The following is a 57,464-nucleotide window of genomic DNA, read 5'->3' as shown; positions in this document are numbered from 1 at the left end:
CCCCGGTCGTCGGCGACCACGCTGCCGATGCCGTTCAAGGCTTCGGCCGTCACGCCGGTGGTCGTGGCAGGCTGCCCGGTCCCGGCGCTGCCGCTGTCGCCCGCCGCCGAGGTGGCCGGCGTTGCGGAGGCCCCGGGATCCGACGCGGCCGGGGCCACCGGGGCGGCGCTGTCGGAGCCGGTGCCGTTCGAGGAGCCGCATGCCCCCAGCAGGAGGGGGGAGGCGAGCCCTACGGCGAGGCTCAGGACGATGCGTCGCAGGAACAACGAGTTACCCTTCGTCAGGAGTCGCTTCTACTTGCTCCCTCAGTACGTCGACGGACCACCGCCCGCTCAGCCGCCGACACGAGATGACGCAGTCTTGACCATCCGCGTGGCGCCCGTCACCCGGGTGAGTGCGGCCTCCGGAGCCGGCTGTCAGCCGGCGGACGAGGAGTCACCGGTGTCGGCGTGCGTGCCGGTGAGGTTCTCCTCGATACGCGTCAGGACCCGCATCGCCTGCCGGTACTCCTCGTCCGTGAATCCCGCGGCGGTGACCGCCTCCAGGTCGCGCCAGGCCCGCAGCACCCGGTCGCGCAGGGCCCGGCCGGCGCGGGTGGTGTCCACGAGGACGGCCCGCCGGTCGTCGGGGGAGGGGCTGCGGCTGACGAACCCGGACTGCTCCAGGCGTTGCAGCATCTTGGTGACGGTGGACGGATCGAGCCCCAGCGTCTTGACGAGGTCGGCCTGACGCTGCTCGCCCTGTTCCCAGAGCCGCATCATCAGGAGCTCCTGCCCGGGATACAGGCCGGTCTCGCGCAGCAGGTGGCCCGCCGTGATCCGGTGCACCCGGGCGGCACGGAAGAGGGCCCCGCTCATCGGGGCGTCGGCGACGGCCGGGACCGTGTCGTCGTTGCCCTGGACCGCTTCGGACGCCGGCATGGTTGTTGTTCTCCTTGCGCTGCCCTCGGGAAATACGTGTCGAGCCTCTTATCCTAAAGGGATTGATTGGCCGGCAAAGTGGATTGGCCGGCAAAAGTCCTGCTTTCCGTATCCGTGGGCCCTGTCGAGCGGTGACGACCGGCGCGGACGCCCGGGGCGATCTTGGTGGTTCGCTCACCGTTCATAACGGCCTCACCCAGGCGAAGGCGGCCGTTCGGGTCAGGTCGGAAAGGTCCTGGCGGCCTGTCACATCGGAACCCCAGGACGGATTTCGTGACCGAAGCACGCGTTCGGCGGTGGCGTCGCAGCCTCCGTGTTCTGCTCGTCGCCGTCGCCGGCCCGACGCTCGCCGTCGGCGCCCTGACCGCGTCCCCCGCCCACGCGGCGGCGGCCGACGACATCCGCATCAACGAGGTGGTGACCACCGGGGACGTCAACGACTCGGTGGAGCTGTACAACAAGGGCACCGCCACGGTGGATCTCTCCGGCTGGATCCTCAAGGACGACAACAACAGCTCCAAGTACGCGATAGCCTCCGGGACCACGCTCGCCCCCGGTGGCTTCGTGGCCTTCGACGTGCACAACGCCTTCGGTCTGGGCTCCGACGACGAGGCGCGCCTCTACCTCGCCGACGGCACCACCCTCGTGGACAGCTTCAGCTGGAGCGAGCACTCCAACCCGTCGTGGTCGCGCTGCCCCGACGGCACCGGCGCCTTCGGTTCGGCCGCCGTGACGCTCGGCGCCGCCAACGACTGTGGCTCCGGCGGCGTTTCGGCGACGGCCTGGCCGGGCGGCAGCTCGGTCACGGCCGCCGACACCAAGAACGCCTTCGGCTCCGACCTGAGCGGCCTCTACCAGGAGGGGAGCGTGATGTGGGCGGCTCAGAACAGCGGCAAGCTCTGGCGTCTGGTCCCGAACGGCGCCACCGCCTGGAAGGCCGACACCAGCAACGGCTGGACCTCCGGCAAGACCCTCAGGTTCCCCGGCGGCTCCGGCACGCCCGACGACGAGGGCGTCACGCTGACCGGCTCCGGAGCCGCCGGCGGCGTCTACGTGGCGAGTGAGCGCAACGCGGACTCGTCCGGCACCAGCCGCCTGTCCGTCCTGAAGTACGACGTGAGCGGCACCGCCACCACGCTCACCGCCGCCACCGAGTGGAACCTGACCTCGGACCTGCCGTCCGTGGGCTCCAACCTCGGCCTGGAGGCCATCACCTGGGTTCCGGACGCCACCCTGACCGCCGCCGGTCTCAAGGACGCCTCCACCGGCGCGGCCTACAACCCGGCGAACTACGGCTCGCACACCGGCGGCGTGTTCTTCGTCGGCGTCGAGGGCACCGGCATGATCTACGGCTACGTCCTCAAGGACGGCGGCACCTTCACCCGCGTCGCCTCCCTCAGCAGCGGCATGGCCGGCGTGATGGAACTCCAGTGGGAGCCGCAGGCCTCCCGCCTCTGGGCGGTCTGCGACGACACCTGTGACGGCCAGCACCGGACCATGAAGATCAACGCGTCCGGTGTCTTCGCCACCACGGCGATCTACAACCGCCCGTCCGGCATGGACAACCTCAACAACGAGGGCTTCGCCGTCTCCGGCTCGGACGCGTGCAGCAGCGGCACCAAGCCCGTGTACTGGTCCGACGACAGCAACGACAGCGGCCACGCCCTGCGCCGGTCCACGATCACCTGCTGACCCTGCCGGCGCGCCGGTACCCCGCTGTATCGTACGCGCGGCACCTCACGCACCACCCGCAACACAACGCCAACTCCCTTACCGGCGCGTCGACTTCACCGACGTGCCGGTTCCTTTCGCCGCCCCCCCCGGAGGAACCGTGGCCACCAGCCGCCCCCGCCGTTCTCGTGAGCCTCTGACCCGACGCAGATCCCTCGCCCTGACGGCCGCCCTCGCCGCCGTCTGCTGTGTCACCCTCACCCAGCCCACCCCGGCCAGCGCCGACTCCGCCGCCGACCGCGCCGCCCTCGCCCAGTGGTGGGCCCCCGTCAACTTCCAGGACGTCGACTCCACCGGCGAGACCGCGCTCGGCGGCAGGTCGGACTACATCACGTCCTACGACTACGACGGCGACTTCAACGGCCGCGACAACTGGGAGAACACCAGCCAGTCCGCGCTCGCGGCGCATGTCTACTACTCGGTCGTCCAGACCCCGTCCTTCTCGTACCTGCTGTACACGTACTTCCATCCGCGCGACTGGTCGGACGGCGTCCTCGACAACTACCAGGAGGACCTGACCGAGCACGAGAACGACGCCGAGGGCGTCCTCGTCGTCGTGGCCAACGACGGTTCCGCGTACGGACAGTTGAAGGCCGCCATCACCGTCGCGCACAGCAACTTCTACTCCTGGGTGCCCGCGGGCAGCGACTTCACCAGCGGGCAGGAGAGCGTCGACGGCACCCTGAAGCTCCAGGGCGACCCGCACGACGACGGCCACGGCCGCCCGTTCACGACCCAGCAGCCCAACACCCATGCCGCGTGGGCCGAGGGCTACCTGTCGCAGGAGCGCAGCCAGTACGCGAGCGGCGACGGCATCGTCTACTACCCCGGCTCCACCGCCGAGGTGCCGTCCGGTTCCAACGACCGTGACGTGCAGTACACGCTGACCGACGTCTTCGCCTCGAACGGCATGTGGGCGAACCGCACCCTGACCACGCTCTTCGCGACGTCGAACAACTTCGCCGGCGACGACGGCTCCAACCCCTACGGTGCCAAGTGCGGCGCCGGCGGGGTCCTCGGCCCGGCCAACGGCGCCTGCGACACCGACGCGGCCAACCCGCCCTGGGCCTGGGACGACGGCAACGACCTGCCCGGCCGGGGCTACCTCGCCACCAACCCCGCCGAACTCGTCTGGGACTACTTCAACTGGTCCGGCAAGCCCTCCTCGCCCGACCTCGCCTACACCTGGGACCAGTACAACGGCATCACTTCGTGAGGAGCGGCCGCGTCGCTCCGTGGTGAGCGGTCAGGGCGTACCGGTGAGGTTCTCCATCAACCGGTACGCCTGCTCCAGGGACAACGGCGGTGGTCGGCCCGCATCCGGTGTGCCTCCTCGAACGCGCCTCTCCGCCAACACCGTCGACGCCCCCCGGCTGACTCACCTGGCCGCCGCCCACGGCCGGGGCGCCGAGATGTTCGAGCGGCTGCTCCGCGCCCACCTCGGCGAAGGCGAAGCCGTCGACGACCCCGGTACCCTGGTACGGCTCGGTGCCGAGGTCGGTGTACCGGAGGACGAGGTACGGCGGATGCCCGACGGCGACGCGTACCCCGGTGCCGTCACGGCCGACATCCGCGAGGCACACCGCTACGGCGCCACCGGCGTGCCGTTCTTCGTGCTCGACCGCGCCTACGGCCCCTCCGGGGCCCAGCCGGCCGGCACCTTCCTGACCGCCCTGCGGACCGCGCACGCGGACACCGCCCGGGCGAGGCGCTGAGCGGGGCTCGACGCGCGCGATCGGCCCGGAGCTGGTGTGCTGAGGGAGGGGGTTTCGACCGTTTCCGTCGTACCCGTTCCGGGAGAGACGTATGAGTACCTACCGAGTCGCGCAGGTGCCCGCCATGGGCGCGCCCTTCGAGATCGTCGAGCGGGAGGTGCCCCGACCGGGTCCCCGGCACGTGCGGATCGCCGTGGAGGCCTGCGGAATCTGCCACAGCGACAGCTTCTTCGTGACCGCCGGACTGCCGGGCATCACGTTCCCCGTGGTGCCCGGACACGAGATCGCCGGGCGGATCGAGGAGATCGGGGAGGGCATCGAGGACTGGGGCTGGGCGATCGGCGACCGGGTCGGGGTCGGCTGGTTCGGCGGCAGCTGCGGCCACTGCAAGCCGTGCCGGCAGGGCGACTTCATCGTCTGCGAGAACGGCAGGACGCCCGGCTGGACCTACGACGGCGGCTTCGGCGCGCAGGTGATCGCGCCGGTCGACGCCCTGGCCCGCATCCCCGACGGGCTGACCTCGGCCGACGCCGCACCCCTGGGCTGCGCGGGCGTGACCACCTTCAACGGGCTCAGGCGCAGCCCGGCCGAGCCCGGTGACCTGGTCGCCGTCGTCGGCCTCGGCGGGCTCGGTCACCTCGGCGTGAAGTACGCGGTGGCCATGGGCTTCGAGACGGTGGCCATCGCCCGCGGCGCCGAGAAGGCCGACTTCGCCAAACAGCTCGGCGCCCACCACTACATCGACTCCACGACATCGACACCCGTCGCGGAGGCCCTCCAGTCGCTCGGCGGCGCCAAGGTCGTACTCGCCACCGCGGGCAACTCCCCGGCGATCTCGGCGGCCGTGGACGGTCTGGGACCCCGGGGCGAGCTGGTGGTGATCGGCATCGACCCCGAGCCCCTCGGGTTCAGCCCGCTCCAGTTGCTCACGAACGCCCGGGAGATCCGCGGCCATCCGTCCGGCACCGCCCAGGACGTGCAGGACACCATGGAGTTCAGCGCCCTGCACGGGATCCGCCCGACGATCGAGACCGTACCGCTGGAGGAGGCGGGCGCGGCCTACCAGAAGATGATGGACGGGGCCGCGCGCTTCCGCATGGTGCTGACCTACGACTGACCCACCGGATCAACGCCGTACGGCACGGGCCGCGAGCACCGCGATGTCGTCCTCGGAGCCGATGGCGAGGCGGTCGAGGACGGTGTCGACGATCTTGTCCAGCGGATCGGCCGGCGACAGGGACAGACCCGTCAGACGGGCCAGGCCCCGGTCGATGTCCTCACCGCGCCGCTCCACCAGTCCGTCGGTGTACAGCAGCAGCACACCGCCGCGTTCCGGGGTGACGCGCTGCTCGTACCGGCCGAGCCCGCTGCCCAGCGGCGGCCCGACCGGCACCGGAACCAGCTCCATCCCGCCCTCGGGGGACAGCCAGACCGGCGGCAGGTGCCCGGCGCTGGCATAGGTGAGCGTGGCGACGTCCGCGTCACCGAGCGCGAGGAAGCAGGTAGCCACCCGCTCGAAACCGGAGTCCGAGACCATCCGGTCCGCGTGCTCCAGAATCCGGCGCGGGGAGAGCCCCGCGCGGGCCAGCGCCCGAAGCGTCGAACGGTAGTGGCTCATGGCCACCGCCGCGTCCACGCCGTGGCCCATCACATCCCCGATGACCAGCATCGTACGGCCGTCGGGCAGGGCCAGGACGTCGTACCAGTCGCCGCCGATCAGCGAACCGTCGTCGGCGGGCCGGTAGCGCCCGGTGGTCTCCACACCGGCGTGCTGCTGCAACTGGCCGGGCTCGGACAACAGCGCCCGCTGCAACTCCAGGGCCATGGTGTGCTCACGCTGGAAGCGGACCGCCCGCTCCAGGGCGCGCGCGGCGCGGGCGGCGAGTTCGCGGGCGACCGTGGCGTCCTCGTTCGAGAACGGCCCGGAGTCCCCGGCCCGGGCCAGCTGCAGGCTGCCGAGGTACCGGCCGTCCGAGACCAACGGCGCCAGGAGCACCGAGTGGACACCTGCGGTCAGACACGCGCGGGCCGGCGGCCAGCTGGGGACCAGCGCCCGCCACTGTGCGGAGGTGATCGCGTTGCGCCGCAGGACCCGGCCCGCCGCCAGGTTCCGCCGGGTCCCGGCGCCGCGCGGCCAGCCGACCAGTTCGCCGCGCGCGTCCAGCGCCGCGAGCCCGGTGACCAGACCCGGCCGGGTCGCGTACGCGGCGAGCCGGGTGGGCACCCGCCGCCCCGACGCCGTGTCCGGCGGATTGAGCTCCACCCCGGCCGCGTCCGCCAGCTCCGGGACGACGAACTCCGCCAGCTCCCGGCAGGTCCCGGCGACATCGGTGCCGGTGCCGATCCGGGACGCGGCCGCGTCCAGCAGCGCGAGGCGCCGATGGGCGCGCTCCAGCTCGTACACGTACTGCTGCGGCTCACTGATCTCCAGGCCCACCCCCGCGACGCCCACCACCTTGCCCGTGCTGTCCACCAGCCGGTGGTACACACACCGCCACTCCCGCACCTGGTACGGCGAGTCCACCCAGGTCCGCCCGGTGACGATGGTCTCCCGGGGCCGTCCGTCGTGCAGGATGTCCCGCAGCAGCTGCTCCGACCGCTGGATGTGCGGCAGCACCTCGTGGAGGGTGTGCCCGAGGTACGCGGCGGCGGGCAGGCCGGTCATCCGGGCCATGTGCGGATTGACGTACAGATAGCGCAGATCGGTGTCGAGGACCGCGAAACCGACGGCCGCGTCCTCGACGATGCCGCGCAGCAGGTCGATGTAGCCGATGTCGAGGGGCGGTGCGCCCGAGGAGGCCGGTCGTCGCGAGGAGGTGTCCCTGTCCACCCGGTCCTCCTCGCCTGCCCCCGCCCACGGCCGCCCTCATCCTCCACCAGGTCCCGGTGCCGCGCATCCCGGGGCAGCCCGTACGCGCCCGCTCACATCGCCGGGTGCCGGTCTGTGCGGTGGCCTTAACCCCCGTTGATCAGGAGCGGTGACGCGGGTGTAATCACCGGTGCATACGGTCGGAGCCCAAGAGCAGAGGCTGACCAGCAGGAACAGGGGGCGCCCGTGGCCGCGCCGGACTCGCGCAGCACCGACACCGGCAGGGTGCGGACGGTCTGCTCCTACTGCGGGGTCGGCTGCGGCATCGTCCTGGACATCGCCGGCGGCCCGGACGGCCGCCGTACCGTCCTCAAGGCCTCCGGCGACAAGGAGCACCCGGCGAACTTCGGCCGGCTGTGCACCAAGGGCGCCACCACCGCCGACCTGCTCGCCGCGCCCGGCCGGCTGACCACCGCCCTGCTGCGGCCCGAGCGGGGCGAGGAAGCCGTCCCCACGGCCGTGGACACGGCGGTCGCCGAGACCGCGCGACGGCTGCGTGCGATCGTCGACGAGCACGGACCGGACGCGGTCGCCCTCTATGTCTCCGGCCAGATGAGCCTGGAGGCCCAGTACCTCGCGAACAAGCTCACCAAGGGCTACCTGCGCACCAACAACATCGAGTCGAACTCCCGGCTGTGCATGGCCAGCGCCGGCACCGGCTACAAGCTCTCCCTCGGCGCCGACGGCCCGCCCGGCTCCTACGAGGACCTCGACAAGGCGGACGTCTTCCTGGTCATCGGCGCCAACATGGCCGACTGCCACCCCATCCTCTTCCTGCGCCTGATGGACCGGGTGAAGGCAGGCGCGAAACTGATCGTCGTCGACCCGCGCCGCACCGCCACCGCCGCGAAGGCCGACCTGTTCCTCCAGGTCGAACCCGGCACCGACCTCGCCCTCCTCAACGGCCTGCTCCACCTCCTGCACGAGAACGGGCACACCGATCCCGAGTTCATCGCCGCCTACACCGAGGGCTGGGAGGAGATGCCGGAGTTCCTCGCCGACTACCCGCCCGCCGCCGTCGCCGCGATCACCGGCATCCCCGAGGCCGACCTGCGCGCGGCCGCGCGGCTGATCGGCGAGGCGGGGGAGTGGACCAGCTGCTGGACCATGGGCCTCAACCAGTCCACCCACGGCACCTGGAACACCAACGCGCTGGTCAACCTGCACCTCGCCACCGGCAGGATCTGCCGCCCCGGGAGCGGGCCCTTCTCCCTCACCGGCCAGCCCAACGCCATGGGCGGCCGGGAGATGGGGTACATGGGCCCTGGCCTGCCCGGCCAGCGGTCGGTCCTGGTCGACGCCGACCGGGCCTTCGCCGAGGACGTGTGGGGGCTGGACCCCGGCACCGTCCGCGCCGACGGCGTCGGCAAGGGCACCGTCGAGATGTTCCGGAAGATGGCCGACGGCGAGATCAAGGCCTGCTGGATCATCTGCACCAACCCGGTCGCCTCCGTCGGCAACCGGCGGACCGTCATCGAGGGCCTGGAGGCCGCCGAGCTCGTCGTCACCCAGGACGTCTTCACCGACACCGAGACCAACGCCTACGCCGACATCGTGCTGCCCGCCGCCCTGTGGACCGAGTCCGAGGGTGTCCTCGTCAACAGCGAGCGCAACCTCACCCTCGCCCGCCCCGCCGTCGACCCGCCCGGCGAGGCCACCGCCGACTGGCGGCTGATCGCCGCCGTCGCCCGCGCGATGGGCTTCGAGGACGGCTTCTGCTACGACAGCGCCGAGCAGATCTTCGAGGAGATCAAGCGCTTCCACAACCCGGGGACCGGCTACGACCTGCGCGGGGTCAGCTACGACCGGCTGCGTAGCACCCCGGTGCAGTGGCCCGCGGCCACCGCCGGGGGACCCGACCGCAACCCGATCCGGTACGTCAACCCCGACGGCACCCTCACCTTCGCCACTGCCTCCGGCCGCGCCGTCTTCCACCCCCGCCCGCACCTGGACCCCGCCGAGATGCCCGACGGCGACTACCCGTTCGTCCTGAACACCGGCCGCCTCCAGCACCAGTGGCACACCCTCACCAAGACCGCGAAGGTCGCCAAGCTCAACAAGCTCAACCCGGGCCCGTTCGTCGAGGTCCACCCCGAGGACGCGGCCGCGCTCGGCCTCACCGACGGCGACTCCGTCGAGGTCGCCTCGCGGCGCGGCCGGGCCGTGTTGCCGGCCGTCGTCACCGACCGGGTGCTGCCCGGCTCCTGCTTCGCACCCTTCCACTGGAACGACCTGTTCGGCGAGTACCTCAGCGTCAACGCCGTGACCAGCGACGCGATCGACCCGCTGTCCTTCCAGCCCGAGCTGAAGGTGTGCGCGGTGTCGCTGACCAAGGTGTCCACACCGGTGAGCGTGCAGGTGCCGGGTATCGAGGAGACCCCGGCCGCGCTGTCCACAGCCGCCCCCGCCTCCGCCGCTGCCGCCTCCGTCTTCGGACTCGACCCCGCCCCGCCGCCGGTCCTCACCGAACCCGAACGGCAGTACCTGGTCGGTTTCCTCGCCGGCATCCCGGCCGGCGCACCCGGCGTCCCTGTGCTGCCCCCGGACGCGCCGTTCAGCCCCGAACACGCCCGGTGGGTCAACGGCACCCTCGCCGGCCTGTACTCCCGTTCACCGGCGCCGGAGGCCACGCAGGCGGCGCCGGCCACCCGCCAGGTGGTGATCCTCTGGGCCTCGCAGACCGGCAACGCCGAGGACTTCGCCGCCACCACCGCAGAGCGCCTCACCGCCGGCGGCCACCCGGCCTCCCTGGTCGCCATGGACGAGGCCGATCCGGCCGCCCTGCCCACGGGCGCCGACCTGCTGCTGATCACCAGCACCTTCGGCGACGGCGACGCCCCCGACAACGGCGCCGGCTTCTGGGACGGCCTCGCCGCCCTGGACGCCGGGCGCCTGGCCGGGCGCCGGTACGCCGTCCTGGCCTTCGGCGACTCCTCCTACGACGACTTCTGCGGGCACGGACGGCGCCTGGACCGTCGTATGGACGAACTCGGCGCGGTCCGGCTCGCCCCGCGCGCCGACTGCGAACCCGACTACGAGACACAGGCGGAGTCCTGGCTGGACCAGGTGCTGGCCGCCCTCAAGGACGGCGCCGCCGCGGCGGCCCCCGCCTCCGCCCCGGCCCCCGTCTCCACCCCGGCCCCCGTCTCCACCCCGGCGCCCGTCTCCGCCCTGGCGCCCGCCCGGCCCCGGCGCCCCGCCCCCACCACCGCCCGGCTCGTCGGCAACCGGCTGCTCAGCCTGCCCGGCGCCGGCAAGGAGGTGCGCCGCTTCACCTTCGACACCCGCGACAGCGAGACCCCGCTGGTCTACGAGGCGGGCGACGCGCTCGCGGTCCGCCCTCGCAACTCCCCGGAGCTGGTGGCGGAGTGGCTGACCGTCACCGGCCTCGACGGCGCGACCGGCGTGAGTGTCGACGGAGTCGGTGAAGTCCCGCTCTCCGAGGCCCTGTCGCGGCACCTCGACATCACCCGGATCACCCCCGACCTGCTCCGCTTCGCCGCCGATCGCGTCCGGGACCCGCGCGAGCTGCGCAAACTGCTGCGCCCCGACAACAAGGACGAGCTGGCCAAGTGGTCCTGGGGGCGGCAGGCCGTCGACGTCGCCGCCGAGTTCGGGATCCGCGCCGACGCCGGGGAGTGGGCGGGTGTCCTCGGCAGGCTGCAACCGCGTCTGTACTCGATCTCGTCCAGCCCGCTCACCGACCCCCACCTGGTCTCGACCACCGTTTCCGTCGTCCGCTACGAGAACCTGCACGGCAGGCCCCGGCAGGGCGTCTGCTCGCCGTTCCTCGCCGACGCCGAGCCCGGCACCCCGGTCCCGGTGCACGTCCAGCGCTCCCCGCACTTCCGCCCGCCCGCCGACCCGGCGACGCCCATGGTGATGGTCGGCCCCGGCACCGGCGTGGCGCCGTTCGTCGGCTTCCTCCAGGAGCGCCGCGCCCGTGGCCACCGCGCCCCGAACTGGCTGTTCTTCGGCGAACAGCACCGGGCCACCGACTTCTACTACGAGCAGGAGCTCACCGCCCTGCTCGCCGAGGGCACCCTGAGCCGCCTCGACACCGCCTTCTCCCGCGACCAGCGGGCCAAGGTCTACGTCCAGGACCGGATGCGCGAACACGGCCCGCTGCTGTGGTCCTGGCTCCGGGACGGCGCCCACTTCTACGTCTGCGGCGACGCCTCCCGGATGGCAAGGGACGTCGACCGCGCCCTGAAGGACATCGCCACCGTGCACGGCGGACTGACCGAGGACGAGGCGGCCGCGTACGTCAAACAGCTGGCCGCGGAGCGGCGTTACGTCCGGGACGTCTACTGATTCCGCATCAGCTGCCGCATGGTGAGCGCCAGTTGCAGCCGGAACAGGCCCTGCGGGGTACGCACCGACCAGCCCAGCAGATGCTCCGCGTGCGTCAACCGGTCCTGGAGCGTGGAGTGATGGACGCTGACCTCGGCGGCCGCCGCCCGCAGGCTCGTCGTCGACGCGATGGCGTGCAGCGTGCGCAGCATCCAGGGCGCGTCCGCGGCCGCGGCCTCCACGGCCCGGACGTCCGGCGTGGATTCGGCGCCGGGTACGGCGAGACCGGCGAGCAGCGCGACACCGCCCAGCTCGTCGGCGTGCACGACGGCCGGCCCCGGCTCCTGCGCGCGTCCGTCGGAGGCGAACCGCAGCGCGGTGCGGGCCGCCGCCCAGGAGCGGGGGAGATCCGCCACGGCCACCGCCGGACCCACGCCGGCGCGCCCCGCCGACGGCACCTGCTGCCCGTCCGCCACGATCCGCGGCGGACCGCCGGCCACCGCCACCGCCCGCACGGACGGGCCGCCGGTGTCCAGACCGAGCCGCCGAGCCGCGTGCAGCCGGGCCGGCAGTGGAGCGCCGGCGTCCAGGACCGTCTCGACCAGCGCCGGATCGTCCACCGGCGCCGCCGGTGCCCGGCCCCGGGTGCGGTCGAGCACGGACCGTACGGCCGCCGAGGCCCGCTCCAGGATCACCGCGTCGACGACGCTCGGCCCCTCGGAGCCGGCCCGCTCCAGCCAGAGCGCCGGCGGGCCGCCCGGCGCCAGCGGCGCACCCGGCCAGCCGGGATCGGGCGCGCCGGCGCTGTCCTTCCGCCGTCCGTCCGGCTCCACCCGCAGCCGGACCCGTCGCTCCTCGTCGACCAGCCGCGCCGGACAGCCGGCGAGCACGGCGGCTCCGCGCACCAGCGCCTCCAGACCGGCCCGGGTCTCGGCCAGCCGGTCGAAGTAGGCGATCACCGCGACGGCGGCCCCGGCATCCGGGTCGACCGCGGCCAGTCGCCCCGCCAGCTCCTTCATACCGCCATGATGCGCCATCCGGCGGTACGGCGAGGAGAGCCGGGCGCGGCAGGCAACCGTTACGGACGCCCGTCCCTCCTAGCTGTCGAGACACAGCGTCGACACAGGCACCGACCGACAGGAGCCCTCGCTTGGACCGCAACGAGCCCGCGCGGGCCGCCGCCGGACCGTCCCGCCGAAGATTCATGGTCTACACGGTGGCCGCGGGAACCCTCACGGTCGCCGCCCCGCTCGGCTGCGACGCCCCACGGGCCGACGGCGCAACCCCGGCCTCCGACGTCGTGGTGACCGGCACCGACGAGGAGATGCTCGTCCTGGAGGTCACCGCCGCCAACCAGGTCGTCGTACGGCTGCCCCGGGTCGAGGTCGGCCAGGGCATCACCACCGCCGTCGCGATGATGATCGCCGAGGAGCTCGACGCCCGCCTCGCCGACGTGCGGATCCCGCTCGCCGACGCCCGTAGCAAGGGCAACCAGTACACCGGCGGGTCCAGTTCGGTCAGCTCGCTGTACGGCCCGGCCCGGCGGCTGGCGGCCACCGCGCGCGCCCGGCTGGTGACCGCGGCCGCCCGCCGCTGGCGGCTTCCCGCCCACACCCTGCGCACCTGGAACACCCGGGTCGTCGCCCCCGACGGCCGGACGGCCACCTTCGGCTCCCTCACCGCGAGCGCCGCCCGGATCCACGTCCCGGAGGTGTCCAGCAAGCCCAAGCCGGCCTCCCGGCACCGGGTGATCGGGAAACCGACGACCAGGATCGACGCCCGGGACATCGTCACCGGTGCCGCGAAGTACGCGGGGGACCTGGCGGTCGCCGGGGCGAAACCGACGGTGGTGGCCCGGCCGCCGACCCTGCGCGGCAAGCTGCTCTCCCTGGACGACACGGCGGCCCGCGCCCTGCCCGGCGTCCACGCGGTGGTGCGGATCCCCGGCGGTGTCGCCGTGGTGGCGGACACCTTCCACCACGCCTTCCAGGGCCGGGACGCGCTGCGGATCACCTGGGCCGCCGGCCCGCTCGCGCCCCTGTCGGACAAGGAGATCCGGGCCCGGCTGCGGGCCGCGGTGCCCCGGCCCGGCACTCCGCCGCGCGGATCGACGCAGATCGAGGGCGAGTTCGCGTTCGCCTTCGTCAGCCACGCCCCGATGGAGGTGCTCACCGCGGTCGCCGACGTCCGCGGCGACCGGGCCGAGCTGTGGTTCTCCTCCCAGACCCCGACGGACGCCCGCGACACCGTCGCGGACCTGCTGGGGCTGGCGGCCTCGGCCGTACGGGTCCATGTGGTGCGCGGCGGCGGCTCGTTCGGGCGGCGGCTCAACTTCGACGCGGCCATCGAGGCCGCGCTCATCTCCAAGGCGGCCCGCAGGCCCGTGAAGCTGATGTGGAGCCGCAACGACGACACCCGGCACGGCAGGATGCGCCCCGCGAGCCACCACCGGATCCGGGCCAGTGTCGCCGGCGGCCGGGTGGTGGCCTTCCAGCATCTGACGGCCTCGGTGGGGGAGTCCTCCGACGAGACCGGCCTGACCGCACAGGCCGCCGGGGTGCGACCGCTGCCCAGCGACAGCGGGCTCTACAACTTCGGCCGCGTGGGCGGCGATTCGGGCGGCATCGAGCTGCCGATGCCGCTGGGCGCCTGGCGCTCGGTGGACTCCGGGACGATGCGCACGGCCGAGGAGATCGTCGTCGACGACGTCGCCCGTGCGCTGGGCCGGGACCCGGTCGCCTTCCGCCGCACCACCCTGCGGAGCAAGACGGTGAAAGCCGTCCTCGCCAAGGCGGCGGCCGCCGGCCACTGGGGCCGCGCGATGCCCGCCGGCACCGCACAGGGCGTCGCCGTCCACGAGGAGTACGGATCCGCCGTCGCCTGCCTGGCCGAGATCGACGCCACCGACCCGAAGAACCCCCGCGTCACCAAGGTGGTGATGGCCGCCGACGTCGGTACGGCCGTCAACCCGCGCGGCCTGGAGGCACAGCTGATGGGCACCGCCGTCGACGGCATCTCCACGGTGCTGCGGGCCGGCCTGCACATCGACCGGGGTGCGGTGCGCGAGGGCAGCTTCGCCGACTTCCACTACGCCCGCCAGCGACACGCCCCCCTCGCGTTCGAGGCGCACGTCCTGCCCTCGGGCGGGGAACCGGGCGGCGCAGGCGAACTCGGCGTCCCCGCGGCGGCGGGGGCGGTCGCCAACGCCTACGCCCGCGCCACCGGCACGAAACCCCGCAGCTTCCCCCTCGACTTCTGACCAGCCGTCTCCCAACTCCCAGAAGGCACCGATGCGTTCGTACTCCTTCGTCCTCAACGGCGAACCGGTCACCGTCGAGGCACCCGCCGACATGCCCCTGCTCTGGGTGCTGCGCGACCTGCTCGGCGTCACCGGCCCCAAGTACGGCTGCGGAGTGGGCGTCTGCCGCGCCTGCACCAGCCACCTCGACGGCGCGGAGATCCAGCCGTGCACGGTCCCGGTCGCCGACTGCGCGGACCGCGAGGTCACCACCATCGAGGGCCTCGCCGACGGTGACACCCTGCACCCCGTCCAACAGGCCTGGCTGGACTGCGACGTGGCCCAGTGCGGCTTCTGCCAGCCCGGCCAGATCATGGCGGCCGCCGCCCTCCTGAAACGCACCCCGCACCCGACGGACGCCGACATCGACCGCATCGAGAACGTCTGCCGCTGCGGCACCTACTCCAGGATCAGGGAGGCGATCAAGAGGGCGTCGGCGAACGGGGGCTGAGAGCGCGCCGACCGAGGCCGAGGACCACGCCGGGAGACGACGGCCGGCACCGGCCGTCGTACCGCCACTCCTCCTCCGGTCGCCCGAGCGGCGACCAAAGAGACCTACGCGTAGACGATCGGCCGACGCCCCGGCGACCGCCCCCGCTCCACGATGGATCCATCCGACGAGCGGGAGGCATCACGTGAGGACAGCACGGGGGAGTGCGGTCGCCGCCCTGGCCGTGGCGGCCGTACTGGCATCGACGGCCGGCGCACCGGTCCCGCACCATCCATCCACCACCCGGCTCTACGTGGCTCCCTGGGGCGACGACCAGGGGCCCGGCACCCTCGACCACCCCTTCGCCACCCCGGCCCGCGCCCAGCGGGCGGTAAGGGCCCTGGCCCCGCGCATGACCGCGGACATCACGGTCAGCCTGCGCGGCGGCACCTACCGCCTGACCGCCCCCCTGCGCCTGACCCCGGCCGACTCGGGCCGGTACGGCCACCGGGTCGTCTACCAGGCGTACGGCTACGGCACCGCGCACCAGGAGCAGGTCACCCTCAGCGGCGGCCGCCCGGTCACCGGCTGGCGCCCGGCCCCCGGGCAGCCCGGCGTCCGGCGGGCCGACGTCGGATCCCTGGAGATCCGTCAGCTGTATGTCAACGGCCGCCGGGCCCCGCGCGCGGCCCGGGGCGCACCCCTGCCCGGGAAGCTGAAACTGACGGCCACCGGCTACACCACCACCAGCAGGACCCCGCTCACCTGGCGCCACCCGGCCGACCTCGAAGTCGTCTACCGCTACGACTACGTGGAGGGCCGGTGCGGTGTGGCCGGGATCTCCGCGACCGCCACCGGCAGGACCACGATCACCATGGACCAGCCGTGCTGGAGGATGGCCCGCGCCCTGTACGGAGCGGACGCCCTGACACAGACCCATGACGTGGAGAACGCCCCGAACTTCCTCGGCGGGAGCGGAAGTTGGTACCTGGACCGATCCCGCCCCGCCCACCACACCCTGCTCTACCGCCCCCGCCCGGGCGAGGACATGACCCGAACCGAGGTCACGGCCCCCACCCTCCAGACCCTGCTCAGCGGGACCGGCAGCTCCGCCGCGCACCCCGTGCGCGACCTCACCCTCCGCGGCCTGACCTTCGCCCACGCCACCTGGCTGGCGCCGAACGAGCCGGCCGGTTTCGCCGCCGCCTGGAGCATGTACATGCGCCCCGGCAAGGGGGGTGACATCACGGCCCTCACAGTGCCCGGCAACGTCACCTTCCGGCACGCCGAGCACATCACCCTCACCGGCAACCGCTTCACCCATCTGGGCGCCCAGGGCGTCGACTTCGCCGCCGACAGCTCGCACAACACGGTCAGCGGCAATGTCTTCACGGACATCTCCGACGGCGGCATCGCCCTGGGCGTCCTGCCCCCGGCGACCCGTGGCACGAACACGGGCAACCGTGTCACGGACAACTGGATCCACCACGTCGGCGCCGAGTACCGTGCGGCCTCCGGCATCTGGAACAGCGCCACCCAGGACACCCTCATCGCCCACAACCAGGTCGACCACGTCCCGTACACCGGCATCCTCTCCGGTCCCAGCGAGGACCTGCGCGGCCTGACCCGCCGCAACCGCGTCCTCGGCAACCGGGTCTTCGCCACGAACCGCCTGCTGGCCGACGGCGGCGGCATCTACCTGCGCGGCGAACAGGGCCCCTCCTACCCGGACGGCGCCCTGGTGGCCCGCAACTCCGTCACCGACAGCGCCCACGGCGTCTGGAACGTCGGCATCTACACCGACGACTCCAGCAACCGCATCACCGTCCGCGACAACGTCGTCCACGACTACGTGGCCTCGATCGGCGGCTGCAGCGAGAACTGGGGCAACCGCCCGGTCCGCAACATCCGCTACGTGAACAACTACTGGGACGACAAGGTCCCCAGCTGGCTCGCCCGCCGCCCCTACCCCGGCGCCTGGCCCCCCGCCCCCGACTGCGGCGACCCCCAGCACCTCCACTTCATCCACAACACCCTCCTCACCCCGACCCACCCCTGCGCATCCCTCCCCACCTGCGCCACCATCACAGCCAACGCGGGCCCAAGGCCGCCGTACCGCCGGACACTGGGGCTGCGCTGACTGTCCGCCCCTCGCCGATTCTCAGTCCGCCAGGAGTCGTCGAAGCCACTCCAGGTGGGCCGCCCTCGCCGACTGGGACAGGGCGGCCTGGGGGGCGAAGCCGTCGAAGCCGTGGAAGCCGCCGGGCCAGACGTGGAGTTCTGCGATGCCGCCCGACTGCCAGATGCGGGAGGCGTAGTCGACCGTCTCGTCGCGGAAGGTCTCGGCGGAGCCGACGTCGAGGAAGGCCGGAGGGAGGTTCGTGAGGTCGGTGGCGCGGGCCGGGGCCGCGTAGGGGGAGACGTCGGGGCCGCCGCGGGCCTCGCCGAGGAGGGCGGTCCAGCCGGTCTCGTTGGCCGTGCGGTCCCAGACGCCGAGGCCCTTCATCTGGTGGCTGGACGGGGTGTCGTTGCGGTCGTCGAGCATCGGGCACATCAGCATCTGGCCGACGACCGAGGGTCCCTGACGGTCCCTCAGAAGGAGGGCCAGGGCCGCGGTGAGGCCGCCGCCCGCACTCGCCCCGGCGATCACGATCCGCTCGGCGTCGGCGCCGAACTCCTTCGCGTGCTCCGCCGTCCACAGCAGCCCGGCGTACACGTCCTCGACCGGCGCCGGATGCGGATGCTCGGGCGCCAGCCGGTACTCCACCGACACCACCACCGCGCCCAGTTCCCGCGCCCAGGCCAGCGGGAGGTCCACCCCCACCCGGTTGTTGCCGATCACCATGCCCCCGCCGTGCACGTGGTAGATCACCGGCAGCGGGGTGGGGCGGGCAGGGGCGGTGGGCCGGCAGATCAGCAGGGAGATCTCGGGGGCGCCCACCGGGCCGGGCACCGTGCGGTCCGCCACCTCGAACGCCCCGTCCAGGGTGAGGTCGATGTCGGCGAGCAGTTGTATCCCCTCGTTCTGCCGGACCGCGGGTATCTCGTCCAGCGTGAACCCCGGGGAGACCATCTCCCGGATCAGCTCCAGGGCGGCGGCGAGTTCGGGGTCGAACGGGGGCGGTACGGAGGTCATGGCGGCTCCTCGCGGCGGTGGTGCACTGCGGCTCGTACGGCCATGGTCCGCGCGCCCCGCCGGCAGCCGGGGCCGCCGGACGGCGGAAGCTCCCCGCCATCCGGCGGGTGGTCCACCGTATCGATCCGACTTCCCCACCCTTTCATGCCCCTTTGTCCAGCCGTGTCGTCGCCTGGCCGCCGGCCGTAGTCGGCCTGAGCCTGCTGGTCGCCGTGGACTTCCTCATCGGCGGCCCGCTCAAGCGGCTGGTGGGCCTGTCCTACGGGCTGTCGGTCATCCTCGGCCTCCTCGTGCTCGTCCGCGCGGTCACCATCGTCGCCGGCCCGTACGCGCCGAGGACACGGCCGTGCGGCGACATCTGAACCTTGACTTCGAGAGCGCTCGAAGTTCTAGCGTCGGACGGACAGAACACGATCCGGGTGGAACGGAGAACGGCCATGCGCGTGGGCGTGCACATCAACCGGTTCAACCATCCTGGCGGCGGCCCCGCACTGGGTGCCGAACTCGCCGCCGCCGGTGCCGCGGCCGAGGCGGCGGGCGTCAGCTGGGTCTCGGTGATGGACCACTACTTCCAGATGGAGTTCAACGGCGGCGCCGAGGACCCCATGCTGGAGGCCTACACCACCCTCGGCTACCTCGCCGGCCGCACCACCACCGTCCAGCTCGGCGCCCTGGTGACCGGGGTGACCTACCGGCACCCCGGACTTCTCGCCAAGATCGCCACCACCCTCGACGTGGTCTCGGGCGGGCGGGCCACGCTGGGTATCGGGGCCGCCTGGTACGACCGTGAGCACCACGGTCTCGGCGTGCCGTACCCGCCGCTCGCGGAGCGCTTCGAGCGGCTGGAGGAGACCCTGCGGATCTGCCTGCAGATGTGGGATCCGGAGAACAACGGCCCCTTCGAGGGCAAGCACTACCGGCTCGCGGAGACGCTCTGCAATCCGGCGCCGGTCAGCTCGCCGCATCCGGAGATCATGATCGGCGGCGGGGGAGAGAAGAAGACCCTGCGGCTGGTCGCCCAGTACGCGGACGCCTGCAATCTGATTCCCTCCTCGGCGGAGGAGCTGCGGCACAAGCTGGAGGTGCTGCGCGGGCACTGCGACACCGTCGGGCGCGACTACGACACCATCCGCAAGACCATCGCGTACACCGGGGACGCGGCCACCGACGGAGACCTGGACGCCTTCACCCGGGACATCGAGGGGTACGCCAAGCTCGGCGTCGACACCGTCATCGTGGGCCCGCGCCTGGGGGAGACCTCGGGGTGGATGGAGAGCTTCGTGGCCCCCGCCGTCGAACGGCTCGGCGCGATCGACTGAGACCCGATCGGCCGAGATGCGATCGACTGGGACCCGATCGGCCGAGATGTGATCGTCTGAGACCCGATCGGCCGAGATGCGATCGACTGGGACCCGATCGGCCGAGATGCGATCGGTCGAGACGTGATCGGTCCAGACGTGAAGACGTGATCGGCTGAGACGTGAAGGGGCCGGGGCTCATCGAGCCCCGGCCCCTTCGTCAGGCGGTGCCTCAGGCGGCGATGCCCACGTTGCCGTGCAGACGCGCGACGACCTCGGTCAGCTGGGCGGCGACCTCGGAGTCGTCGGCCGGGTGGGTCTCGGCGAAGCGGGTCACCGAGCCGGGGATCGACAGCTTGATGTCCTCGATCACCTTGCCGCCGGCGATGCCCACGGCCTTGCGGGCCTCGTCCTGCGCCCACACGCCGCCGTACTGGCCGAAGGCGGTGCCGATGACGGCGACCGGCTTGCCGCCGAAGCCGCTGGCGCCGTAGGGGCGGGACAGCCAGTCGATGGCGTTCTTCAGGACGGCCGGGATCGTGCCGTTGTACTCGGGGGAGAAGAACAGGAACGCGTCGGCGGCCTGGGCGGCCTCGCGCAGCTTCGCGGCGGCGGCCGGGACGCTGCCCTCGACGTCGATGTCCTCGTTGTAGAAGGGGATGTCGGCCAGGCCCTCGAAGACCTCGACCTCGGCACCCTCGGGGGCGAGCTTGACGGCCGCCTCGGCGAGCTGGCGGTTGTGCGAACCGGCGCGAAGGCTGCCGACGAGCGCAAGGATGCGGACAGACATGGGGGAACTCCAAGGGGGGCTGAAACACTGCTGTTACGAATCCGGACCGGGGTCCGGTTAATTTCTAACACCTCAAACGGACCGCGGTCCAGTTCTGTTCCCGATGCTTTACGCTGTCTTCATGTCCAGCGTCCTGCCGCCCTTCCCGCAGCCCCAGGAGCCCTTCGACACACCCCAGTTGCTCGAGGTGGGGCCCGCCCCCGAAGAACCGTGCCTGCGCGCCGACGCGGCCCGCAACCGTGCCCGGCTGCTGGAGGCCGCCGCCCGGCTGATCGCCGAACACGGCGTGGCCGGCGTCACCATGGAGGCGGTGGCCGCGGCGGCCGAGGTGGGCAAGGGCACGGTCTTCCGCCGCTTCGGCGACCGCACCGGACTGCTGATGGCGCTGCTCGACCACTCCTCGCGTCGGCTCCAGGCCGACTTCCTGGGGGGACCGCCGCCGCTGGGCCCCGGCGCCCCGCCGGTCGAGCGGCTGCGCGCGTTCGGCATCGCGGTGCTGTACCGCGCGACCGAGCAGCTCGACCTCCAGCTGGCCGCCCAGCCCGAGCCCACCCGGCGCCACAGCAATCCGCCGGTGCAGGCGCTGCGCACGCATGTCACGATGCTGCTGCGGCGGATCGAGCCGGAGGCCGACTGCGAACTGCTCGCCCAGACGCTGCTGGCGTACCTCGACCCGGCCCTGGTCCACCATCTGACCAGGCAGTGCGGGATGCCGATGGAGCGCCTGGAGGCGGGCTGGGTCGACCTGGTGGCCCGGGTCACGCGGACGGAGCCGCCCCGCTGACGTCCGCCCCGTGGGCGGCGAACATGTCGACCAGGCCCTGCGGCGCGTCGGCGCGGAACAGCAGGGCGCCACTCCGGGCGGACTCCGCCGCGGACCGCTCGGCGCGCGCGAACATCCGCTCCTCGTAGGCGGCCAGGGCGGCCTCGGTGTCGCCGGGGTGTGCGACCAGCGCGAGACCCAGGTCGGCGCCGTCGATCAACGCCAGGTTGGCGCCCTCGCCGGCGAACGGCGACATCAGATGGGCCGCGTCACCGAGCAGGGTGACACCGGGTACCCGGTCCCAGCGGTGCCCGACCGGCAGGGCGTGGATCCGCCGGGGCACCAGGGCGCCCTCGGCGTCCGCGACCAGCGCCCGCAGGCTCTTGTCCCACCCGTCGAAGTGCTGGAGGACGGTCTGTTTGGCGGCGTCGGCGTCGGCGAAGTCGATCCCGTCCAGCCACTCCTCGGGCGCTTCCACCGCCGTGTACACATGCAGGCTGCCGTCGCTCTCCCGGTGGGCGAGGAAGCCCCGGCCCGCGCCGAGCGCGAACAGCGAGCCCCCGCCGACGACCTCGGCGCTCACCGGATGCCGTACGTCCGCGTCCGGCAGGTCCGCCTCCACGAACGAGATCCCGGTGTACGCGGGCGACGCGTCCGAGAGCAGCGGGCGCACCCGTGACCAGGCGCCGTCCGCGCCGACCAGCAGATCGGTCGTGAAGGAGGCGCCGTCATCGAGGGTCACCTCGTGCCGGCCGTCGCCGAGCGGACGGGCGCCGGTGACCTTCGCGCCCCAGCGGATCACGCCCTCGGCCAGCGAGCCGAGCAGGAGCCGGCGCAGATCGCCCCGGTCGATCTCCGGCCGGCCGCCGTCGGCGTCGTCGGGCGTTTCGAGGCGGACCCGCGCGTCCCGGTCCAGCACCCGCGTCGCCTGGCCGCCCGTGTGGACATGGGCCAGGAACCCGTCGTACAGCCCGGCCGCGCGCAGCGCCACCTGTCCGGAGTCGTCGTGGATGTCGAGCATGCCGCCCTGGGTGCGGGCGGTGGCGGAGGCGTCGAGGTCGAACACGGCCGCCTCGATGCCGTGCAGCCGGAGCACCCGGGCGAGCGTGAGCCCGCCCAGACCGGCGCCGATGATCGCGATGGGGTGGTGGGGGGTGGACATGGTGGTCTCCTGTGGAAGTCGGCCGGGTACGGCGGTGGTGGAGGTCAGTCGGGTACGGCGGTGTGCTGGATGCCGTTGACGAGCGCCTGGAACGCCCAGGAGACGCGAGCTTCCGGGGCGCCCGACAAGAGCTCGCCGGAGGCGGCGGCGATGTGCGGGTGGGTGTGGTCCGACGCCTCGCGCAGGGTCCGTGCGAGGGCGTCCCACTCCTCCTGGGACTCCACGCCCGCATGCTCGGCGGCGGTCGAGGTGGCGTGCTGGAGCAGCAGGTCGACGCCCCAGGCGGCCCGCTCGCGCGGTACCCCGCCCTCGGCGAGCAGGCCCAGCAGGGTCTCGATCAGGTTCAGGTAGTGCGGGCCGTGCGGCCGCGCGGTCAGTGCGGAGCGGGCCAGGCTCGGATGCTCCAGGAGCATCTCGGTGTAGGCGACGAGCACCCGCTCCAGCCGCTCCCGCCAGTCGCCCTCGGCCGGGGCCGGGCCCACGGTGCCGAGCAGCTCGTCCAGGACCGCCGCGTGCAGCTCGGCGGTGTTGCGGACGTAGACGTACAACGAGGCCGGGCCGGTGTCGAGCTCCTGGGCCAGACGCCGCATGGTGACCTTCTGCAGCCCCTCGGTGCGCAGGATGTCCACGGCGGCGCTGACGATGCCCTCCCTGGTCAGGGCGGGCTTGGCGGGACGCTCCCGGCGGGAGCGGGGGGTTGCTGGCATGTCTCGACTGTAACGAACATGTTCGTTGCGAACAAGTACGTGACGAACATGTTCGCCCGAAGGTGGGGCGTAGTGCGAGGAAGAGGCGCGGCGAGTGCCGTGGGTGTGGGGTGGCGCGGCGAGTGCCGTGGCGTGGCGTGGCGAGTGCCGTGGGCGTGGCGTGGCGTGGCGAGTGCCGTGGGCGTGGTGCGGTGGGTGCCGTGGACGTGGCGCGGCGGGTGTCGTGGGTGTGGTGTGGCGGCCCCAATTCGTCCAACGGTGAACCACCTTGCCCCGCCGGGCCCCCCTCCCCGGCCTTCTGCCAAGATGCCGTACGTCATGGTGCAGATACCGAAAACGCCCTCGGCAGCGTCGCCGACTCCGCGCTCGGTCCCCACGAGCGCCGATGTGGCCCGTCTGGCCGGCGTCTCCCGCGCGACCGTCTCCTACGTCCTCAACAACACCAGTGCCGTACGGATCAGCGAGCCCACCCGCCGCCGGGTCCACGCGGCCGCGAAGGAACTCGGGTACGTGCCCCACGCGGCCGCCCGCAGCCTGCGCGCCGGCCACAGCCGGATGGTCCTGATGCCCGCCCCGGCCATCCCGATGGGCCCCCTGTACGGCCAGTTCATCACCGACCTCCAGTGGGCCCTCAGCCGCCTCGACTACACGGTCGTCCAGTACGGCACGGCGGGCCTGCGCGGTGACGAAGCCGCGCGCGCCTGGGCCGAGTTGAGGCCGGTCGCCGTGCTGGTCCCGGGTGCCGGACTCGGTACCGAGGGCGTCACCGTCCTCAAACGGGCCGGCGCCCGCGCCGTGGTCACCCTGGGCCCCGAGCGGGTGGACGGCGCGCACGCCCTGCTGATGGACCATGACACCGTCGGCCGCTGTGCCGGTGCGCATCTGTACGCCCGCGGCCGGCGCCGTATCGGCGTGGTCGTCCCCGAGGAGACCGGCCTGGAGACCTACTCCGGGCCCCGCCTCGAAGGCGTCCGCCGGGCCCTGTACGGCACCGACGCCACGGTGACCGAGCTGTCCCTCGGCTACACGGAGGAGTCGGCCGCCCGACTCGCGGCATGCTGGCGGGAGTTGGAGATCGACTCGGTGTTCGCGTACAACGACGAGTACGCGATGCTGTTAATGCGCGCCCTCCAGGACGAGGGCGTACGCGTTCCCGAGGACACCGCCGTGGTCGGCGCCGACGACCTGATGCTCGGCCGGCTGCTGCGGCCCAGACTCTCCACGATCCGTATCGAACTGCCCTCCGGCCGTGACCTCGCCGAACTGGTCGACCGCGTGGTGCGCGACCCGGGCGGCGCGCCGGAGACGCACAAGGTGCTCGGCGCCACGGTGATACGGCGCGAGTCCAGCTGAGGGGCCACCCTGGTCGGGGCGGTGCTTTTCCGGGCCCCCTGACTAGGGCCTGTCTGACCATTCCCGTCGTCGCCCGGAGGGCGGCCTCGCGGCGTCAGGTGCGTGCTCTCGGCGGGCCGGGCGTAGGCCCTCGTACTGGACGTACTCGGGTCTGCGCCCGGTGCGGCGAGAGTTCGTGCATGGCGTCGTGAGGCAGACGGGAATTGTCAGACAGGCCCTAGGATGTTGCGGGCTCAACAAAACGGCTCACGGGCGCCGTGGGCCGGGCCACCCCGGTGATCGATCGGAGAGCCGTCATGCCGCTGCTCGACCCGAAGACCTGGCAGGCGAGCGCCCTGTCCGGCCCGCAGTACGCCGTCACCGAGCCCGCCACCGGCGACACGCTCGGCACGGTCGCCCTGGCCGCCCCCGCGGACGTCTCCCCGGCCGCCACGGCAGCCCGCGCCGCGCAACGCGACTGGGCCCGCGCACCGCACTTCGTGCGTGCCCAAGTCCTGCGCCGCGCGGGCGACTTGTTCACGGAGCACGCCGACGAGCTGCGCGAGTGGATCGTCCGCGAGTCCGGCTCCATACCCGGCAAGGCGGACTTCGAGCTGCACGTCGCCGCCCAGGAGTGCTACGAGGCCGCCGCCCTGGCCTCCCGCCCGGCGGGCCAGGTGCTGCCCAGCGAGGCGCCCCGGCTGTCGTACACCCGCCGGGTCCCGGTCGGCGCGGTCGGGGTGATCGCGCCGTTCAACGCGCCGCTGATCCTGTCCATCCGGTCGGTGGCGCCCGCCCTCGCGCTGGGCAACGGAGTGGTCCTGAAGCCGGATCCGCGCACCGCCGTCTGCGGCGGGCTCTCCCTCGCCGCGGTCTTCGCCGAGGCCGGGCTGCCGGAGGGACTGTTGCAGGTGCTGCCCGGCGCGGCCGACGTCGGTGCGGCGCTGGTCGAGGACCCGCGGGTGCCGGTCATCTCCTTCACCGGATCGACGGCCGCCGGCCGCGCGGTGGGCGAGGCCGCGGGCCGCCTTCTGAAGCGCGCCCACCTCGAGCTCGGCGGCAACTCCGCCCTGATCGTCCTGGAGGACGCCGACCTCGACGCGGTGATCTCCACCGCCGCGTGGGGATCCTTCTTCCACCAGGGCCAGATCTGCATGACCACCGGACGGCACCTGGTCCACAGCTCCCTGGTCGAGGAGTACGTCGAAAGGCTCGCCGCCAAGGCCGACTCCCTCGCCGTCGGCGACCCGCACCGCGAGCAGGTCCACCTCGGTCCGGTCATCGACGACGGTCAACTCGCCAAGATCCACGGCCTGGTGGAGGCGAGCACCGCCGGGGGTGCGAGGCTCGTCGCCGGCGGCACCCACGAAAACCTCTTCTACCGGCCCACGGTCATCACCGGCGTCGACGACCGAACCCCCGCCTACGCCGAGGAGGTGTTCGGGCCGGTCGCGCCCGTCCGCTCCTTCGCCGACGCCGACGAGGCCGCCGCCCTCGCGGCCGACAGCGCCTACGGCCTCTCCCTCGGCATCGTGACCCGGGACGCGGCGCGCGGCCTGGACCTCGCCGAACGCATCCCGACCGGCATCGTCCACATCAACGACCAGACCGTGAACGACGAGGCCGTGGCCCCCTTCGGCGGAGTCGCCGCCTCCGGTACCGGGGCACGGTTCGGCGGCGAGTCCAACCTGGAGGCGTTCACGGACGTGCGGTGGACGACCGTGCGCGGGGACGTGGCGCCGTACCCCTTCTGAGCAGCGCCGACCGAGCCGACCGGGCAGACCGGGCCAGGGCGTGCTTCGCCCTGGAGCCCGCGCGTGAGGACCGTCATCCGTGGGGCTGCCACCGGCCCCACGGCCTCGTGCCCTGCTGCTAGAATGGTGATCATCACGTGAGCCTTCCTGGTGCGGATCCCGATCCCCCAGGGAGGCTTTTGTCATGCCGCCGGCCCCCGCGCCGGCCGACCCGTGTCGACGTGCCCGCGCCGCCGAGCGGCCTGTGTCGACGTGCCCGCCCCGCCGAGCGGCCCGTGTCGACGTGCCCGCCCCGCCGAGCGGCCCGAACGCGTCGCGCCCGCGCTCGGGTCCCCGTTCCCCTTCCGCAAGAGGAGATCCATGTCATGAGCCCACGCACGAACACCGCGGCGCCCGCGGGTACTTGGCGACTCGGTGACCTGACCGTCAACCGCGTCGGGTTCGGGGCGATGCGCCTGACGGGTACCGCGCCCTTCGACCACGGCGTGCCGCGGGACCGCGACCGGTCGATCGGCGTGCTCCGGCGGGCGGTCGAGCTCGGCGTGAACCACATCGACACCGCCGCGTTCTACTTCTCGGCGACGCGCTCCGCCAACGAGCTGATCAACCGGGCGCTGGCGCCGTACCCGGAGGAACTGGTCATCGCCACCAAGGTGTGGCCGGGCCGCGATCCCTCGGGCGCGTGGTGGTGGGCCGCACCGGCCCAACTGCGCGGCCAGGTCGAGGAGAACCTGCGCCAACTCGGCCGCGATCACCTGGACGTGGTGAACCTGCGCGTGCCACCGAGCGGGCGCACCGGCTCGATCGGCGAGCACTTCGGCGTGCTGTCCGAGCTGCGCGATGCCGGGCTGATCCGCCACCTGGGCCTCTCCAACGTCACCTCCGAGCAACTGGCCGAGGCCCAGGCCATCGCCCCCGTCGTCTGCGTGCAGAACCCGTACGGGGTCGGTGCGGCGAGCGAGGAACGGGCACTCCTGCGGCTCTGCGGTGAACTCGGCCTCGCCTTCGTCCCGTTCTTCGCGATCGCCGGTACCGGGCGCGAGGCGGGTCCGGTCGCCGGTGACAGCGAGGCGGTGTGCGCCGTCGCCCGCGCCCACGGTGTGTCCACGGCGCAGGTCAGGCTGGCCTGGACCTTGCAGCAGGGGCCGCACGTGCTGGCGATCCCGGGGACCGGTGATCCGGACCACCTCGCGCAGAACATGGCGGCCGGCGCGCTGCGACTGACGGAGGAGGAGATGGCACGCCTCACCTCGCCGCAGCGGGCCGGCGCATAGCGGGTCGTTGCCTGGGGGAGCTGGGGGAGCTGTGGGAGCCCCGCTCAGAGATATAGCCGCAGTTAGGGGGCCTAACTGCGGCTATGCGGTGTTGCTCAGGCGGTAGCTTGTCACCCCGGCGGTAGGTCGTCACTCGCCCTGCGCGCTGCCCTGCTGCGCGGCGATGCTCTTGCGTACCTCGTCCATGTCCAGCTTGCGGGCCTGCCCGATGACGTCCGTCAGGGCGGCCTCCGGGAGGGCACCCGGCTGGGCGAAGACGGCGACCTGGTCGCGGACGATCATCAGTGTCGGGATCGACTGGATGTCGAAGGCCGCGGCCAGCTCCGGCTGCGCCTCGGTGTCGACCTTCGCGAAGACCAGGTCCGGGTTGTCCTGCGCGGCCTTCTCGTAGACCGGCGCGAACATACGGCACGGGCCACACCAGGACGCCCAGAAGTCGATGAGAACGAACTCGTTCTCGGTGACCGTCTGGTCGAAGTTCTCCTTGGTGAGTTCCACGGTGCTGCTCATGCGTGTTTCCCTCTTCCTGATGTGGGGGGCGCCCCGCTCCGGGACGAACCGTCCGCACAACACGTCCGGCCGGGTGGGTATTCCGGCCGCCTACCCGTGTGGCCTCGGCGCACCCCACCCGCAAGACTGACCACATGACGGAAACGGAATCCATCGCTTACGACGTCGTGGTGCTCGGTGCCGGGCCCGTGGGGGAGAACGTCGCCGGCCGCACCCGTGCGGCCGGCCTCTCCACCGCGATCGTGGAGAGCGAGCTCGTCGGCGGCGAATGCTCGTACTGGGCGTGCATGCCCAGCAAGGCCCTCCTGCGCCCGGTCATCGCCCAGGCGGACGCCCGCCGCCTGCCCGGCCTCGCCCAGGCGGTCCAGGGCCCCCTCGACACCCCCGCGGTCCTCGCCCGCCGCGACTACTTCACCTCGAACTGGAAGGACGACGGCCAGGTCGGCTGGCTCGACGGCATCAGCGCCGACCTGTACCGCGGCCACGGCCGCCTCGCCGGGCCCCGCACGGTCACCGTGACCGGCCCGGACGGCACCCTCACCACCCTCACCGCCCGGCACGCGGTCGCCGTCGCCACCGGCACCCGCGCCCAGCTGCCCCACCTGCCCGGACTCGCCGAGGTCAAGCCCTGGACCAGCCGCGAGGCCACCAGCGCCCAGGAGGCGCCCGGCCGGCTGATCGTCGTCGGCGGCGGTGTCGTCGCCACCGAGATGGCCACCGCCTGGCAGGCCCTCGGCTCCCGGGTCACCCTGCTGGTCCGCGGCAAGGGGCTGCTCAACCGCATGGAGCCGTTCGCCGGCGAACTCGTCGCCGAGGCACTCAAGGAGGCCGGCGTCGACGTCCGCACCGGCACCTCCGTGGCGTCGGTGACCCGCGAGAACGGCACGGTCGTGGCCGTGACCGACGCCGGCGACCGCATCGAGGCCGACGAGATCCTCTTCGCCACCGGGCGCGTCCCGCACACCGACGACATCGGCCTGGACACCGTCGGCCTGGAACCGGGCTCCTGGCTCACCGTCGACGACACCCTCCTGGTCGAGGGCACCGACTGGCTCTACGCCGTCGGGGACGTCAACCACCGGGCTCTCCTCACCCACCAGGGCAAGTACCAGGCCCGGATCGCGGGCGACACCATCGCCGCCCGGGCCTCGGACACGCCCCTCCCGGACGGCCCCTGGGGTGCCCATGCGGCCACCGCCGACCACCACGCCGTACCGCAGGTCGTCTTCACCGACCCGGAGGCGGCGGCGGTCGGCCTCTCCCTCGCGGAGGCGGAGGAGGCCGGGTACCGGGTGCGCGCCGTCGACGTCGAGTTCTCCTCGGTCGCCGGTGCGGGACTGTACGCCGACGGCTACAAGGGCCGCGCCCGCATGGTCGTCGACCTGGAGGCGGAGATCCTGCGCGGGGTCACCTTCGTGGGGCCGGGTGTGGGCGAGCTGATCCACTCGGCGACGATCGCCGTGGCCGGGCAGGTGCCGATCAGCCGGCTGTGGCATGCGGTGCCGTCGTATCCGACGCTGAGCGAGGTGTGGCTGCGGTTGCTGGAGGCGTATCGGGGGTGAGGGCCGACGGGGGGCGTGGGGCGCGGCTCGTCCGCGGCGCCGTCGTGGCTGGTCGCGCCCGCGCGGCGGCAGCCGTACAGGGACGCGGCCCCGCACCCCCCAGGACACAGGACGGGGCGCCGGTCGGTCAGGGCAACTTGAAGCCCAGCTCCGCCGCAGCCGTCGTCGGGGTCGGCTCGGCCCAGCGTTCCGCCATCGCCTCGGTCGACGACAGCGAGCGCAGCTCCGCGCGGTCCAGGTAGAGCGTGCCGTCGAGGTGGTCGGTCTCGTGCTGGACGATCCGGGCCGGCCACCCCGAGAACACCTCGTCGACCGCGCGGCCGTGCTCGTCCTGGCCGAGCAGTCGTACCTCGGCGTGCCGGGCCACCACCGCCTGATAGCCCGGCACGCTCAGGCAGCCCTCGAAGAAGGCGGCGCGGGCGCCGCCGACGGGCTCGTAGACCGGGTTGACCAGGACGCGGAACGGCTGCGGGACTCGGCCGCGGGCGACGGCGACCTCCTCGGGCACCGGCGCCGGGTCCTCGATCACCGCGAGCCGCAGCGGGACGCCGACCTGCGGAGCGGCCAGGCCCACACCCGGTGCCGCGTGCATGGTGTCGCGCAGCGCCCCGACGAACCGGGCCAGCAGCTCGGGGCCCAACTGGCCGTCGTACGGTTCGGTCCCGCGCCGCAGGACCGGGTCGCCGACCGCGACGATGGGCAACGGGCCGCCGGCGGCGAGGAGTTCCTCGACCCGCTCGGCAAGAGGTGCGCGATCACTGGGAGATGCCATCGAGCCAGCATGCCATGACAGCGAATGTGACGCGGGTCACTTTACCCTCCGGGAACTCGGCCTCTTCACCCCCCGACTACTGGACCGTCACCGCTCTCGCACGAGTCCCCGGAGAAGCCCCGATGTCCAGCGTCCCCTCGACCTCCCCCCATCTCGGCTCCGCTCGATCGGGGGGACCCCCATCGGACGAGGCCCCGCAACCGGCCGTCCCGGCCGCGTCCCCGAGCCGTTGGGCCCCGTTGCGCCCCCTCGTCCTGCGCCTGCACTTCTACGCCGGTGTCCTGGTCGCCCCCTTCCTGCTCGTCGCCGCCACCACCGGCCTGCTGTACGCCTGTTCCTTCCAGGCCGAGAAGCTGGTGTACGCCCATGAGCTGACCGTCCCGGTGGGCGGCACCGAGCTGCCGATCTCCGAGCAGGTCGCCGCGGCCCGCAAGGCCCACCCCGAGGGGACCGTCTCCGCGATACGGCCGGCCCCCGAGGCGGACGCGACCACCAGGGTGCTGCTGTCGGGGGTGAAGGGCGTCGGCGCGGACCACACCCTCGCCGTGTTCGTCGACCCGTACACCGGGAAGGTGCGCGGCGCGCTCGAACAGTACGGCTCGACCGGCGCGCTGCCGCTGCGCACCTGGATCGACGAACTCCACCGCGATCTGCACCTGGGCGACACCGGGCGGCTCTACAGCGAGTTCGCGGCGAGCTGGCTGTGGGTGATCGCGGGCGGCGGACTGGTGCTGTGGTTCTCCCGGCGGCGGGCGCTGCGCAAGGTGCGCGGCACCAGCGGGCGGCGGCGCACCCTCGGCCTGCACGGCACTGTCGGCGTCTGGGCGGCCGCCGGTTTCGTCTTCCTGTCGGCGACCGGCCTGACCTGGTCCACCTACGCCGGTGCCAACATCGACGAGCTGCGCACCTCGCTCGGCCAGGCCACCCCGTCCGTCTCGGCGGCCGCGAGCGGCGGCGAACACGCCGGGCACGACATGGCGTCCATGACCGGCGGCGCCGCCGACCACGGGGTGGGCCTGGACAAGGTGCTCGCGGCCGCCCGCGCCGAGGGCCTCGGCAACCCCGTCGAGATCGTCCCGCCCGCCGACGCGAACAGCGCCTACGTCGTCCGGCAGGTGCAGCGCAGCTGGCCCGAGAAGCAGGACTCCGTCGCCGTCGACCCGGCCACCGGTGAGGTGACCGACGTCCTGCGGTTCGCCGACTATCCGGTGCTCGCGAAACTCACCCGCTGGGGCATCGACCTGCACACCGGCATCCTCTTCGGCATCGTCAACCAGTTGGCCCTGGCGCTGCTCGCGCTCTCCCTGATCCTGCTGATCCTGTGGGGCTACCGCATGTGGTGGCAGCGCGGCCGCGGCTCCTCCTTCGGGCGGCCGATCCCGCGCGGAGCCTGGGCGGAGGTCCCGCCGTACCTGCTCGTCCCGGCGATGGCGGTGATCGCGGTGGTCGGCTACTTCGTGCCCCTGCTCGGCATCCCGCTCGCCGCGTTCATCGCCGTGGACATCGCGCTCGGCGAGGTCGCGCACCGCCGCGGACGGCGGACGTACGGGAGCAGGGGCGGCGTGAAGTAGCGTGGACAGACACGCCGACGCCGGAGGGAGACGGGACTATGGTGCGGGCCCGGCGCGGGCAGGGGGAGCTGGAGGGCCAGGTGCTGGGCGCGCTGCGTGAAGCGGGCGGTCCCGTCACCGCCGCCTGGGTGCAGGAGCGGCTCGGCGGCGACCTCGCCTACACGACCGTGGTGACCATCCTGACCCGGCTGCTGGCCAAGGACGTCGTCGCCCGGGAACGGCAGGGGCGCGCCTTCCTGTGGACGCCGACCGCGGACGTGGCCCGGCTCGCCGCGCTGCGGATGCGCCGGCTCCTCGACGGCGAACGGGACCGCGAGGCCGTCCTGGCGAGCTTCGTCACCGCGCTGCCGCCCGGTGACGAGCAGGTGCTGCGGGCGCTCCTGGAGACCGCCGGGCCGGGCCGGGTGAACAGTCGGAACACCGCGCACACCGACCACGGCGGTACGGAAGACTGACCGCCCATGGGGGTCTTCGTCTTCCTGCCGCTGGTCCTGCCGCTGACCGCCTGGCCGGTCGCCCGGCTGGCCGAGGGGCGGCTGCATCCGCGCACCGCCACCCGGCTGCTCACCGCGGTGGCCGCGGTGATGGCCGTGTGCAGCACGCTCTGCCTGGCCCTGCTGATGGTGGCCGGCACCGCCCAGCTCCCCGGCAACCCCCTTCCGGACGGCTGGTCCGACCCGGAGGTACGGGCCGCGGTCCCGCGCGACGACATCGCGGGCCGCGCCGCCATCCCCGCCCTCGGCGTGGTCGCCGTCCTGTGCGGTCGCACCCTCCACCGGCACCGCAGGGTCACCCGGCTGGCCCGGCGGGCGCTGACCGGACTGCCCGGCCGTGAGGTGGCGGTCCTGCCCGACCGCACCCCCTACGCCTACGCGCTGCCCGACCGGATCGTCGTCACCACCGCGCTCCTCGACGGTCTCGCTCCAGGTGAGCGCCGGGCCCTGTTCGCCCACGAACGCGCCCATGTCGCCGCCCGGCACCACCGCTACCTGCTCGCCGTCCACCTGGCGGCACACGCCAACCCCTTCCTGCGGCCCCTGCGCACCGCGGTCGCCTACACCGCCGAGCGGTGGGCGGACGAGGCGGCGGCCCGCTCGGTGGGGGACCGGCGCACGGTCGCCCGGGCCATCGGCAGGGCGGCACTGCTGTCGCGGGGCACCCCGGCCCCCACCCTGGCCGCGCTGGCCGCCGCCGGACCGGTGCCGCGCCGGGTCGCCGCGCTCCTCGGTCCCGCCCCGTCGTCCGGCGGCTGGCCGCCGGCGTTCACCGGGGCCGGTCTCGCCGTCTGGGGCGCGGCCGCGGGCGCCGTCGTGTCGGCGATGTCCTCGGCGAACTCGGCGGTCACCCTCTTCCTGATCCTGCGCGCGGCCACCCCGCTCTGACGGCACGGACCGGGCCACGCCTGCTTCCGGACGGGCACTCCGCGCCTGCGTGCACGACCGGAAGCGGCGTCGGCTGCGCGGTGGATCGCCCGCCGTCGTCCGCGACCGCCGGCGGGCGGCTCACCGGCGTGGCCGGCGGCGACGACCTGCCGGCCCGGTCGCCGGCACCGACGGCGTCCGGACACCGAGAAGGGCCCCGGGAAGACCCGGGGCCCTGACGTTCCGTTTCCTCACTCCTGCGGGAAGTCGCCCGCCAGCGCCGAGGCCAGACGCAGATGCGGTTCCGCCTCGTCGTGCCGGGCCTGCCGCTCGAGCGTGCGGCCCAGCATCAGCCGGGCGTAGTGCTCCACCGGGTCGCGCTCCACGATCTCGCGCAACTCGGCCTCGGCCCGGCCCAGTTGGGCCGAGTGGTAGTAGGCGCGCGCCAGCAGCAGCCGCGGTCCGGTCTGCTCCGGCACCTCCTCGACCAGCCCGGCGAGCACCCGCGCGGCGCCCGCGTAGTCCTTGGCGTCGAAGAACAGCTGGGCGCGGTCCCAGCGTTCGGCGAGAGTTCCCTGGTCGTAGTACGTGGTGTCCACTCGTGACCTCCTTCGGGGACGTCAACGGAGCGAGGTAGTTGAATATTCCACCACTCGCTCGACGCGGATCCGGCCGCCACGTCGTGGTCCGTACCTGTCTTGTTCGACTCTACGAACTTTCAGTGTGACGGGTACACATCACCGGTTAGCTCTGATAGGAAACCTTCCTAATAGTGGATCCCAGTCCACCCCCCACCACCTTCTGGAGCCCACGTGAGGCATCCGAACAACCCCACGACGCCCCCTGCCCTGACCTCCCGGCGCGCCCTGCTCGCCCTGCTGGGCGCGTCCGCGGCCGGTGCCGTCCTGCTGCGTCCCGCGCACGCCTCCGCCGCCTCGGCGGCCGCGAGCTGTGTGGGCCTCGACGACCCGGCGAAGAAGGAGATCGCCATGAAGCTGGTGTCGAGCGCGGAGAACTCCTCGCTCGACTGGAAGGCGCAGTACAAGTACATCGAGGACATCGGCGACGGCCGCGGCTACACCGCCGGGATCATCGGATTCTGCTCCGGCACCGGCGACATGCTCGACCTCGTGCAGCTCTACACCGACCGCAAGCCCGGCAACGTCCTCGCCAAGTACCTCCCGGCGCTGCGCCGGGTCAACGGAACCGACTCGCACTCCGGCCTCGACCCGAACTTCCCCGCGGACTGGCGCAAGGCCGCCCAGGACACCGCCTTCCAGCAGGCGCAGAACGACGAGCGCGACCGGGTGTACTTCAACCCGGCCGTACAGCAGGGCAGGACGGACGGGCTCGGCACGCTGGGGCAGTTCGCCTACTACGACGCCATCGTCATGCACGGCGACGGCGACGACCCCACCAGCTTCCGCAACATACGCAAGCGCGCCCTCGGCCAAGCGAAGCCGCCGGCGCAGGGCGGCAACGAGGCGACGTACCTCAACGCCTTCCTCGACGCGCGGGTCTGGGCCATGAAGCAGGAGGAGGCCCACAGCGACACCACCCGGGTCGACACCGAGCAGCGGGTCTTCCTGAACAAGGGCAACCTGTGCCTGAACACCCCGCTGGACTGGAAGGTGTACGGGGACAGCTACCACATCGGCTGACCTGTACCCGGGGCTGTTCCGGGCTGTCGTACCGCCGTGTCACCGTGCGGTACGACAGCCCGTCCGTGCTACGGCTTGATGCCCACCCCGGTCCACAGGCTGACCTCCGCGTCGGTGGCGGTCGATTCGCCGTCCGGGCGCCAGCGGTGGCCGACCGAGACGCCGGGGTCGAGCAGTTCGAGCCCGTCGAAGAAGCGAGCCACGTCCTCGCGCGAGCGGAACTGCACCGGAGTGCCGGCGCCGTTGTAGATGTCCGTGACCTTCTGCCAGGTGGCCGGGTCGAAGTCGGGCGTGCAGTGGCTCAGGGCGAGTGCGCTGCCCGAGGGGAGCACGGCCAGCAGGCGGCTGACGATGCCGTACGGGTCCTGGGCGTCCGTGACGAAGTGCATCAGGGCGTTCAGGGACAGTGCCACCGGCTGGTCCAGGTCCAGGATGTCGGACAGCTCGGGGGCGTCGAGCAGCGTCTGCGGGTCGTTGACATCGGCCTCGATGTAGGTGGTGCGGCCCTCCGTCGTGCTGCGCATCAGACGCTCGGCGTACTTGAGCACGAGCGGGTCGTTGTCGGCGTACACCACCCGTGCCTCGGGGACCACGGACTGGGCCACCTGGTGCAGGTTCGGCTCGGTGGGGATGCCGGTGCCGATGTCCAGCCACTGCCGGATGCCGTGCTCCCGGGCGAGGACGCGGGTGGCGCGGTGCATGAAGGCGCGGTTCTCGCGGGCGCAGACGAAGATGCCGGGGTAGGCGGAGGCCACGGTCTCGGCCGCGTGCTTGTCGACCTCGAAGTGGTCCTTGCCGCCGAGGTAGTAGTCGTACATGCGGGCGGAGTGGGGCCTGCTGGTGTCGATGTCCCGCGCCGCTTGCGAGTTGGTCATCCTGAACCTTTCGGAGGGGGTGCCTGGGGGGAGGGGGGAGGTCAGCCGGTGGTCAGATGGTCGGCGAGGCCCCGCTTGACCCCGGCGACGAACGCCGTGATCTCTTCGGGGGTGTAGATCAGCGCGGGGCCGGCGGGGTCGGTCGACTGGCGCAGCGCCACCCGGCCGTCGGCGAGTTGCTTCGTCTGCACGCACTGACCTCCGTTGGGACCGCTCCAGGGCGACTCCCAGCCCTGCTCACCGAGGTCCGAGGCGGGCATGCCGTTGTACACGTCGTGGGCACTGCCGTCGATGATGGTCATGCGTACTCCTTGCGCATGCGGTTCAGGAGCGCCCTGCTCTGCGCGTCGGAGGTCAGCAGGGACATGCGGTTGTGCGCCTCCAGATGGGCGACGACGTCGGAGCGCTGGTCCAGGTACATCGCGCCGGAGAGGATCTCGCTGTAGACGACGTCGGGAAGCTCGGGCTCCTCGAAACGGAAGTAGGTGAACGGGGCGCACGCGCCCACATGGGCGCCGGCGGTGAACGGCACGACGTCGACGCTGACGTGCTCCAGCTCCGAGACCTCCAGGAGCCGTTCGATCTGCGTCCGCATCACCTGGGGGCCGCCGACCACCCGGTGCAGGACGGCCTCCTCCATGACCACCCACAGGGTGGGCGCGTCGGCCCGCTCCAGCAGGGCCTGCCGGCGCAGCCGGAGGTTCACGCGCCGTTCCAGGTCCTCGTCGCGGTCGTTCGGGAAGCCGCCGCTCAGTACCGAACGCGCGTACTCGGGGGTCTGCAGCAGCCCCGTGGCGTAGTGCGGCTCGTAGGTGCGCAGGGTCTTCGCGCCGGTCTCCAGGCTCACGTAGGCGCTGAACCAGGTGGGCAGCACGTCACGGTAGGTGTGCCACCAGCCGGGCTCGTTGGCGCGCTCGGCGAAGGCGACGAACTCGTCGGTCTCCTGCCGGTCGGCGCCGTAGGTCTCAAGGAGTTTCTCGACGTAGAGAGGCTTGAGCGCCACCTCCGCCTTCTCCAGGCGGCGGATGGTCAGGGGAGCGACCCGCAGCGCCCGCGCCGCCTCGTCCAGTGACACGCCCGCTTCCTGGCGCCGCTCCTGGAGCCTGCGGCCCAGGATCATGCGCAGCACGGTGGGCGCACTGGCGCTGCTCGCGTTCGACCGGCCTTCGCTCACGCCCTACCTCCTGAGGGAACGTCACCGGTACGAGTCTGACAGGCACTTGATGAAGCGACCACACCGACACCGGCATTCTGAAATTATCAGGGAGTCGGTTGCAGGGTGAACCCGACTGCGAGCATAGTTACTTGAGTAAATCGCGGTCACGCTCACGGGCAACGTACGTCTCCCGTGCGGACGTTGCTCAGCTCTGCCTGCTCCCCGCCGCAGCCGCCTCACGGAAGGCAACCAGGTGTCCCCCCACGCGACCTCCCCACTCGACCTGTTAGACGTCGTCGACCCCGACCAGGCGCACTGGATCGAGCTGCCCTCGCACCGCTCCAGCGTCAGAGTCGCCCGCCGCTCCATGAGAGAGCGCCTGAGCGCGTGGGGGATGCCAGGCGAGCTGTGCGAGGACGCGGTGCTGCTCGTGTCCGAGCTGGTCACCAACGCCATCCGGCACACGTTCAGCGTCCGCATTCTGTGTGGCATGGGCATGATCACCGACGGGTGTCTGCGACTGGAGGTGCACGACCACGACTACTCGCGGCGAGGTCTGCTCCGGCGCGAGCCGGGCCCCGACGACGAGGGCGGCCGGGGACTGCTGCTCGTCGAGGAACTCGCCGACTCCTGGGGCGTCGACCGGTCCCGGCTCACCAGCGGCCACGCCGTGTGGGCCACACTGACGCCCTGACACAGGCGCCGGGCACCCAGGGGGGATGGGGGGTGCCGGGCGGGCGAGTGGGGGACTCGCCCGATCCGACTCTGCGGAGAACCGGCAGAGCCGGCGCCGGCCCCGGTGAGCACGGATACCCCCTTGGGGGAGGGTGACCGTGCTCACCGGGGCACTTCCACATCCGCCGGGCTCCGGAAGCGGCCGGCCGCGGTCCGGCTCGGGCCGCGGTCAGCAGGGCTTGCGCCACACCCCCAGTTCCAGCTTCTTCTGCATCGACGACAGACCCAGCCGCCGGGACTCGGCGCAGAAGGCACTGGGCGGTTCCTCGTACTCGACGTGGAACACGGCCTTGTCCGCCTCGACGAACGGGGCGAGGCGCGCGCACTCGTCGTACTGGGCGCACTCCTCGTTGACCGCGAAGTCGAAGTCCGCGAGCAGTTGCGGGATCTGCGGGAGGTCGTTCTTCAGGCCCACCGACATTCCGCGCGCATGCGCGATGTCCGCGATCATGCGGTTGTAACGGAGCTGGTCGGCGGCGGTGAGGTGGAACCCGGTGTCGTTGCCGTACCCCTCCACCAGATCGGGCTCGACCGCGTCGAAGCCCTTGTCACGGCACATGTCGAAGCGGCGCTCCATGATCGGGCGCAGCACGGACAACTTGCGGATGTCGAGCCAGCGTTCGCCGGCCCAGCCGTTGGTGCTGCCGAGCACCGAGCGCGGGAAGTCGTCCTTGTCGGGCCGGAAGTTCTCCCAGGCGCCGACGTTGACATAGCAGATGACCTTCCGGCCGGCGGCGTGCAGCCGGGCCACGTCCGCCCTGGAGTTCTCGAAGCCGTCGATGTCGTAGACGGGTACGTCCACCGTCGGCTTGACCTCTCCGTCCAGTTGCCACTGCCAGGCCAGACCGGGCCTGGGTCTCCAGAGGGACTTGGCGGGCCGGGCCCCGGCGGAGTCCGTCGGTCCGGCGGTGGGTGAGGCCGGGCGGGTGGGGGCGGACCCGGACGGCTCGGCGGTGGGGGTCCCGGCCGGCGTGGTGGGGGAGTTCCCGCGCGCGGTCGAGGAGTCCGCGGGCCTGGAGGGAGCCTTCGAGTGCGCGGAGGGCGAGTCCCGGTGTGCGGAGCAGCCCGCCAGGAGCCCCGCCAGGACGGCCGCGGTCAGAACCACCCGTCCCCTCATAGCTGCGCCCCCGTCAACGCCGGAGTCAACTGGGCCCAGGGATTGGGCGGTTCGCCCGTCACCGGGCCGCACACCGCCGCGCCCCGCTCGTGCGCGGTCCGTACCGCGAGCGGGACGAGGGCCTCGGGCACACCGTAGACCAGGTGGCACAGCCGCTCGGGCGGCTGCCGGGCGGCCCACGCCGGTCTGCTGAACGCCGAGACGTACGTCGACCAGTGTCCCTCGAAGGTGACGGTCAGGTCGGCGAGGCGGACATAGCCCGGCGCCGGATGGACGCCCGGGTTGAGCACGACCGTCCCCGCGCCCGACTTCCGTACGGCACGCACCAGTCGGCGGCAGGCGGGCAGCGCCTGAGGAGTCGCCGTCACCCGGTCGAGAAAGCAGCCGTCGGCCGCGTACCACTCCTCGTGCCGGCGCACGTCCTCGGTGACCTCGGCCGCTCCGCGCATCCCGTAGTCGGTGTCGACGTACCCGAGGAGGAGCGCCCCGGCCGACCGCAGGGCGTCGGCCGCGGCGGTGAACGCCGGGTCGGGGCGGTCGCCGGGGCCGTTCGCCGGGTTGAGGACCACACCGTAGGTGCCCTTCGCGGCGGTGATCAGGCGGTGCCAGGCACCCGGGTCCTCGGCCGGATGCACATACAGCGGAATCAGCAGGCTCACCGCGTACCGTCGCTCTCCCACAGCGCGGCGAGCGCGTCCTCCAGAGTGTGCGCCGGGCGCCAGCCCAGGGCCCGCTCGGCGGCGGAGATGTCGGAGCACTGCCACGACACCCGCGCCGACCGTACCGAGCCGCCCGTACTCTCCTCGATACGGCCGCGGAAGCCGGCCCGGGCGGCCAGCGCGTGCACCAGCTCACGCACCGGGACGGCCCGGCCGCCGCCGACGTTGAGGACGGGCGGCGGCGGTCCGGCTGCGGTGGCCGCGAGGACCACCGCGCGGGCCACGTCCCGGACGTCCACGAAGTCGCGGTACGCCGACAGGTCGCCCAGCCGCAGCACCGCCTCCGGGTCCGGACCCGCCTCGCGCAGCAGCGCGGTGATCCGGCCGGGCAGCGAGGCGGCCGGCGCCCCGGGCCCCACCGGGTTGCCCACCCGCAGCACCACCGCGTCCAGGCCGGACGCGGTCACCGCGACCGTGCCCGCCAGCTTGGTCGCGCCGTACGGGGCGGCCGGGCAGGTCGGTGCCGACTCGGTGACCGGGGCGTCAGGGGTGCCGGGGCCGTACTCGGCGGCCGAACCGAGGTGTACCAGACGGGCCGCCGGGGCCGCGTCGCGCAGCGCGGCGCACAGCACCGCCGGGCCGCGGGCGTTGACCTCGGCGAGCCCCACCGCGTCGCCCCCGGTCGCGCCCGCACAGTTGACCACCGTGTCGGGCGCGACCGCCGCCAGGGTCTTGGCCAGCTGCTCCGGGCGGACGGAGGCGAGGTCGACGCGGTGGTCCGCGCCGGCCGAGCGACCGCCGCCGAGGACCTGCGCCCCGGGCACGGCCCGCAGTCCCGCGGTGACATGGGTGCCCAGATAGCCGGAGTGGCCCAGGACGAGAATGCGCATGACGAGCTCAGGCTCCCTTGAGCAGAAGCGACTTGCGGGTGGTGAACTCGGCGTTGGCCCGGTCGTAGTCGTCCGGACGCCCGATGTCCAGCCAGTACCCCTCGAACTCGTAGGCGTGCGGGGGAGTCTCCGCCTTGAGCAGATCCAGCACCAACTCGTCGAAGCCGAGAGGGAGTCCGGGCGTGTACTCCTCCAGCGTCGCACGGGAGAGCCCGTACACGCCCATGGAGACCTGGTAGTCCATGCTCGGCTTCTCGGTGAACGCCACGACCTTGCTGTCGTCGGTGGTCAGCACCCCGAAGTCGATGTGCACCTTGCGGGCGTAGGTGGCGATGGTCAGCGGCGCGCCGGAGCCTCTGTGCCGGTCCAGGACGTCGGCGTAGTCGAGGTCGGTGAGGATGTCGCCGTTCATCACCAGGAACGTCTCGGGCAGCCGGTGACGCAGGTTGAGCAGCGGACCCATGGTGCCCAGCGGGCTCTCCTCGGTGGCGTAGTCGACAGTCAGCCCCCACTGGGTGCCGTCGCCGACATAGGCGCGGATGATCTCGCCGAGGTGGCCGATGGCCAGGGTGACGCTGGTGAAGCCGGCGGTGGCGAGCTGGCGCAGCACGATCTCCAGGATCGCGTGCTGGTCGCCGATGGGGACCAGCGGCTTGGGCAGCGCGGTCGTGTAGGGCCGCAGCCGGACGCCCTTGCCTCCGGCCAGGATCACTGCGTGCATGGGGCTCCTCCTTCGTGTACGTGCGCAGACGTTCCGGACGAGGTCAGATGTTGTAGATGCCGGTCTTGTACCGGGCGAGGTTGGCCGGGTCGCGGAAGAACTCCACGGTGTGCGTGAGGCCCTCCTCCAGGGAGTGGCCGGGCCGCCAGCCGGTCGCCGCGGTGAGCCGGCTCGCGTCGGCGACCAGCCGCATCACCTCGGAGTTGGCGGGCCGGATCCGGGCCTCGTCCGCGCGGACGTCGACGGCGGTGTCCATCACCTTGCCGATCAGCGCGACCAGGTCGCCGACCGAGATCTCCCCGCCGGTACCGGCGTTGAAGGTACGGCCCACCACCTGCTCGGCGGGCGCGGTGCCGACCGTCAGGAACGCCTGGGCGGTGTCCTTGACGAACATGAAGTCCCGGGTGGGACGCAGATCGCCGAGCGTGATGGTGCGCTCCCCGGCCGCCAGCTGGCCGATCACGGTGGGGATCACCGCCCGCATCGACTGGCGCGGCCCGAAGGTGTTGAACGGCCGCAGCGTCACCACCGGGGTGTCGAAGCTGGCGTGGTAGCTGTCGGCGAGCCGGTCGCCGCCGGCCTTCGAAGCGGCGTACGGGGACTGGGTGTTGATCGGATGGTCCTCGGTGATCGGCACGGTCCGGGCGGTGCCGTACGTCTCGCTGGTCGAGGTGTGTACCAGCCGGGGCGTGCCGAGCGCGCGGACCGCCTCCAGCACGTTGAGCGTGCCGGTGACGTTGGTGTCCACGTAGCTGTGCGGGGCCTGGTAGGAGTACGGGATCGCGATCAGCGCGGCCAGGTGGTAGGCGGTGTCGGCGCCTTCCAGGAGGCCGCGGACCGAGCCCGGGTCCCGGACGTCACCGAGGACGATCTCCACCTGGTCCAGGACGTCCTGGGACAGGGTCTCCAGCCAGCCGTAGGAGGAGAAGGAGTTGTACTGGGCCATGGCCCGCACCCGGTGACCGGAGGCGACCAGCGCCTCGGTGAGGTGCGAGCCGATGAAACCCTCGGCCCCGGTGACGGCGGCGAGCGGTGCGGAGGTCAACTGTCGTTTCCTTCCGGTCGGTTGGGCATGTGGATCATGGGGGGTGTGACTCATCCGTGCGGGGCGGGACGGCCGAGCAGCACCAGCGCGCCGGCCGCGAGACACAGCGCGGCGGTGCCGCAGCACAGCGGCAGCGCGAGATCGGCCCCGGGGAGGTGGAACAGGGAGAACGCGCCGGCGACGGTGGCGGCGGTGAGACAGAGCGCGGCCGACGGCCAGGCCGCGCCGAACGCCTGGAGCAGCAGCGCGGTCCACAGCGTGGCCGCGAGCAGCAGCAGGGCGGCCGGAGCGGCGCCCGTGAGCAGGGCGGCGGGCAGCAGCGGCGCCAGGTAGAGCAGCAGACAGAGGGCGAGGATGCCGGCGGACCGCAGCAGGAACGCGGCGGGCGTGGCGGTGGCGCGCAGCGCGCCGACCGACAGCCCCCGGTAGCGGTACAGCAGCCACTCCGCGGGCCCCATGCTCACGGTGAGCACGATCACCGCGTACGGCTCCTCGCGCCCCTCGAGGAGCACCAGCACCCCGGCGGCCAGCCCGAACAGGCCGTACGGCAGGGACCACAGCACCTTGGGCCGGTGGCCGCCGGCGACGGCCGGGACCGAAAGGGTCCGCCACAGGACCCACCCGGTGACCGCGAGCGTCGCGGCGAGCGCCAGCAGCGGCAGCCCGGCCCGCAGCGGACGGCCCGGCTCCCACCAGGGCAGCACGGCCGCACCGGCGATCAGCGGGCTGAGGGCGGCCAGCAGCAGCCGTTCCCGGGCCAGCACCAGCAGGACGCCCGCCGCCGCCAGGTACAGCGACTGGGCCGCGGCGGCCAGGACGACCCGGCCGCCCCCGGAGGCCAGGGCGGCGGCACCCGTGGCCAGCACCGCCCCGACCGGTGCGCCGACGAGGAGGGTACGGGCCGCCTCGTGCCGTCCGGTCGCCATCCGCAGATGGGCGCGGTGGCCGAGGGCCTGCCCCCACGCCCAGGAGACCAGCCCGGCCACGATCAGCGCGGGCGCGTGCCCGGCCGCGTTCCACAGCGGAGCGGTGAGCAGATACGCCAGTCCGGGCAGGGCGAACAGCACGCCCCGCAGCAGACAGCGCACGGTGTCAGGCCGCCACGGGTCGGCCGCGGGCGCGGGTTCCGGGAACGTCCTGGGCACCCGTTCGTAGAGCGCCGAGGCGAGCGAGAACAGGTTCGGATGGCCGTACCGCTCGTTGATCAGGGCGGCGGACAGGCCCTCCGACTCCAGTAGCGCGGCCACTTCGTAGGGATGGACGGCGGGGCCTATCCGGTCGGCGAGCTCGGCGGCGAGCTCGCTGACCGCGTCCTCGTCCGGGCCGCGCCGCGGGAGCCGGATGGTCAGCGTGGTGTCGTCGAGCGCCCAGCGCGGCCGGCGGCGGGGCGCCGGCCGGGGCTCGGCCAGCCGCAGGGCCAGCGTGTCCTGTTCGGAGCCGCCGGGTTCGAGGGATATCGGTCCGCTCACAGGGCCACGCCCCCGGGGACGGACGCGGCGGACAGCTCGGCCGGGGCCGCCGGTTCGACCGCCGACTCCCGTGCGCGGTCGGGCAGTTCGAGGTAGATGGCGCGGAAGGTGTCGATGGTCTGCCGGAGTGTGAACTGCTCGATCACCCGCAGCCGGGCTGCCTCGCCCATCGCCCGGCGGCGCGCCGGGTCGCCCAGCAGTTCGAGCGCGGCCGCGGCCATGGCCGCCGGGTCGCGGGGCGCGACGACCAGCCCGGTGTCGCCGACCGCCTCCCGGACCCCGCCGACGTCCGTCGAGACGGTGGCGCGCCCGCAGGACATGGCCTCGATCAGCGTGAACGGGAAGCCCTCGCTGATGCTGGAGAGCATCACCACGTTGCCGGCCGCGTACGCGTCCTTGATGTCGTCGACCCGGCCCTCGAAGGTCACGGCGTCGCCATGGCCCAGTTCGGCGGCCAGGGCCTCGCAGCGCTCCCGGTAGGCCTCGCCGCCCCGGGGCGTCCCGCCGAACAGGCGCAGCCGCGCCTCGGGGACCCGGGCCCGGACCAGGGCGAAGGCCCGGATCAGGGTCTCCAGGTCCTTGATGGGGTCGACCCGGCCCGCCCAGCTGAGGGTGGGCACCTCCGGCTCCGGTCCGGCCGCCGGGAACGCGGCCGGGTCCACGCCGTTGTAGACGGTACGGATGGCCTCCGGATCGGCGCCGCCCTCCTCCTCCCAGAGCCGGTTGTAGCGGTTGCCCGGGGTGATCAGGGCCGCCTTGCGGTAGGACTCGCGGGCCAGCAGCCGGAAGAACCCGAGCACGACCGCCTTCACCGGCCAGCGGTAGGGCGCGGTCCGGTAGCCGAGGTACCGTTCCCGCAGGTAGACGCCGTGCTCGGTGAGCAGCAGCGGGACGCCGTGCTGTTCCAGGGCGGCCAGGCCCGGCAGCGCGGCGACGCCACCGCTCACCGCGTGCGCGACCCCGCTCTCGGGCAGCGGAGCGGTCAACGGGCGCAGGGCGTGCTCCAGGAGGGCGGTCGCGGTGAGCGCGTCGTGCAGGGTGGGCCGGGCCTCGCGCACGGCCAGCCCCGGCCGGTTCCACAGCGAGGTCAGCACGGTGATCGCGGTGTCGGCGCGCAGGAACGGGCTGAGCGTGCCGTCGGCCGCGGCCCGGGCCATGGCGTACAGGGCGGCCGGGAAGCCGTCCTCCTCCCGGGGATCGAGCAGCGCGGCGAGGAACCGGCCATAGGTGTCGGCGAGTTGGCGGCGGGCCCGGCCCCGGGGCGCACGGCCCTGCGGCGGGTCCCCCCACATCGGCACGGACCACACGTGGGAGACGTGCGCGGGCAGGTCCCAGACGACGGGTTCGCGTCCGGTGCCGGTGACGGCGACTATGTCGAAGTCGATGTCGGGCATGCCCTGCACCAGTTGGTCGCACCAGACGCTGACGCCGCCGTGACTGTGCGGGTAGGTGCCTTCGGTGAGCAGGGTGACGCGCGTAGTGCGGGTGCCTGGCGCGCCGTAGGGAAGGGGCATCGGTGTGCTCCACGGCCGAGGTGTGGGGTGGTCGTGCCGGTCCCGGCCGCTGTGCGGGCGGCCGGGACCGCGGGTCTGTTCTCGCTTCGGTCGCTGGTGCTGCGGAGCGCTGTTCAGTCGCCGACGGTGGCGGGAACCGACTCGGTCACACCCGCCGGGACCCGGGTGTCGGGTGCGGGATCTGTGGCCGGGGCGGTGGAGTCGGCCGCCGTGACCGCCGGGGCGGCGGTGGTGGCCGGCAGGGTGAGGCCGATCGGGTCGCCGGCCGAGGGGGTCCAGCCGGAGACGGCGCCCGCGTACGCGGAGCCGAACGCGGTGCCGGCCAGGGTGGTCCCGGTCGGCAGGCTCGCGGTGACCTCCAGGCCGGCCGGCGCGTCGACGGTCACGGCGTCGCCGATGCGGTAGGCGGTGACCTGGCCGGCCTGGAGCGCGGCCTGCCAGTCCGCCCGGCGCTTCAGCTCGGTCCCGATGTCCTTCAACCGCAGGTTCACCACCGGGGTGTTGTCCGCGAACAGGGCACGGTAGCCGTCGAGTACGCCGTCCAGCACCGGGTAGGCGATGCGGTCCTCGGCCAGGTTCGACTGGTGGATGTAGTGCGGCCGGGGGTCGTTGGACAGCACGTGTCCGAGGGCGATCCGGGTCTCCAGCGGCACGATCTGGCCGGTGTAGCCGGTGCTGGTGTCCAGCGGCTGCGACAGACAGGTGGTGGTCGCCGGGTTGTCCTCGCAGATGCCGCTGCCGCCCTGGGCGCGGCTGGTGTAGAGCCAGTTGTACTCGTCGACCTCCTCGGAGGCCTTGCCCGCGTTGTAGAAGACGTTCATCGGGTAGCGGGGGACGGTCTCGGCCGCGCCGATCTGACGCTGCTGCGGATCACGGGAGTTGTCGGAGCCCAGCCAGTCGATGCCGTTGGCGGCGAGGGCGGGCGCCAGGTTCGGGTTGTCGTCGGGCTGCTGCGGCAGCACCCGCATACCGGAGTGCTCACCGGTGACCAACTCGTCGTTCTCCAGGGGGAGTCCGTTGGTCTGGGCCCAGACGCGGTTGGTGGCGATCTCGTCGGAGATGTCGTTCTCGCTGACCCACTTGGTGTTGCCGTCGGCGTTGGTCTCGCAGACCCACGGCACCACGGTGGTGTCCTGCACGCAGCCGAGGAAGGCGTGCGTGTAGGTGTGGTTGATCCAGCGGAAGTCGTTCTTGTCCGCGATCAGCTTGTCGGCCAGCTGGTCGACGCCGTCGTTGTCCTCGCGCTGGTCCACGCTGCCGGAGCCGTTGAAGGCGAGGTCGAGGGTGAAGTCCTTGCTCTGCTCCCAGGCCACGGCGTGGTCGACGTCGGCGGACGTCATGCGGATCGGGTCGGGCGTGGCGTTCGGGTCGGTGCAGTCGACGTCGCCGGGCGTGCAGTTGAGCTCGGTGTTCCAGCGGTCGTCGGCCGCGAACAGGTCGTCCACGTGCACCGCGAAGTAGTTGCGGGAGGCGCCGAGGTGCACTCCGCCGGTCATCCACTCGACGATGCCGCGGGCCAGCAGCCGGAACTGCTCCTGGTACTGGTTGTAGACGAAGGTGACGACGAGCTCGCGCCGGCCGGAGTGCCGGTACTCGCCGACCAGGGAGCCCTTCGTGGACTGTCCAGGGATCGCGGCCTCGACGTAGGGAGTGAAGTCGGCGCCGGCCGCCGGCTGCGCGAGATAGGCGTAACTCTCGCCCACGGACGGGTCGTTGTCCTCGAAGGGTACGGTGCCGTCGAGGTAGCCGAAGGGGCCCGCCTTGCCTGCGTCGGTCACGTCGGCCTGCGCGCCGTCGAGGCTGCCGGAGTAGCCGGCGCTGCCGACCGGGTACTGCAAACCGGCTTCTGGACGCGCGTAGGTATAGGCATCGACCTGGGGGATCTGGTAAGTCTGTTCGTAGGCTGTGAGTGCGGCCATCTCGCTCGAACCGGCCGCGAACGGGTTGTCGTTGGGCAGCACCACGGCCTGGAACCTGGCGCGCGGCCGCCCGTCGACGGTGTCCGCCAGGAAGGCCGCGTCGATGCTCTGCCGTGTCGACTGGGTCAGATCGATTTCGGTGAACGGCGTGCCGGCGTCGGTCAGTTCGGCTGCGATGGCGTCGGTCGACGGCCCCCCGTCACTGACCACCAACACCCGCAGGTCGATTCTGGGTGCGTCGTCGGCATGGGCCGCGCCGGCCGGCAGGCCCAGCGTGGCTATGAGCGCACCGGCCGTGAGCGCGGCCGTGCGTATGGTCCGCTTCATGCGGTGAAGTCCCCTCCCCGGGCACGGGTGAGTACGGCTCCGTAGAGCGGACGCACCCCCTACGCCGACGCCGGCTTCCCCCTGAGAGGCCAGTTCGTCGACGCATCCGTCGCGTCACATAGTGATGCCTGTGTGTAGCTTCCGTGGTCGTGTTGCGAAACATGACGGAAAAGAGCAGGCGACCAACAGGCCATCGATGGAACCGAGTTGCCCGATTTTCCGTCCGCGGTGCAGGCCGGGACCTCTCTGGGGGAGAGAGTACCCGGCCCCGGACCATTGACCGATCGCCGACCTTTTCAGGTCAACCCCGACAGACCGTCAGGCGCACAGGACGCGCGTCTCGGGTGTGTAGACCGGGCCGCCGCTCGTGTTCGTGGAGTCGCTGAACTCGGCGTAGAAGTACGAGTAGAAGCCGATGTTGCCGTTGCAACCGGAGTCGGCGGCGACGCTCAGCGTCAGCGTGACGGTGCGGCTCTGCCCGGGCGGGACGGTGGCGCCGTAGTCGGCGCCGAGGTTGGCGGGCCCGGTGCCGGAGCAGGCGGTGCTGGTGCCGTCGGCCGCGGCCAGGCTGCAGCCGGTGAAGCTGTACTTCAGGTCGGGGCGCTGCGTGGTCAGATAGGTCGGGTCGATCGTCTGGTACACGAACCAGATGTCGTACGTCTTGTTGTTGGTGATCGTCATCGACAGGTTCACCGTGCCGCCGGGCGTGGTGGTCGCGGCGTTCGTGGCGAAGGTGAGCTCGGCCGGTGCCGGGTCGGCGCTCGCGCTGGGGGCCAGCCCGAAGACGGCGAGGGCGAGGGCGAGAACGGCACCGAGGCCGAAGCGTCTCATCAGTGGTGATCGCATGGCCGGGAGGCTAGGCAGCCGGAACGCGGGACGTCTCCCGCCGGCGATCGAACAAGCACGCTAAGTGACTGAAAGCGTGCGCACTGTGAAGAACATGTGACCGGTGCGTGAAGGCGTCATCGCCGGGTCAAACGGGCACGTGACCGGCGCGCGCCTGAGCGGCCGCCCGGCCCGGCGCCGAGCATCGCCCGCGCCCCTGGGGCGGTTGTTATTGGCGTGTACCGGCCGCACCGAACGTCCCTCCCGCCCCTCCGCCTCCCGGGGAATCTCGGCCATCCGCCGATTTCCGGCCCCGCCCGCCCCCGCACCGGCGGTGCGCCGCCCGGAGGTCCGGCGCGGAGAGCCGGACCCGAGCGCGTCGACCGTCGCGACCGGCCGGAACGATGTCCAAACAAGGTGTACACGCATGCGCCGCGCCCGCATGACCCGGCCCGGTACGGGGCATTTGGCAATCATGAAGGACGCGCCTGTGGTGGTGCAGCCGCCGGGCCCCGACGGCGGCAGGCGGGTGACCATCCGCGGAGAGTATGTCGGCACCGCGTATCACCTGCTCGACGTCGTCGAGTTCCTGCGCCGGGCCGGGCTGCCCGAGGCCAATACGACGGTCGACGACCCGGACCTGATCGAGTGGCGGGGCATCGGACCGAAGGCCTGGACGGCCGCCGGCTGATCCGGGGCGCGGCCTGCCGCCGGGAAGCGGCCTGCTGCGGCGGAACGGCCCGCGCGGAGCCGGAGCCGGGGCCTGCGCAGAGCGGGGGCCTGCGCAGAGCCGGGGCCTGAGCGGAGCCTTGGCCCCGGCGTGCCGATGTGACCGCACGGCCGCGGTGACCGGGGGCCGGACGGCCGGTGAGGCGTTCGGCCCGCCCCGACGCGCGAGCGGATCGGCCACCGCGTCGCCGTGGCTCCGGGGTGCCCGTTTTCCCCATGCGGTCCCCGCCCGAGGGGTGCGCGCATCCGCTTGGGGGGCCGCCATGTGGGTGAACCGGGTCGCACCCGTCTGGGCCTGAATCCCCGGGGATCCGGCCCGGCGAATCATGCTTTCCAAGCAGTTAAATCCGTGGCAAAAGTGGCAGACGTAGATCTCTCTGGACAAACTGAATCCGCCGGTTCGTGATCAGGAACATCCACGTTCTCCAGGAGATCGCATGGTGGAACAGTCCTCCGAGGTCGTTTCGGAACCGGATGAATCCGTCGTCGCGTTGAGCGACACCGGCCGCAGGGGGGCGGAGACCGAGCGGCGGCTCGCGCGGGCACTGGCCGACCTCCTGGGCGCCGAGAGCGTTCCGCTCGACGGCCACTTCTTCACCGATCTCGGCGCCAACTCCCTGGTCATGGCGCAGTTCTGCGCACGAATACGCAAGACCGCGGATCTGCCCTCCCCGTCCATGAAGGACATCTACCGACATCCCACGATCCAGAGCCTGGCCACGGCGCTCGGGGATGCCACGCCCGCCCCCGCCGGTCCGGCGGACGTCCCGTCCCCGGCGACGCCCCCGCCGCCGGCCCCGGTGACGCGCGGGAAACGGCGCACCCATCTGCTCTGCGGAACCGTCCAGCTACTGGTCTTCCTGGGCTACTCGCTGGTCTCCGGATTCGTCACCGCCGCGGGTTACGAGTGGATCGCCGCGGGCTCGGGCCTGGCCGGCATCTATCTGCGGTCGGTGCTCTTCGGAGGCATCGCGTTCGTGGCGCTGTGCACCTTCCCGATCGTCGCCAAATGGCTGCTGGTCGGCCGCTGGCGGCCCGGTGAGTTCCCCGTCTGGGGCCTGGCGTACCTGCGCTTCTGGCTCGTCAAGGTGCTGCTCCACGCGAATCCGATGGTCTTCCTCGCCGGAACCCCGCTGTACGTGCTGTACCTGCGGGCCCTCGGCGCACGGATCGGCAAGGGCGTCACGATCTTCTCCCACTCCGTCCCGGTCTGCACCGACCTTCTGACGATCGGCGCGGGCACCGTGGTCCGCAAGGACGCGTTCCTCCTCTGCTACCGGGCCCACGCGGGACACATCCAGACCGGCCGGGTCACCCTCGGCGCGGACGTCTTCGTCGGCGAGAAGACCGTCCTGGACATCGACACCGCCATGGGCGACGGTGCCCAGCTCGGCCACTCGTCCGCCCTGTACCGCGGCCAGACGGTCCCGGCCGGTGAGCACTGGCACGGATCCCCGGCGGAACCCACCCAGGTCGACTACGCCAGGGTCGCCCCCGCCCGCTGCGGCACCCTGCGCCGGGCCTGGTTCGGCCTCGGCACCCTGACGCAGATGTTCCTCCTGTACATCCCGCTGTTCGTCGGCGGTGCGTACATGCTCTTCACCGAGGTACCGACGATCGGCAAGCGGCTCGACCCGCAGTCGGCCGCCCTCAACCCCTCGGAACTGCTCCCCGACGCGCTCGTGCTCTCCCTCGTCCTGTTCTTCGGGTTCGTGGTCCTGGGTCTGCTGACCCTGTGCACCGTGCCGCGTCTGGTGGGCCTGGTCCTCAGGCCCGACAAGGTCTACCCGCTCTACGGATTCCACTACGTGCTGCAACGGACCACGGCCCGGATGACGAACATCAAGTTCTTCGCCTGGCTCTTCGGTGACAGCTCGTACATCGTCCACTACCTCCGCGGTATCGGATACGACCTGTCACGCGTCGAGCAGACCGGCTCGAACTTCGGCACCGAAGTGCAGCACGAGTCGCCCCTGCTGGTCACCGTCGGCAGCGGAACGATGGTCGCGGACGGCCTCTCCGTCCTCAACGCGGACTTCTCCAGCACGTCCTTCCGGTTGTCCAGGGTGACGATCGGGCCGCACAACTTCCTGGGCAACAACATCGCCTATCCGGCGGGCGGCAGGACGGGTGACAACTGCCTGCTGGCGACGAAGGTGATGGTTCCCCTCGACGGCGAGATCCGGCAGGGCGTGGGCCTCCTCGGCTCACCGTGCTTCGAGATCCCCCGCACGGTGGACCGCGACACCCGGTTCGACCACCTCAGAACCGGCGACACACTGCGCCGCCGGCTCGCCGCGAAGAACCGCTACAACCTCCGCTCCATGGTGGGCATGCTGCTCGTGCGATGGCTGCACACCTTCGCGCTCACCCTGTTCGGACTCGCCTCCGTGGACCTGTACGGCGTGGTCGGAGACGTGGTGATCGGCGGATACCTGGCCTTCACGCTGGCCTTCTCCACCGCGTACTTCGTCCTGGTGGAGCGCTGCATCGCATCCTTCCGGGCGCTGCGCCCCCGGTTGTGCTCCATCTACGACCCGTACTTCTGGTGGCACGAGCGGCTGTGGAAGGTCCCGGACCACTATCTCAACATCTTCAACGGCACCCCGTTCAAGACCCTGGTCTGGCGGCTGCTGGGCGTGCGCATCGGCCGCAGGGTGTTCGACGACGGTGTCTACATGACCGAGCGGACGCTCAGCACCATCGGCGACGACTGCACCCTCAACGCCGCCAGCAAGATCCAGTGCCACTCGCAGGAGGACGGCACCTTCAAGTCCGACGTCACCACCCTCGGCGCCGGCTGCACCCTCGGCATCGCCGCCCATGTGCACTACGGCGTGACCATGGGCGACGGCTCGGTACTGGCGCCCGACGCCTTCCTCATGAAGGGCGAGGAAGTCCCCCCGAACGCGCAGTGGGGCGGCAATCCCGCGGTGGACATGCCGGGGAGCGGCAACCTGCCCGGTGTCACCGGCGGGACCGCGTCAGCAGCCGACGCCACCACTGCGACCGTGAGTTGAGGAAGGCCATTCGATGGGAACGCGTGTGGAATCGGACCGGGAGTTCTGGAGCCGGGTACTGACCGCCGGCGGTGCCACCGCCGTGCCGCGGTGGGCTCAGCAACCGGTTCAGGGTGCGGCCGAGCACGAGATACCCGTGCCGGACGACACGGCGCGGGCGATACGGGACCTGGCCGGGCAACGGCGCCTGCCGGTCGGCGCGCTGATGCTGGCCGCGCACCTCAAGGTGCTGGCCGTGCTCTCCGGCGAGCCGGAGGTGGTCACGGGGTACGCCACCGGCGCGGAGGGCGAGCCGCTGCCGTGCCGGGCCTCCGTCCCCGCCGGACCCTGGGCCGGCCTGCTCACGGCCGCTCGCGCCGCCGAGGCGGAGGTGCTGGCCCGCCGCGGCTTCCCGGTGGCCGAGCTGCGGCGGGAACTCGGGCCGGCGGAGCCGCCGTACGAGGTCGTCTTCGGGCCGGCGGAAGCCGACGGGACCCATGCCGACAACGGTGTCCTGCACGTGCGCTGGTCCGACCGGGACGGACGGCTGACCCTGCGCCTGCGGTACCGCACGGACGTACTCGACGCCCGGGCCGCGGCCCGCGTCGGCGGCTACCACCTGACGGCGCTGCGGCTGATGACCGCGGAGCCGGACGCCGACCACACCCGGCAGAGCCTGCTGTCGTCCGAGGAGCAACGCGAGCAGCTGGAAGGCATGGCCGGGCCCGACCGCCCGCTGCCGGACGCGCGCGCACACGAACTGTTCGAGCAGCGCGCCCGGACCCATCCGCAGGCGGTGGCCGCCGTCCACGGCGAGCAGCAGTGGACGTACGGCGAACTCGACCGGCGGGCCAACCGGCTGGCGCGCGCACTGCTGACCAGGGGCCTGGGCCGGGAGGACGTCGTCGCCGTCGTCACCGAGCGCAACCTCGACTGGCTCGCCGCCGTGCTGGCGGTGTTCAAGGCGGGCGGCGCCTATCTGCCGATCGAACCGCACTTCCCGGCCGGCCGGATCGCGGCGACGCTGTCCCGGGCGGAATGCCGGCTGGTCCTGACCGAGTCCGGCAGCACCCACACCCTGGACGAGGCGCTGGCCACCCTGGAGGGCGTCGAGAAGCTCCTGGTGGAGACGGCGTATGCCGAATCGCACGCCGACGACGACCCCGGCATCAGGGTCGACCCCGGTCAACTCGCCTACATCTACTTCACGTCCGGCTCCACCGGTGAGCCCAAGGGCGCGATGTGCGAGCACGCGGGCATGCTCAACCATCTGCACGCCAAGATCGACGACCTGTCGATCGGCGAGGGAACCGTGGTGGCGCAGACCGCCCCGCAGTGCTTCGACATCTCCCTGTGGCAGCTCATGGCCCCGCTCCTGGTGGGCGGCCGGACCCTGTTCGTCGAGCAGGACGTGATCACCGACGTGGAGCGGTTCGTCGGCACCCTGGAACGCGGCCGGGTCGGCGTGGCGCAGCTCGTGCCGTCCTATCTGGAGGTCGTCGTCTCCTATCTGGAGCGGCACCCGCGGATGCTCCCGGACCTGCGCTGTGTGTCGGTGACCGGCGAGGCGCTCAAACGGGAGCTGGTCCAGCGCTGGTTCGCGGTCCAGCCGGGCATCGAGCTGCTCAACGCCTACGGGCTGACGGAGACGTCGGACGACACCAACCACGAGGTGCTCCGGGAGGTACCCGAACGGGTGCTGCTGGGGCGGCCCGTCAACAACGTACGCGTCCATGTCGTCGACGAGCACCTGTCGTTGGTGCCGCTGGGCGCCCCCGGACTGATCGCCTTCTCCGGTGTCTGCGTGGGCCGTGGGTACGTCAACGATCCCGAACGCACCCGGGAGGCGTACCGGACGGACCCGTACCGGCCCGGTGAACGGCTCTACCTGGGCGGGGACTGGGGCCGCTGGCACCCCGGCGGCAAGCTGGAGTTCCTCGGCCGCCGGGACAACCAGGTCAAGATCCGTGGCTTCCGCATCGAGATCGGCGAGATCGAGAACTCCCTGCTGCGGGTGGACGGGGTACGGGACGGCGCGGTGGTCGTCGCCGAACGGACCGGCGGCGGCAAACAGTTGATCGCCTTCTACTCCGGCGACGAGCAGGAGCCGGAGACCCTGCGCAAGGCACTCGGCGCGGCCCTGCCCGGCTACATGGTGCCCTCGGCCTTCCACTGGCAGGACAGCCTGCCGCTGACCGCCAACGGCAAGATCGACCGAAAGGCCCTGACCGCCCTGGCCGAACAGTCGGCACCGGACAGGGAGACCGCGGACGACGACGCCCCGCTCAGCCCGACCGAACGGCGGCTGGCCGCGGCCTGGGCCGAACTGCTGGGGGTGCCCGAGCGGCGGATCGGCCGCACGGACCACTTCTTCGACGCCGGCGGCACCTCCCTCACCGCGGTCAAGCTCAGCCTCGCCCTGGACCGCGCGGTGTCCCTGAAGGACATCACCCGGCACCCGGTCCTGGCCGACCTGGCGGCCCTCCTCGACGGCACGGCCCGGCAGCGCCCGGAGCTGCTGCTGCCCCTGTCGGGCGGGAGCCGCGCCTCGGAATGTGCCCTGGTCTGCTTCCCGTACGCGGGCGGCAACGCCGTCAACTACCAGCCGATGGCGAGCGCGCTGGCGGGCAGCGGCCTGCCGGTCCTCGCCGTGGACCTGCCCGGCCACAACCTGGCCGCGCCCCCCGAGCCGTTCGCGACGATCGAGCAGGTGGCCGAGCAGGCCGTCGCCGAGATCACAGCCCGCGGTCTGACCCGGGTCGTGCTCTGGGGCCACTCCTCGGGGACCGCGGCGGCCGTCGAGACCGCCCGAAGGCTCCAGCAGCGGGGCGTGGACGTGGCCCGGGTCTTCCTCGGCGCGCAACTCCTCGGCACCGCCACGGACCGGTTCGCCGCGATCGTCGAACTGACCGCCGCCGGCGACGCCGAGATCGCCGAGCGGCTGACCGCGGACGGCGGCTACGCGGAACTCGTGGAACTCAACCCGCCGCACGCCGAACACCTCGCCGCCGCCTACCGGCACGACTGCGTCGCCGCGCACCGCTACTTCCACCAGGCCCTCGAAGCCCCGCCGCCGGTGAAACTGACCGCGCCGGTCTCGGTGGTCGTAGCCGCCGACGACCCGCACACCGCCGGCCACGCCCAGCGTCACCGGGACTGGCTGCTCCTGGCCGACCATGTCGACCTCCACGAACTCGCGGACGGGGGCCACCACTTCCTGCGCACCCGTCCGGCCGAGACGGCACAGGCCGTTCTGAACACCGTCCTCCCCCTCGCCTCCTCCTGACCTCCGTCACACCCCAGGCGGTCGACCGAAAGGAAACCGAGATGCCGTTCTCATCCCTGGCATCACCACTCGACGTGGAGCTGCGGCCGGACAAACCGGCACTGCTGTGCGTCGATCCCCCCGACGACGCCCCGAGGTGGACGGCCGAGCACCGCGAGGCGCTGCGCGCACAGGTCACCGAGCACGGGGCGCTGGTCGTCCGCGGCCTCGGACTGCGCGACGCGGGCCAGGCCGGTGCCGTCTTCGCCCGGCTGGCCGGAGACCTCATGACGGAGCGGGAGGCCTTCGCCCCCCGCGAGGCCCACGGCCGGGGGCTCTACTCCTCCACGCCCTGGCCGGACAACCAGCCGATGTGCATGCACCACGAGCTCAGTTACCAGCAGGAGGTGCCCGGCCTGCTGCTGTTCGCCTGCCTCACCGCGCCCCAGCAGGGCGGAGCCACGGCGGTGGCCGACGCCGAAGAGGTGCTGCGGGCGCTGCCCACCGGGCTCACCGAACGGTTCGAGCGGGAGGGCTGGATCCTGACCCGCAGCTACAACGACGAGATCGGGGCGAGCCTCGCGGAGTCGTTCGGCACCGCCGACCGCGCCGAGATCGAGCACTACTGCCGGACGAACGCCATCAGTTGCACCTGGCAGCCCGACGGGACACTGCGCACCGAGCAGCGCCGCCCCGCCGTCGTCCGGCACCCGGTCACCGGCCGGCGCTGCTGGTTCAACCAGATCGCCTTCCTCAACGAGTGGACGCTGGACCCGGAGGTACGCGAGTACCTGCTCGACGTCTACGGCCCGGACGGGCTCCCGTTCAACACCCGCCACGGCGACGGCACCCCGATCGGCGAGGACGTGGTCCGGATCGTCAACAGCACCTACGAGGCGCACACCAGGCGCGAACCCTGGCAGGCCGGTGACCTGCTGCTCGTGGACAACATCAGCAGCGCGCACAGCAGAGAGGCGTTCACCGGAGAGCGCCAGGTGCTGGTCGGCCTGGGCGAGCCCCTGCGGCCTGCGGACGACTGCCCGGCCCTGGAGGCGAGCGAGCGATGACCGACACTCTTTCGACCACCACCCGGTCCGCGGTGCCCGACGGGCCCGCCGTGCCGACCTTCGCGGTGATCACCGGTGAGCAGGTGCAGCAGGCGCTGAGCGGGCGCGAGAAACAGCTCGTGGAGCTGGTCGAGTCCGTCTACCGGCTGCACGACGCGGGAGACTCGGTCAACCCGCCGTCGTACTTCCTGCGCTTCGCCGACCGCCCCACCTCGCGGATCATCGCGCTGCCGGCCTCCCTCGGCGGGCCGGTCCAGGTGGACGGCCTGAAGTGGGTCTCCAGCTTCCCGGAGAACGTGAGTGCCGGGCTGCCGCGGGCGTCCGCGGTGCTCATCCTCAACGACCACGACACCGGCTACCCGTTCGCCTGCCTGGAGAGCTCGATCATCAGCGCCACCAGGACGGCGGCCTCCGCGGCGTCGGCCGCCGACTGGCTCAGCCGCAACCGGACCCGCCCCACCCGGGTCGGATTCTTCGGTACGGGTCTGATCGCCCGTTACATCCACACCTTCCTGGCCGGCACGGGCTGGGACTTCGACGAGATCGGCGTGCACGACGTGTCCGCCGACAGCTCCGCCGGGTTCCGCGGCTACCTGCGGGAGACCGGCAGCACCGCGCACATCACCGTCCACGACACCGCCGAGGACCTGGTCCGCTCCAGCGACCTCGTGGTCTTCGCCACCATCGCCGGCCGGCCGCACGTGACCGACCAGGCGCTGTTCGCCCACAACCCGCTGGTCCTGCACGTCTCCCTGCGCGACCTCGCCCCGGAGATCCTGCTGGGCTCGGCCAACTTCGTCGACGACGTCGAGCACTGCCTCAAGGCCGACACGTCGCCCCACCTTGCCGAACAGCTCAGCGGCAACCGTGACTTCCTGAACGGAACCCTCGGCGACGTGATGGCCGGACGGGCCGCGCCGCCGGCCGACCGACCGGTGATCTTCTCGCCCTTCGGACTCGGTGTCCTCGATCTCGCCGTCGGCAAGCACGTCTACGACGAGGTGTCCCGGGCGGGGGAGCTGCGTCTCATCGATGACTTCTTCCACGAACTGCGTCGGTACGGCTGAGGCCGTGGTCCTCGGCCCGGCACCAGGAGGCCCGCCGTGCCCGTCATATCCGCTCCCCACGCCTTCAACGAGGGCGACCTCTTCGTCGATCTCGCATCGATCTGCGGATACCCGCTCTACCTGAAGTGCGAGGCCTTCAACTTCGCAGGTTCCATCAAGTTGAAGGCCGCGAACGA

General features: G+C 72.4%; 49 protein-coding genes (2 of these 49 running past the window's edge). 26 read left to right on the top strand and 23 right to left on the bottom strand.

The genetic code is table 11. The features are described 5' to 3' along the window. Both ACZ5K7_RS19570 and ACZ5K7_RS19565 read right to left on the bottom strand, forming a co-directional pair. Positions 1-266, bottom strand: partial view of a hypothetical protein gene (locus ACZ5K7_RS19570; protein ID WP_351704245.1) — the 5' end (the start) only. The gene continues 298 nt to the left of window position 1, outside the view; the window shows 266 of its 564 coding nt (coding positions 1-266); the start codon lies at positions 264-266; the stop codon falls past the left edge of the window. A gap of 150 nt (positions 267-416) precedes the next feature. Beyond that, the gene (locus ACZ5K7_RS19565) at positions 417-920 is read right to left on the bottom strand and encodes a MarR family winged helix-turn-helix transcriptional regulator (RefSeq protein ID WP_468914843.1); all 504 of its coding nucleotides are present in this window, start codon (positions 918-920) and stop codon (positions 417-419) included. A 273-nt stretch (positions 921-1,193) separates the two neighbouring features. Between ACZ5K7_RS19565 and ACZ5K7_RS19560 the strand changes: the two genes are divergently transcribed. From ACZ5K7_RS19560 to ACZ5K7_RS19545, 4 genes are all read left to right on the top strand, one after another. After that, a complete protein-coding gene (locus ACZ5K7_RS19560) occupies positions 1,194-2,612 on the top strand; it encodes a lamin tail domain-containing protein (RefSeq protein ID WP_468914841.1) in 1,419 nt (472 codons plus the stop codon). Positions 2,613-2,751: 139 nt separating this feature from the next. Continuing rightward, a complete protein-coding gene (locus ACZ5K7_RS19555; RefSeq protein ID WP_468914839.1) occupies positions 2,752-3,867 on the top strand; it encodes a hypothetical protein in 1,116 nt (371 codons plus the stop codon). 43 nt (positions 3,868-3,910) lie between these two features. Continuing rightward, positions 3,911-4,366: a DsbA family oxidoreductase gene (locus ACZ5K7_RS19550; RefSeq protein ID WP_468914837.1), complete on the top strand. Its 456-nt coding sequence runs from the start codon at positions 3,911-3,913 to the stop codon at positions 4,364-4,366. Positions 4,367-4,457: 91 nt separating this feature from the next. Then, positions 4,458-5,483 carry an alcohol dehydrogenase gene (locus ACZ5K7_RS19545; RefSeq protein WP_468914835.1) on the top strand — a complete coding sequence of 342 codons (1,026 nt, stop codon included), beginning with the start codon at positions 4,458-4,460 and terminating at the stop codon, positions 5,481-5,483. Between the two features lie 9 nt (positions 5,484-5,492). Here ACZ5K7_RS19545 and ACZ5K7_RS19540 read toward each other — a convergent pair whose 3' ends face one another. Continuing rightward, positions 5,493-7,196 carry a SpoIIE family protein phosphatase gene (locus ACZ5K7_RS19540; RefSeq protein WP_450972973.1) on the bottom strand — a complete coding sequence of 568 codons (1,704 nt, stop codon included), beginning with the start codon at positions 7,194-7,196 and terminating at the stop codon, positions 5,493-5,495. A gap of 225 nt (positions 7,197-7,421) precedes the next feature. Here ACZ5K7_RS19540 and ACZ5K7_RS19535 point away from each other — a divergent pair, with 225 nt between their 5' ends. Continuing rightward, complete coding sequence (locus ACZ5K7_RS19535) at positions 7,422-11,549, top strand: molybdopterin-dependent oxidoreductase (RefSeq protein ID WP_468914833.1); 4,128 nt, start codon at positions 7,422-7,424, stop codon at positions 11,547-11,549. Here the strand turns inward: ACZ5K7_RS19535 and ACZ5K7_RS19530 are convergent. After that, positions 11,543-12,547, bottom strand: coding sequence for a helix-turn-helix domain-containing protein (locus ACZ5K7_RS19530; RefSeq protein WP_468914831.1), 1,005 nt, complete (start codon positions 12,545-12,547; stop codon positions 11,543-11,545). The genes ACZ5K7_RS19535 and ACZ5K7_RS19530 overlap by 7 nt on opposite strands. Positions 12,548-12,732: 185 nt before the next feature. Here ACZ5K7_RS19530 and ACZ5K7_RS19525 point away from each other — a divergent pair, with 185 nt between their 5' ends. From ACZ5K7_RS19525 to ACZ5K7_RS19515, 3 genes are all read left to right on the top strand, one after another. Beyond that, positions 12,733-14,787, top strand: coding sequence for a xanthine dehydrogenase family protein molybdopterin-binding subunit (locus tag ACZ5K7_RS19525; RefSeq protein ID WP_468914942.1), 2,055 nt, complete (start codon positions 12,733-12,735; stop codon positions 14,785-14,787). 31 nt (positions 14,788-14,818) lie between these two features. Then, positions 14,819-15,277 carry a (2Fe-2S)-binding protein gene (locus tag ACZ5K7_RS19520; RefSeq protein ID WP_468914830.1) on the top strand — a complete coding sequence of 153 codons (459 nt, stop codon included), beginning with the start codon at positions 14,819-14,821 and terminating at the stop codon, positions 15,275-15,277. Positions 15,278-15,461: 184 nt separating this feature from the next. Next, the gene (locus ACZ5K7_RS19515; RefSeq protein WP_468914828.1) at positions 15,462-17,396 is read left to right on the top strand and encodes a right-handed parallel beta-helix repeat-containing protein; all 1,935 of its coding nucleotides are present in this window, start codon (positions 15,462-15,464) and stop codon (positions 17,394-17,396) included. 21 nt (positions 17,397-17,417) lie between these two features. Here ACZ5K7_RS19515 and ACZ5K7_RS19510 read toward each other — a convergent pair whose 3' ends face one another. After that, positions 17,418-18,392, bottom strand: coding sequence for an alpha/beta hydrolase (locus ACZ5K7_RS19510; protein WP_468914826.1), 975 nt, complete (start codon positions 18,390-18,392; stop codon positions 17,418-17,420). Between the two features lie 152 nt (positions 18,393-18,544). Here ACZ5K7_RS19510 and ACZ5K7_RS19505 point away from each other — a divergent pair, with 152 nt between their 5' ends. Next, positions 18,545-18,754, top strand: coding sequence for a hypothetical protein (locus tag ACZ5K7_RS19505; protein ID WP_468914824.1), 210 nt, complete (start codon positions 18,545-18,547; stop codon positions 18,752-18,754). 75 nt (positions 18,755-18,829) lie between these two features. Continuing rightward, entirely contained in the window at positions 18,830-19,711 is an 882-nt protein-coding gene (locus tag ACZ5K7_RS19500) for an LLM class F420-dependent oxidoreductase (protein WP_468914822.1), read from the top strand. Positions 19,712-19,922: 211 nt separating this feature from the next. Here the strand turns inward: ACZ5K7_RS19500 and ACZ5K7_RS19495 are convergent, their stop codons facing one another. Further along, the gene (locus ACZ5K7_RS19495; protein ID WP_351704207.1) at positions 19,923-20,480 is read right to left on the bottom strand and encodes an NAD(P)H-dependent oxidoreductase; all 558 of its coding nucleotides are present in this window, start codon (positions 20,478-20,480) and stop codon (positions 19,923-19,925) included. A 103-nt stretch (positions 20,481-20,583) separates the two neighbouring features. On the opposite strand from ACZ5K7_RS19495, the gene ACZ5K7_RS19490 reads away from it, so the two are divergent. Beyond that, positions 20,584-21,264, top strand: a complete 681-nt coding sequence (locus tag ACZ5K7_RS19490; protein ID WP_468914820.1) for a TetR/AcrR family transcriptional regulator — start codon at positions 20,584-20,586, stop codon at positions 21,262-21,264. Here ACZ5K7_RS19490 and ACZ5K7_RS19485 read toward each other — a convergent pair. Together ACZ5K7_RS19485 and ACZ5K7_RS19480 are read right to left on the bottom strand one after the other, a co-directional pair. Next, positions 21,239-22,405: an FAD-dependent oxidoreductase gene (locus ACZ5K7_RS19485; protein WP_468914818.1), complete on the bottom strand. Its 1,167-nt coding sequence runs from the start codon at positions 22,403-22,405 to the stop codon at positions 21,239-21,241. The genes ACZ5K7_RS19490 and ACZ5K7_RS19485 overlap by 26 nt on opposite strands. A gap of 44 nt (positions 22,406-22,449) precedes the next feature. Next, positions 22,450-23,112 (bottom strand): TetR/AcrR family transcriptional regulator, encoded by a 663-nt coding sequence (locus ACZ5K7_RS19480; RefSeq protein WP_351704198.1) that lies wholly within the window; start codon positions 23,110-23,112, stop codon positions 22,450-22,452. A gap of 306 nt (positions 23,113-23,418) precedes the next feature. Between ACZ5K7_RS19480 and ACZ5K7_RS19475 the strand changes: the two genes are divergently transcribed. From ACZ5K7_RS19475 to ACZ5K7_RS19465, 3 genes are all read left to right on the top strand, one after another. Beyond that, positions 23,419-24,465, top strand: coding sequence for a LacI family DNA-binding transcriptional regulator (locus ACZ5K7_RS19475; protein WP_351704195.1), 1,047 nt, complete (start codon positions 23,419-23,421; stop codon positions 24,463-24,465). A gap of 296 nt (positions 24,466-24,761) precedes the next feature. Then, positions 24,762-26,198: a benzaldehyde dehydrogenase gene (locus ACZ5K7_RS19470; protein WP_468914817.1), complete on the top strand. Its 1,437-nt coding sequence runs from the start codon at positions 24,762-24,764 to the stop codon at positions 26,196-26,198. A gap of 365 nt (positions 26,199-26,563) precedes the next feature. Beyond that, a complete protein-coding gene (locus ACZ5K7_RS19465; RefSeq protein ID WP_468914815.1) occupies positions 26,564-27,472 on the top strand; it encodes an aldo/keto reductase in 909 nt (302 codons plus the stop codon). A gap of 129 nt (positions 27,473-27,601) precedes the next feature. Here the strand turns inward: ACZ5K7_RS19465 and trxA are convergent, their stop codons facing one another. Next, complete coding sequence (gene trxA, locus ACZ5K7_RS19460; RefSeq protein WP_351704187.1) at positions 27,602-27,982, bottom strand: thioredoxin; 381 nt, start codon at positions 27,980-27,982, stop codon at positions 27,602-27,604. Positions 27,983-28,116: 134 nt separating this feature from the next. On the opposite strand from trxA, the gene ACZ5K7_RS19455 reads away from it, so the two are divergent. Further along, positions 28,117-29,544, top strand: coding sequence for a dihydrolipoyl dehydrogenase family protein (locus ACZ5K7_RS19455; protein WP_351704184.1), 1,428 nt, complete (start codon positions 28,117-28,119; stop codon positions 29,542-29,544). 127 nt (positions 29,545-29,671) lie between these two features. Here ACZ5K7_RS19455 and ACZ5K7_RS19450 read toward each other — a convergent pair whose 3' ends face one another. Next, complete coding sequence (locus ACZ5K7_RS19450; RefSeq protein ID WP_351704181.1) at positions 29,672-30,316, bottom strand: peptide deformylase; 645 nt, start codon at positions 30,314-30,316, stop codon at positions 29,672-29,674. 122 nt (positions 30,317-30,438) lie between these two features. On the opposite strand from ACZ5K7_RS19450, the gene ACZ5K7_RS19445 reads away from it, so the two are divergent. The 3 genes from ACZ5K7_RS19445 to ACZ5K7_RS19435 are packed head-to-tail and all read left to right on the top strand — an operon-like array spanning position 30,439 to position 33,269. Next, positions 30,439-31,887, top strand: coding sequence for a PepSY-associated TM helix domain-containing protein (locus ACZ5K7_RS19445; RefSeq protein WP_468914812.1), 1,449 nt, complete (start codon positions 30,439-30,441; stop codon positions 31,885-31,887). A 38-nt stretch (positions 31,888-31,925) separates the two neighbouring features. Further along, positions 31,926-32,342, top strand: coding sequence for a BlaI/MecI/CopY family transcriptional regulator (locus ACZ5K7_RS19440; protein ID WP_351704175.1), 417 nt, complete (start codon positions 31,926-31,928; stop codon positions 32,340-32,342). Positions 32,343-32,348: 6 nt separating this feature from the next. Next, entirely contained in the window at positions 32,349-33,269 is a 921-nt protein-coding gene (locus ACZ5K7_RS19435; RefSeq protein WP_468914809.1) for a M56 family metallopeptidase, read from the top strand. Between the two features lie 230 nt (positions 33,270-33,499). Here ACZ5K7_RS19435 and ACZ5K7_RS19430 read toward each other — a convergent pair whose 3' ends face one another. Next, entirely contained in the window at positions 33,500-33,847 is a 348-nt protein-coding gene (locus tag ACZ5K7_RS19430) for a tetratricopeptide repeat protein (RefSeq protein WP_468914807.1), read from the bottom strand. A 213-nt stretch (positions 33,848-34,060) separates the two neighbouring features. On the opposite strand from ACZ5K7_RS19430, the gene ACZ5K7_RS19425 reads away from it, so the two are divergent. Beyond that, positions 34,061-34,909 (top strand): chitosanase, encoded by an 849-nt coding sequence (locus ACZ5K7_RS19425; RefSeq protein ID WP_468914805.1) that lies wholly within the window; start codon positions 34,061-34,063, stop codon positions 34,907-34,909. Positions 34,910-34,977: 68 nt separating this feature from the next. Here ACZ5K7_RS19425 and ACZ5K7_RS19420 read toward each other — a convergent pair whose 3' ends face one another. The 3 genes from ACZ5K7_RS19420 to ACZ5K7_RS19410 are packed head-to-tail and all read right to left on the bottom strand — an operon-like array spanning position 34,978 to position 36,958. Further along, positions 34,978-35,784 carry an SAM-dependent methyltransferase gene (locus ACZ5K7_RS19420; RefSeq protein WP_351704164.1) on the bottom strand — a complete coding sequence of 269 codons (807 nt, stop codon included), beginning with the start codon at positions 35,782-35,784 and terminating at the stop codon, positions 34,978-34,980. A gap of 41 nt (positions 35,785-35,825) precedes the next feature. Continuing rightward, the gene (locus tag ACZ5K7_RS19415; protein ID WP_351704161.1) at positions 35,826-36,086 is read right to left on the bottom strand and encodes a DUF397 domain-containing protein; all 261 of its coding nucleotides are present in this window, start codon (positions 36,084-36,086) and stop codon (positions 35,826-35,828) included. Beyond that, positions 36,083-36,958 (bottom strand): helix-turn-helix domain-containing protein, encoded by an 876-nt coding sequence (locus ACZ5K7_RS19410; protein WP_351704158.1) that lies wholly within the window; start codon positions 36,956-36,958, stop codon positions 36,083-36,085. Before ACZ5K7_RS19410 ends, ACZ5K7_RS19415 begins: the two co-directional genes overlap by 4 nt. Positions 36,959-37,307: 349 nt before the next feature. Here ACZ5K7_RS19410 and ACZ5K7_RS19405 point away from each other — a divergent pair, with 349 nt between their 5' ends. Continuing rightward, complete coding sequence (locus tag ACZ5K7_RS19405; RefSeq protein ID WP_468914803.1) at positions 37,308-37,634, top strand: ATP-binding protein; 327 nt, start codon at positions 37,308-37,310, stop codon at positions 37,632-37,634. A gap of 210 nt (positions 37,635-37,844) precedes the next feature. Here ACZ5K7_RS19405 and ACZ5K7_RS19400 read toward each other — a convergent pair whose 3' ends face one another. The 9 genes from ACZ5K7_RS19400 to ACZ5K7_RS19360 all read right to left on the bottom strand — a co-directional run bounded on the left by ACZ5K7_RS19400 (position 37,845) and on the right by ACZ5K7_RS19360 (position 48,182). Then, entirely contained in the window at positions 37,845-38,780 is a 936-nt protein-coding gene (locus ACZ5K7_RS19400) for an endo alpha-1,4 polygalactosaminidase (protein WP_468914802.1), read from the bottom strand. 8 nt (positions 38,781-38,788) lie between these two features. Then, complete coding sequence (locus ACZ5K7_RS19395; RefSeq protein WP_351704149.1) at positions 38,789-39,451, bottom strand: spherulation-specific family 4 protein; 663 nt, start codon at positions 39,449-39,451, stop codon at positions 38,789-38,791. Next, a complete protein-coding gene (locus ACZ5K7_RS19390) occupies positions 39,448-40,341 on the bottom strand; it encodes an NAD-dependent epimerase/dehydratase family protein (protein WP_468914798.1) in 894 nt (297 codons plus the stop codon). Before ACZ5K7_RS19390 ends, ACZ5K7_RS19395 begins: the two co-directional genes overlap by 4 nt. A 7-nt stretch (positions 40,342-40,348) precedes the next feature. Continuing rightward, positions 40,349-41,062 carry a nucleotidyltransferase family protein gene (locus tag ACZ5K7_RS19385; RefSeq protein ID WP_468914796.1) on the bottom strand — a complete coding sequence of 238 codons (714 nt, stop codon included), beginning with the start codon at positions 41,060-41,062 and terminating at the stop codon, positions 40,349-40,351. A 43-nt stretch (positions 41,063-41,105) separates the two neighbouring features. Continuing rightward, positions 41,106-42,107, bottom strand: coding sequence for a GDP-mannose 4,6-dehydratase (locus ACZ5K7_RS19380; protein ID WP_468914795.1), 1,002 nt, complete (start codon positions 42,105-42,107; stop codon positions 41,106-41,108). 50 nt (positions 42,108-42,157) lie between these two features. Beyond that, complete coding sequence (locus ACZ5K7_RS19375; protein WP_468914794.1) at positions 42,158-43,576, bottom strand: hypothetical protein; 1,419 nt, start codon at positions 43,574-43,576, stop codon at positions 42,158-42,160. Beyond that, positions 43,573-45,090, bottom strand: coding sequence for a GT4 family glycosyltransferase PelF (gene pelF, locus ACZ5K7_RS19370; RefSeq protein WP_468914792.1), 1,518 nt, complete (start codon positions 45,088-45,090; stop codon positions 43,573-43,575). The genes ACZ5K7_RS19375 and pelF overlap by 4 nt, the downstream gene beginning before the upstream one ends. A gap of 113 nt (positions 45,091-45,203) precedes the next feature. After that, a complete protein-coding gene (locus ACZ5K7_RS19365) occupies positions 45,204-47,336 on the bottom strand; it encodes a hypothetical protein (protein WP_468914790.1) in 2,133 nt (710 codons plus the stop codon). A gap of 318 nt (positions 47,337-47,654) precedes the next feature. Then, entirely contained in the window at positions 47,655-48,182 is a 528-nt protein-coding gene (locus ACZ5K7_RS19360; RefSeq protein ID WP_351704128.1) for a hypothetical protein, read from the bottom strand. A gap of 406 nt (positions 48,183-48,588) precedes the next feature. Here ACZ5K7_RS19360 and ACZ5K7_RS19355 point away from each other — a divergent pair, with 406 nt between their 5' ends. The 6 genes from ACZ5K7_RS19355 to sbnA form a co-directional block, all read left to right on the top strand. Beyond that, a complete protein-coding gene (locus tag ACZ5K7_RS19355) occupies positions 48,589-48,852 on the top strand; it encodes a hypothetical protein (RefSeq protein WP_468914789.1) in 264 nt (87 codons plus the stop codon). A 475-nt stretch (positions 48,853-49,327) separates the two neighbouring features. Beyond that, entirely contained in the window at positions 49,328-51,910 is a 2,583-nt protein-coding gene (locus ACZ5K7_RS19350; RefSeq protein ID WP_468914787.1) for a Pls/PosA family non-ribosomal peptide synthetase, read from the top strand. A 13-nt stretch (positions 51,911-51,923) separates the two neighbouring features. Further along, positions 51,924-55,175, top strand: coding sequence for a non-ribosomal peptide synthetase (locus ACZ5K7_RS19345; protein WP_468914785.1), 3,252 nt, complete (start codon positions 51,924-51,926; stop codon positions 55,173-55,175). A gap of 41 nt (positions 55,176-55,216) precedes the next feature. Then, entirely contained in the window at positions 55,217-56,221 is a 1,005-nt protein-coding gene (locus ACZ5K7_RS19340) for a TauD/TfdA family dioxygenase (protein WP_468914783.1), read from the top strand. Then, on the top strand, positions 56,218-57,288 hold the full coding sequence (gene sbnB / locus ACZ5K7_RS19335) for a 2,3-diaminopropionate biosynthesis protein SbnB (RefSeq protein ID WP_351704116.1): 1,071 nt from the start codon (positions 56,218-56,220) through the stop codon (positions 57,286-57,288). The genes ACZ5K7_RS19340 and sbnB overlap by 4 nt, the downstream gene beginning before the upstream one ends. Positions 57,289-57,324: 36 nt before the next feature. Next, positions 57,325-57,464: the start of a 2,3-diaminopropionate biosynthesis protein SbnA gene (gene sbnA / locus ACZ5K7_RS19330; RefSeq protein WP_468914782.1), read on the top strand. It continues 949 nt past the right edge of the window; only the first 140 of its 1,089 coding nucleotides appear in the window; its start codon is at positions 57,325-57,327; its stop codon lies off the right edge, out of view.

This window comes from Streptomyces sp. NPDC031497 (assembly GCF_055580905.1).
This window is presented reverse-complemented; position numbering and strand designations above follow the sequence as displayed.

Bases quoted from the DNA above. Each gene is read 5' to 3' on its own strand.
- ACZ5K7_RS19565 (WP_468914843.1), bottom strand. From the start codon at position 920: ATGCCGGCGTCCGAAGCGGTCCAGGGCAACGACGACACGGTCCCGGCC.
- ACZ5K7_RS19545 (WP_468914835.1), top strand. From the start codon at position 4,458: ATGAGTACCTACCGAGTCGCGCAGGTGCCCGCCATGGGCGCGCCCTTC.
- ACZ5K7_RS19530 (WP_468914831.1), bottom strand. From the start codon at position 12,547: ATGAAGGAGCTGGCGGGGCGACTGGCCGCGGTCGACCCGGATGCCGGG.
- ACZ5K7_RS19525 (WP_468914942.1), top strand. From the start codon at position 12,733: ATGGTCTACACGGTGGCCGCGGGAACCCTCACGGTCGCCGCCCCGCTC.
- ACZ5K7_RS19520 (WP_468914830.1), top strand. From the start codon at position 14,819: ATGCGTTCGTACTCCTTCGTCCTCAACGGCGAACCGGTCACCGTCGAG.
- ACZ5K7_RS19510 (WP_468914826.1), bottom strand. From the start codon at position 18,392: ATGACCTCCGTACCGCCCCCGTTCGACCCCGAACTCGCCGCCGCCCTG.
- ACZ5K7_RS19500 (WP_468914822.1), top strand. From the start codon at position 18,830: ATGCGCGTGGGCGTGCACATCAACCGGTTCAACCATCCTGGCGGCGGC.
- ACZ5K7_RS19495 (WP_351704207.1), bottom strand. From the start codon at position 20,480: ATGTCTGTCCGCATCCTTGCGCTCGTCGGCAGCCTTCGCGCCGGTTCG.
- ACZ5K7_RS19490 (WP_468914820.1), top strand. From the start codon at position 20,584: ATGCTTTACGCTGTCTTCATGTCCAGCGTCCTGCCGCCCTTCCCGCAG.
- ACZ5K7_RS19485 (WP_468914818.1), bottom strand. From the start codon at position 22,405: ATGTCCACCCCCCACCACCCCATCGCGATCATCGGCGCCGGTCTGGGC.
- ACZ5K7_RS19480 (WP_351704198.1), bottom strand. From the start codon at position 23,112: ATGCCAGCAACCCCCCGCTCCCGCCGGGAGCGTCCCGCCAAGCCCGCC.
- ACZ5K7_RS19475 (WP_351704195.1), top strand. From the start codon at position 23,419: ATGCCGTACGTCATGGTGCAGATACCGAAAACGCCCTCGGCAGCGTCG.
- ACZ5K7_RS19470 (WP_468914817.1), top strand. From the start codon at position 24,762: ATGCCGCTGCTCGACCCGAAGACCTGGCAGGCGAGCGCCCTGTCCGGC.
- ACZ5K7_RS19465 (WP_468914815.1), top strand. From the start codon at position 26,564: ATGAGCCCACGCACGAACACCGCGGCGCCCGCGGGTACTTGGCGACTC.
- trxA (WP_351704187.1), bottom strand. From the start codon at position 27,982: ATGAGCAGCACCGTGGAACTCACCAAGGAGAACTTCGACCAGACGGTC.
- ACZ5K7_RS19455 (WP_351704184.1), top strand. From the start codon at position 28,117: ATGACGGAAACGGAATCCATCGCTTACGACGTCGTGGTGCTCGGTGCC.
- ACZ5K7_RS19450 (WP_351704181.1), bottom strand. From the start codon at position 30,316: ATGGCATCTCCCAGTGATCGCGCACCTCTTGCCGAGCGGGTCGAGGAA.
- ACZ5K7_RS19445 (WP_468914812.1), top strand. From the start codon at position 30,439: ATGTCCAGCGTCCCCTCGACCTCCCCCCATCTCGGCTCCGCTCGATCG.
- ACZ5K7_RS19440 (WP_351704175.1), top strand. From the start codon at position 31,926: ATGGTGCGGGCCCGGCGCGGGCAGGGGGAGCTGGAGGGCCAGGTGCTG.
- ACZ5K7_RS19435 (WP_468914809.1), top strand. From the start codon at position 32,349: ATGGGGGTCTTCGTCTTCCTGCCGCTGGTCCTGCCGCTGACCGCCTGG.
- ACZ5K7_RS19420 (WP_351704164.1), bottom strand. From the start codon at position 35,784: ATGACCAACTCGCAAGCGGCGCGGGACATCGACACCAGCAGGCCCCAC.
- ACZ5K7_RS19415 (WP_351704161.1), bottom strand. From the start codon at position 36,086: ATGACCATCATCGACGGCAGTGCCCACGACGTGTACAACGGCATGCCC.
- ACZ5K7_RS19405 (WP_468914803.1), top strand. From the start codon at position 37,308: ATGAGAGAGCGCCTGAGCGCGTGGGGGATGCCAGGCGAGCTGTGCGAG.
- ACZ5K7_RS19390 (WP_468914798.1), bottom strand. From the start codon at position 40,341: ATGCGCATTCTCGTCCTGGGCCACTCCGGCTATCTGGGCACCCATGTC.
- ACZ5K7_RS19385 (WP_468914796.1), bottom strand. From the start codon at position 41,062: ATGCACGCAGTGATCCTGGCCGGAGGCAAGGGCGTCCGGCTGCGGCCC.
- pelF (WP_468914792.1), bottom strand. From the start codon at position 45,090: ATGCCCCTTCCCTACGGCGCGCCAGGCACCCGCACTACGCGCGTCACC.
- ACZ5K7_RS19365 (WP_468914790.1), bottom strand. From the start codon at position 47,336: ATGAAGCGGACCATACGCACGGCCGCGCTCACGGCCGGTGCGCTCATA.
- ACZ5K7_RS19360 (WP_351704128.1), bottom strand. From the start codon at position 48,182: ATGCGATCACCACTGATGAGACGCTTCGGCCTCGGTGCCGTTCTCGCC.
- ACZ5K7_RS19355 (WP_468914789.1), top strand. From the start codon at position 48,589: ATGCGCCGCGCCCGCATGACCCGGCCCGGTACGGGGCATTTGGCAATC.
- ACZ5K7_RS19350 (WP_468914787.1), top strand. From the start codon at position 49,328: ATGGTGGAACAGTCCTCCGAGGTCGTTTCGGAACCGGATGAATCCGTC.
- ACZ5K7_RS19345 (WP_468914785.1), top strand. From the start codon at position 51,924: ATGGGAACGCGTGTGGAATCGGACCGGGAGTTCTGGAGCCGGGTACTG.
- ACZ5K7_RS19340 (WP_468914783.1), top strand. From the start codon at position 55,217: ATGCCGTTCTCATCCCTGGCATCACCACTCGACGTGGAGCTGCGGCCG.
- sbnB (WP_351704116.1), top strand. From the start codon at position 56,218: ATGACCGACACTCTTTCGACCACCACCCGGTCCGCGGTGCCCGACGGG.